This window comes from Streptomyces sp. NPDC050164 (genome assembly GCF_044459945.1).
Taxonomy (GTDB): domain Bacteria; phylum Actinomycetota; class Actinomycetes; order Streptomycetales; family Streptomycetaceae; genus Streptomyces; species Streptomyces coeruleorubidus_A.
The window spans coordinates 115,150-156,351 of sequence record NZ_JBITJK010000020.1 but is presented as its reverse complement, the minus strand read 5'-3'; the positions used below and the strand labels follow the sequence as shown (position 1 = coordinate 156,351).

The following is a 41,202-nucleotide window of genomic DNA, read 5'->3' as shown; positions in this document are numbered from 1 at the left end:
CCTCCGTGCGGTGAAGATTCGACACCTCCACCACACACGGGGGCCTTCGCCATGATCAAGCCCGGCCAGTGTTAACAACGCTCGTGATCAATACATCTAGGGCCTGTCGTTTGGATCACGCCGCAGACGCGGGGTCTGGCACCGAGCAGAACAATCGCTTCCCTGCGACCTGATCCAAACGACAGACCCTAGCTGACGAACCTGCTGTGCCGTCCGCCGGCCGCCGACGCCGTGGTGCTGATGGCGGGCAGCACCACAGGCCGTCACTTCGACGTGTGGCGGTGCCGGGTCCACAGAGGCAGGACGAACCAGCACAGCAGGTACCAGCCGACCACGCCGGCGACGAGGTAGGGCACGAAGCCGTCGTGCGTCGCCACGCGCAGGATCAGCAGCAGTGAGGCGGTCATCGTGGCGAGCAGCAGCACGAGCCCGAGCAGGGTGAGCCGGGAGGCCAGCTGCACCGCCTGCGGTTTGACGCGCCGCCCGGAGACCAGGCGGTGCAGGGACACCGGCCCGATGAGCGCCCCGGTCGCGCACGCGCCGAGGACGACCGTCACGAGATAGATCCTCTGGTCCGTGTCGGTCAGGTCGCCGTACTTCTCGGTGAACACCACAGTGAGCAGAAAACCGAACAGGATCTGCACGCCCATCTGGGCCACGCGGACCTCCTGGATGAGCTCCTGCCACATCCGGTCCGCTCTCTCCTCCTCCGTCTCGTTGCGCCCCCGGCGCCTCGGCGCGCCCTCTGCCGTGTCCGTCACTGTTCCTCCCCGGTGCGAGACGAAAGGGCTTCTCTCACGCGGGTTCCCCGTAAGCGGCCGTCGTCCCCGTCCGCACGGCGGTTTGAGCGATCAGCGGACGGTTACACGGACGGCGACTGACGCACAGCCCGAGGAGGTCGTGGACGCATGTCCGGTACGCAGCTCACCGTCACGCTCAGCGGCGGGGGCGCCGACGACGCACGAGCGGTCGTCCGGGCCCTGGAAGGCACGTTCGGGGCGCCGGACGAGCTGCCCGCCGACGACAACGCGACGGTGCACATGGCGACCTTCGACGGCGGCACGGACGCGAGTCCCGCCGGGAGTGCCGGGGCGGGCGCCGAGCGCCTGTCCGCCCCGGTGACGGTCACGGTGCAGGGCGCCCCGGAGGCGGTGCGGCGGGCGAGCGACACGCTCGCCCGGTCCTTCACGGCACGCGACGACGGTGTCGCGTCCGGCGACCAGGAGCAGGAGAGGCAGCTGCTCCTGGTGCCGTGACGGGCCGGGCGGGGATGCGGGGCCCTGCCTACCAGCGGGATTCGACCTGGTCCTTGATCCGCCGGTCGTAGAGGTCGCGGATCGCCGTCAGTGTCTCGCCGGACAGCTGCGGGAGACGGGCGGCGGCCGCGTTGGCGCGGGCCTGCTCGGGCGAGCGGGCGCCGGGGATCACGGTGGTCACGCCGGGCTGGTCGATGATCCAGCGCAGGGCCAGCTGGGCCGGGGTGCAGCCCTCGGGGGCGAGCGCGGCGAACTCGGCGGCCGCCTCGACACCGGTGGCGTAGTCGACGCCGGAGAAGGTCTCGCCCACGTCGAAGGACTCGCCGTGCCGGTTGTAGGTGCGGTGGTCGTTCTCGGGGAAGACCGTGTCCCGCGTGTACTTGCCCGACAGCAGGCCGGAGGCGAGCGGGACGCGGGCGATGATGCCGACGCCGGCCTCGCGGGCGGCCGGGAGCACCTCGCGCAGGGGCTTCATGCGGAACGGGTTGAGGATGATCTGCACGCTCGCCACGTTCGGCCGGGCGATCGCGGTCAGCGCCTCGGCGCAGGTCTCGACGCTGACGCCGTACGCGGCGATCCGCTCCTCCTCGACCAGGGTGTCCAGGGCGTCGAACACCTCGTCCGTGGAGTAGACGGGCGTCGGCGGGCAGTGCAGCTGCACCAGGTCGATGCGGTCGACGCCGAGGTTGCGCCGGGAGCGGTCGTTCCAGGCGCGGAAGTTGTCGAGCACGTAGTTCTCGGGGATCTGGTCGACCCGGCGGCCCATCTTGGTGGCGACCAGCACGTGCAGGTCCGGCCTGCCGCCGAGGAACGCGGCGATGGTCTGCTCGCTGCGGCCGTCGCCGTACACGTCGGCGGTGTCGAAGAAGGTCACCCCGGCCTCGGCCGCCGCCTCGAGTACCGCGAGGGCTTCCCTGTCGTCGACGTCTCCCCAGTCGGCACCCAGCTGCCACGTACCGAGACCGACGACGGAAGCGTGCTGGGCCGACCTGTCGAATGTGCGCTCGTCCATGGGCGTCAGTCTGTCATCCGTCACGGCCGCGCGCGGACCGTCTCGCTCCTGGCCGTCACTCCCACCCGATTCACTCACACGAGTGAATAGATTCGACAGGGACGCGTCATGTGTCAACGGGCCTCTAGCGTGGCTCCACGTGACAACTGGCTCAGTGAGCAACTTCCCGTCGGACGAGGCGCGTTGGTCGCGCCGGGGTTTTCTCCTCACCGCGGCCGCGCTGGCCGCCGTGCCGGGGCTGCCGGCGGATCCGGCGGCAGCCGCGGCGCAGTTGCCGGACTTCCCCGCGGACGTCGCGCTGTACCGCTCGGCGTACCGGAACTGGGTCGGCGAGATCACCGCCGACGGCTTGTGGGCCTGTGCGCCGGGAAGCCCCGACCAGGTGGTCGACGTCGTCAACTGGGCCCGGCGGCACGGGTGGCGGGTGCGTGCCCGGGGCGCCTCGCACGGCTGGTCTCCCCTGACGGTGACGCAGGGCACGCCGTCCGGCGCACCCGTCCTCCTCGTCGACACCGCGCCTCACCTGACCGGCCTCGCCCTGGACTCGCCGGCCGCCGTGCGCGCCGGCACCGGCGTGACCATGGAGGCCCTGCTCACCTTCCTGGAGGAGCACGGCCTCGGTGTCACGGCGGCTCCCGCTCCCGGTGTCCTCACCCTGGGCGGCGCCCTGGCGATCGACGCGCACGGCGCCGCCGTTCCCGCGCGGGGCGAGCGGCACCTGCCGGGCCACACGTACGGCTCGCTGAGCAACCTGATCCTGTCCCTGACGGCCGTGGTGTGGGACTCCCGGGCCGGCGCGTACGCGCTGCGCACGTTCCACCGTGACGAGGCGGACTGCGCCGCACTGCTGACCCATCTCGGGCGGTCCCTGGTGACCGAGGTGGTGCTGCGGGTGGGCGCGAACACCAACCTGCGGTGCGTGAGCCGTACGGACATCCCGGCCGGCGAACTGTTCGCCGCGCCCGGTTCCGGGAACGGGCGCACGTTCGCGAGCTTCCTCGAGGAGGCCGGGCGTCTCGAGGCGATCTGGTTCGCCTTCACCGAGCACCCCTGGCTGAAGGTGTGGAGCGTCTCCCCCACCCGGCCGCTGACCTCACGGCACGTGACACGGCCGTACAACTACCCGTTCTCCGACAACGTCCCGACCCCGGTGGCGGAGCTGGTGGGCCGGATGACGTCGGAAGCGGCCTGGTACCTGGCGCCGGTGCTCGGCACCGCGCAGTACGACGCGGCCGCGCTCGGGCTGGTGGCGACGCTGTCCGGCGACATCTGGGGGCCGTCCAAGAACACGCTGCTGTATCTGAAGCCGACCACCCTGCGGGTCCACGCGAACGGCTACGCGGTCCTCACCTCGCGGGACCGTGTGCAGCGGGTCGTGGCCGAGTTCGCCGCGTTCTACCGGGAGCGGCTCGCGGCGTACGCGGCCCGGGGCAGCTTCCCCGTCAACGGGTCGGTGGAGATCCGGGTGACCGGACTGGACGACCCGGGCGACTCCGGGGTGGCCGGGGCCCGTCCGCCGCTGCTGTCCGCGCTCCGGCCGCGCGAGGACCGCCCCGAGTGGGACACGGCCGTGTGGCTGGACGTCCTGACGCTGCCGGGCACGCCGGACGCGGAGGCGTTCCTGCGCGAGATCGAGCGGTTCCTGCTGCGCGCGTACGACGGCGACTCCGCCCTGACCCGGGTGGAGTGGTCCAAGGGGTGGGCGTACACGGACGACGGGGTGTGGAGCGACGAGGAGGTGATGGGCTCGGTGGTGCCGACCGCGGTCGGTGCGGCCGAGTGGGCCGAGGCGGACGCGGTGCTGGACCGGCTGGATCCGCACCGCGTCTACGGCAACGCCTTCCTGGACCGGCTGTTCGGGCAGGGCGCCAAGGGCTGAGGCGCGCCTGCACGGCGGGCCCGTGACGCTCCGAGGGCGGAATGCATGCGCGGGCGTTTATTCCCGGGCGGCCAGCGCCCGCGCGTGCACGGTCCGCGCGACCTTCGGGCCCAGCCAGCGCTTGAACCGGCGCAGCGGCTCCAGCTGCCCGGCCGCCCGGTCGAGCCGGTAGTACAGCTGCGGCGGGACGTGGGGCAGCAGGGGCGAGTGCCGCTGGCCGAGCAGGGCGAACATCCGCTCCGGCGGCAGCCGCGTGTAGCGCGGGAGGTTCTCGTACCACTGGGCGCTGTAGCGGGCCGCGCTCTGCACGGGCAGGAGGGCCGCCTTGCGTTCCCGTTCGTAGCGGGCGAGGCCCTGTGGGAGTGCGGAGTGCTCGCGCAGCGCGGCGGCCAGGGCGATCGCGTCCTCCAGGGCGAGGGTGGTGCCGGCGCCGATGGAGTAGTGCGTGGTGTGGGCGCAGTCGCCGAGCAGGACGAGGTTGTCGCGGTACCAGGTGCGGTTCGTGAGGGTGCGGAAGGTCTGCCAGGGCGTGCCGCCGGTGCCGCCGAGCAGGGGATGGCCGTCCAGGACGCCGGCGAAGAGCCTCTCCAGCAGTGCCCGCCCGTCGCCCTCGCTCGCCCGGTCCAGCCCCAGTCCGGTCCAGGTCTCGGGTGCGCACTCGATGACGCAGGTGCTGCGGTCGGGGCCGTATCCGTAGCCGTAGCACCAGATCCAGCCGTGATCGGTCTCGACGAAGGCGAAGGTGAAGGCGTCGAAGACCTTCGTGGTGCCGAGCCAGACGTACGGGTTGCGCCCGGTCGTGACCTCCGTGCCGAAGTGTGCGGCGTGGCGGGTGCGCAGGGCGCTGCGGACACCGTCGGCCGCCACGACCAGGTCGGCGTCGGCCGGCAGGTCGTCGGCGGTGATCTCGCGCCCGTACTCCAGGCGCACGCCGAGCTCGCGGGCCCGGGCGGCGAGGATCTCCAGCAGCCGGTGGCGGCCGATGCCGTGCCCCTGGTCGCCGCTGTGTCTGGCCGTCAGGTCCCGGACGTGGGCGACGCCGTCACGCCAGCGGACGGAGTCGCCGTCGAGGGCGCGCGCCGACTCGGGGTCCTGCTCGTGGAGTCGGTCGTACAGTCCGCGCCAGTACGTCACGCCCCAGCCGTAGGTCGAGCCCTCCGGGTCGCGTTCGTGGACGGTGATGTCGTGGGACGGGTCCTGCCGCTTCAGCAGGATCGAGAGATACAGACCGGCGGGCCCGCCGCCGACACAGGCGACCTTCACGCACACCCCTGAGAATTACCGAGAGCTGTCTTGTGCGTACTCAGAGTAGCAGGACAAAAGCATCATCGGCCGAGCCACCAAATCGCGCCAGATTCACGGCGTGACGCGCACCACGGGCAGCGGACCGCACGGGGAGAAACATCCGCCACGACCCCCCTCGCGGGCGGAACTTTCCGCTCCATACCGCTCGAACAACCCCTCACAGCAAGATCATCTTGGTTCAATCTTGCACGACATAAGGGGAATTGCCCGAATCGCAGCCAACCGGCTCGCGTGGATTTCTCCCGGTACCGGACGGGCCGATAGGCATGCGGGGTCATCAGCCGAACGAACCCAGGAGGTCCGCATGCCGGAACTCAGCCGTCGCCGTGCGCTCACCGCCGCGGCCGTCGTCGCCGCGGCCGCGGGGCCATGGCCGGCAAGCGCCCCGGCCATGGCCGCCGGGCACCACGACTCCCACGGGACCTTCGACGAGGTCTACAAGGGCCGCCGGATACAGGGCCGTCCGGCCGCCGGCGCCGGTCACCACCACGGCGCGGGATACGCGGTGTTCGTCGACGGTGTGGAACTGCACGTGATGCCCAACGCCGACGGCACGTGGATCAGCGTCGTCAGCCACTACGACCCGGTGCCCACCCCGCGTGCAGCCGCCCGCGCCGCCGTGGACGAACTCCAGGGCGCGCCACTGCTGCCCTTCCCTGCCAACCGACCCGCCCCGAAAGGCATCTGGAGCACCCGCACATGACCGTCCGCAAGAACCAGTCCGCCCTGACCGCCGACGAGAAGCGGCGTTTCGTCGCCGCGCTCCTGGAGTTGAAGCGCAGCGGCCGCTACGACGAATTCGTCACGACGCACAACGCGTTCATCGTCTCCGACACCGACGACGGCGAGCGGACGGGACACCGCTCACCGTCCTTCCTGCCCTGGCACCGAAGATTCCTCCTGGAGTTCGAGCGGGCGTTGCAGTCGGTGGACGCGTCGGTGGCCCTGCCGTACTGGGACTGGACCGTCGACCGTTCGCCGCGCTCCTCGCTGTGGGCGCCCGACTTCCTCGGGGGCACCGGGCGCGAGCGGGACGGCCGGGTGACGGACGGACCGTTCTCCGCGTCCTCGGGGAACTGGCCGATCAACGTGCGGGTCGACGGCCGTACGTTCCTGCGGCGGTCCCTCGGTGCCGGGGGGCGTCAGCTGCCGTCGCCGGCCGAGGTCGAATCGGTGCTGTCGATACCCACGTACGACATGGCGCCCTGGAACAGCGCCTCGGACGGTTTCCGCAATCACCTCGAAGGGTGGCGGGGCGTCAATCTGCACAACCGCGTCCACGTCTGGGTCGGCGGGCAGATGGCCACCGGGGTGTCCCCCAACGACCCGGTGTTCTGGCTGCACCACGCGTACATCGACAAGCTGTGGGCCGAGTGGCAGCGGCGGCACCCCGGCTCCGGCTATCTGCCGGCCGCGGGCACGCCGAACGTGATCGACCTGCGCGAGACGATGAGGCCGTGGCACGACACGAGCCCGGCGGATCTGCTCGATCACACGGCGCACTACACGTTCGACGCCTGATGCCCAGGGGTGTTGCGGGCTGTCAGTGGCCGATGACGGCCAGGGCCCCGGCATCGGCGAGATGACGCTCGACTTCGACGCGATGGAACTGCCCTCGCAGCCGGGCCTGACCCTGACCGCCTATTCCGCCAAGCCCGCCACCCCGGCCCACGACGCGCTGCACCTGCTGGCCGCGTGGGCGTCCACCGAGGACGCGTCCGCTGCCGCCGACCGCGGCTGAACAGCGTGCGTTTTCGTTCACCGCGGGTCAGCCGACGCCTCGCTGCGCCGGCTGCGCACGGACACGATCGACCTCTTCTACCAGCACACGTGCGCCACGTCGGCAAGTTGAACGACCGCCTGTTCCCCCGACAGCTCAGCGGACACATAACCGGTTGCCTGTTGGTGATGGCAGTGGATCAATGTCGGCATGATGACCCACATGCGGACTGACGGATCAGCCGTCCGGATCGGCGCTCTCGTTCCGCTGACTCGGCCTGGCTGGGTCGAGGCAGGCCAACACCTGCTCGCCGGACTCGAGTCGGCCGTTCGGGACGTCAATGACGCCGGCGGGATCGTCGCAAGACCGCTCGAACTGGTGGTCCGAGACACCGCGGCTGATCCGCACAGAGCCGCGGCAGCCGTGGACGAACTGGCTCGCCTGGGTGTGGCTGCCCTGGCGGGGGAGTATCACAGCGTCGTCGCTCGCGCCGCCGCCGGCAGGGCCGACGTCCTCGGCCTGCCGTTCCTCTGCTCGTCAGCGGTTCTCGACGCGCTCACCGACCAGCCGACGGAATGGGTCGCGCGCCTCTCCCCGCCGCAGTCCCGCGGCTGGCAGGTCTACGCGGACTTCCTCCTCGGCGCGGGCCACAGCCGAATCGCCGTAGCAGCACAGAAGAGTGTCTACTGGGCCTCCGGGACCCGCATTCTCCGGGAGCACCTCGCTTCACGCGGCGGCACCGTCATCGAACTCGACATGAGCGCGCTCACCCCCACGGCCGTGTGCGACGAACTCGTCGACCATCGCGCGACAGCCCTCCTCCTTCTGGTCGGTCACCCTGAGCCGGCCGTGCCGATCGTCACGTCTGTCCGCCGCGACCAGCGCCTCGCCGAGATCATGATCGGTGCTCCGGCCGGGCAACCGGAGTTCGCCGAGTGGGCGACGTTGCTGGGCGACGACGGCGCCGCGATCCCGTTCCTGCGCTATCTGCCCGAGCGCCTCAGCCCACTCGGTGCACGAGTCGAGAAGGTCCTCCGCGAGCGGCTGGGCGAAGCGCCCTCGTTCGTCGCCTTCGAGGGCTATGACACGGTCGCCGTCCTCGCCGATGTGCTGCGTTCTCACGGCGTGGACCGGGGGCGCACCGCCGAATCCTGGCCGCGCGTCGCGGTCGAAGGCACCCGCGGGCAGATCCGGTTCTCCCGCACGCCGGGCATCAGCGTGTGGCAATGGGCCTCGGCGCCGGTCCAAGTCGTTGATCGGGATCCGGCGGAACCCGATCGCTTTCGGGTCCTCCATGCCGGCTGAGAGAGCAGAGAGGTCCGACTGCACTCCGCGTCCGTGCGGCCCGCGCCTCTCCGGTCAGACGGTCTCGGCCGTGCGGCACTCCGGGTGGCCCCAGCCGCTGTCGTTCTTGGCGATGGACTCACCGGCCGCGTAGGAGCGGCCGCACTGGCAGCGGCCGGGGAACTTGGCCTTGATGGTGCGCGAGGAGGCCTTCGCGGTGCGGGCCGAGCCGCCGCGCGACCGGGAGCGCGGGGCCTTGGCCGGGGCGTCCGGGGCGGGCGGCGGCTCGGGGGAGCCGAGGCCGCTGCCCGCGGGTTCCTGGACGGTGGCGGCCTGGCTGGCCGCGCGGTCGGCGAAGTCGTTGAGCCGGTCGCCGTCGACCTGGTGGGCGGGCACGTAGCGGAACTCGACCGAGCGGCCGTCCAGGAGCTCGTCGATGCGCACGACGAGGTCCTGGTTGGCGACCGGCTTCCCGCCGGACGTCTTCCAGCCGTTGCGCTTCCAGCCGGGCAGCCAGGTAGTGACGGCCTTCATCGCGTACTGCGAGTCCATCCGGATCTCGAGCGGCACGTCCGGGTCGGTGGCCGTCAGCAGGCGCTCCAGCGCGGTGAGTTCCGCGACGTTGTTGGTGGCCCTGCCGAGCGGCCCCGCCTCCCAGCGCACCGGGCTCTCGGAAGCGTCGGCGACGACCCAGGCCCAGCCCGCGGGCCCGGGATTTCCCTTCGAAGCCCCGTCACACGCGGCCACAACACGTTCAGGCATGGCCCCGATCATGCCATGGCCGCGTGGGCCGTCCGGCCGGAGGCCCTCAGCTCACGTCGGTCACCTTCGGCATCTCGCCCTCGGTCCTGGTGATGTCGATGACCGAGAAGTTGGCGCCCTGCGGATCACTGAGGGACGCGAACCGGCCGAACGGGGTGTCCATGGGCCCGAACCGCAGGACGCCGCCGAGCTTGGTGGCCTTCGCGACGGCGTCGTCGCAGTTCTCGACGGCGAAGTAGACGTTGATGTACGGCGGCACCTCGGGCGGGAAGTCGTCCGTCATCTTCATCCGGCCCAGCACGGTGCGGTCGCCGAGGTCGTAGAGCCGGAAGTCCATCTGCTCGTGCTCCATCTCCTTCTGCGTGTAGGAGAAGACGGCGGGGAAGAACGCGTCGGACTTCTCGGGCTCGCGGGTGAAGACCTCCGCCCACGTGTAGGCACCCGGTTCGGCCATCGTGTCGAAGCCCTCATGGGTGCCCGCCTGCCACATACCGAAGACGACACCGCCGGGGTCGCGGGCCAGGCACATGGTGCCGAAGTCGCCGACCTGCATCGGCTCCATCAGCACCTCGCCGCCGTTGTCCCGGATCCGGGCGGCGGTGGCGGCGGCGTCCCGGGCCGCGAAGTACAGGCACCACTGCGACTGGCCCTCCTGGCCCGGCCTGGGCGGGACGACGGCGGCGACCGCCTTGCCGTTCGCATACGCCTCGGTGTAGTTGCCGAACTCCGTCGACGCCTCGGCGAAGGTCCAGCCGAGGACGTCTCCGTAGAAGCTCTTGGCCCCTTCGAGGTCACTGAACATCGCGTCGGCCCAGCACGGGCTTCCTTCAGGTTGCACGGCCATGAGCGGCCCTCTCCGAATGGGTGGATAGTCCGTTTCCTCACGCTAATCACCGGTGGACCGGCCCGCGCGCCGAACGGGCGGTTCCGTCGCAGACTGGGCGAGGGGCTTCGGCAGGACGGGGAGCGGCGGCATGGCGGACGGGACGATGCGCGCGTGGTCGGTGGCACGGCCGGGCCCTCTCGAGGAGGGGTCCCTGCGGCTGGTCGGGAAACCGGTGCCGGTGCCCACGGACGACGAGCTGCTGGTGCGTGTGCGCGCCTGCGGTGTGTGCCGCACCGACCTGCACGTCGTCGAGGGTGACCTGCCCGTGCGCCGGGCAGGCGTCACGCCCGGTCACGAGGTCGTCGGAGTGGTGGCCGGGGCGGGCGCGGCGGTGAGCGGCTTCGCGGTGGGCGACCGGGTCGGCGTGGCCTGGCTGCGCCGCACCGACGGCGACTGCGCGTACTGCGCGCGCGGCGCCGAGAACCTGTGCCCCCGCTCCGAGTACACGGGCTGGTGCGCCGACGGCGGCTACGCGCAGTACACGACGGTGCCGGCGGCGTTCGCCTACCGGCTGCCGGACGGCGTGCCGGACGTGGCCCTGGCTCCCCTGCTGTGCGCGGGCATCATCGGCCACCGGGCGCTGCGGCGGGCCGGGCTGCCGCCCGGGGGACGGCTCGGGCTGTACGGCTTCGGGGGCAGCGCCCATCTGTGCGCGCAGGTGGCGCTCGCCGAGGGCGCCACCGTTCACGTCATGACGCGCGGTGCGGCCGCCCGGCGGCTGGCGCTGGAGCTGGGCGCGGCCTCCGCGCAGGACGCGTACGCCAAGCCGCCGGAGCCGCTGGACAGCGCGATCCTGTTCGCCCCCGCCGGCGAGCTGGTCCCGGTCGCCCTGCGCGCCCTGGACCGCGGCGGTGTCCTGGCCATCGCCGGCATCCACCTCACCGACACGCCTCCCCTGCACTACGAGACCGAGCTCTTCTACGAGAAGCAAGTGCGCAGCGTCGCCTCCAACACACGCGAGGACGGCCGCGAGTTCCTGACCCTCGCGGCGAGGTACGGCATACGCGCGACCACCCATCCGTATCCGCTGTCGAGGGCCGTGGAGGCGCTCACGGATCTCAAGGCCGGGCGGTTCGACGGGGCGGCGGTGCTGGTGAACGACTTGTCGTGAAGCTCCGCGAGCGGGCCGACCGTGGCCGACGCGTGTCTTCCCCCGGGGGTCCGGCTGTGCTTGCCTGGTGAGCCGTTTCACCGGCCCGGGGCGGGAGTTGCCGTATGCGCAGACCGTGGATCGTAGGTGTGCTGGTGGCGGGGTTGCTGCTCGGTGCGTGCGGCGATCCGTCGTCCGGGCCCGAGACTCCCCCGCCGTCCGCTCCGGAGGCGTCCGCGACCACGCACCAGCGTGCCCCGGCCTCCCCCAGCGCCCGGACCCCCGTGAAGGCGCCCACCGTGCTGTACCTCGGCGACTCGCTGGCCATGGAGAACCAGCAGGTCCTCGGCCAGGAGCTGCGCCGGGACCTGCGCGCGAAGTACACGAGCGCGCCCTACTCGGGCACCACCCTGTGCGACTACCTGGAGGGCACGGCCGAGCGGTCCCTCGTACCGGCCCGGGACAAGGCGGCCGCCCTGGTTCGGTCGCTGCGTCCGGACTTCGTGGTGCTGCAGTTCTGGGGCAACGCCTGGGACTTCACCTGGTGCATGGACGGGATCACGTACGACGGTGCGCGACAGCGGTACTTCAAGCGGTACGAGGCCGACGCGCGCAGGCTCGTCGAGCAGGTCGCGACGGCCGGCGGCTCCCACCGGCCGCGGATCGTGTGGGTGCTCCAGGGCCCGGATCCGATCACGCCCGACCGGGTGCGCCAGGTGAACGGACTGTACGAACGGCTGGCCGCCACGTCGGGCGGCATCGTCGCCGACGCCGGGAAGACGGTGAGTCCGGGCTCGAGCCGCTACACCTGGACGCAGTACCTCCCGTGCACCGCCTTCGAGCGTGCCCACCCCGACTACTGCACTCAGCCGTCGCGCGACCGGACGGCCCTGCACCGGGACGACGACTACCTGCACTTCTGCCTGGCCCCCACGACGTCCACGCCGAAGCCCTGCCCGGTCCGCTCCCCCGGCATCCTGCGCATCGCCCGGGAGATCACGAAAACCATTCGGCAGTCGGCGAGTTGACCGCTCGAATGGCGGCATGTGCGCGGTGCGAACGCATGAGGACGAAGTGGACATCGACGTCTCGCTCGTCGACCGGATGATCGCGGGACGGTTCCCGCGGTGGGCAGGACTGCCCCTGCGGCACCTGGAGTCCTCCGGAACGGAGAACGCCATGTTCCGCCTCGGCACGGACAAGGTCGTACGGCTCCCCCGGCATCCCCGCGCCGTCGACGCCATCACGCACGAACTGCGCCGGCTGCCCCGGCCGGCACCCGGGCTGCCCGCCGCCGCGCCCGAACCCCTCGGGCGGGGTGAGCCCGGCGAGGACTTCCCTTGGCCCTGGGCGGTGTACGGCTGGCTGGACGGTCGCAATCCGGTGCCCGGCACGCTGGAGGAACCCCGGCTGCTCGCCGAGGACCTGGGGGCGTACGTCACCGCCCTGCGCCGGATCGACGCGGCCGAGGGCCCGATAGGGTACCGGGGTGTGCCGCTGGTGACCCGGGACCGGTTCATGCGTGAGGCGCTCGCGCAGCTGGCGGGGCGGATCGACACCGCTGCGGTGACGGACCTGTGGGAACAGGCCCTGCGCGCCCCGGAGTACGCCGGGCCGCCTGTAAGGGCGCACGGCGATCTGATGGCCGGGAAACTGCTGGTCAGGGACGGACGGCTGACCGGCGTGATCGACTACGGCACGGTGGGGGTGGGCGATCGTGCCGTCGACCTGATCAGCGCCTGGTGTCTGCTGCCCGCCGAGGTCCGCGGCGTCTTCCGCGCGGCTGTGGGCGCGGAAGACGCCGAGTGGGCGCGAGGCCGGGGCTGGGCCCTGTCGATCGCGGTCATCGCGCTGCCGTACTACTGGGAGACGAACCCACCGGTCGCGGCGAACTCGCGGCATGTGATCGGGGAGATCGTGGCCGAGTCCCGCTAGGGGCAGAAGGGTTCCTGCCCCTGTCCGGGGAGCGCGTCATTCGCCCGCGTACGCCTTGTCCAGGGTGGCGATGTCGAACTTGCTCATGGCCATGAACGCCTGGGTCACGCGGGCCGCCTTCGCCGGGTCCGGGTCGGTGATCATGTCGTCGAGCCGGTCGGGGACGACCTGCCAGGACACGCCGTACCGGTCCTTGAGCCAGCCGCAGGGGCCGGGCTCGCCGCCGTTCTCGGTGAGCTTGGTCCAGTAGTAGTCGATCTCCTCCTGGTTCTCGCAGAAGATCATGAAGGAGACCGCCTCGGTGAACTTGAACTGGGGGCCGCCGTTGAGTCCGAGGAACTTGTGGCCGTTGGCCGTGAACTCGACGGTCATCACACTACCGGCCGGCTGGAACGCTCCCTCGGGGTAGCGGGCGATCTTTCCGACGCTGGAGTTCTTGAAGACCGAGACGTAGAAGTGGGCAGCCTCCTCGGCCTGGCCGTCGAACCAGAGACACGTGGTGAAACCGTCGGATGCCATGAGTACCTCCCGGAGCGGTGGATCGCTGTCATCTGTGTCGACCGGTCCACACCGGGAAACTCATCGGCCGGGCGGGTGATTATTTCGGTGGGGCGGCCTCGAGGCCCGCGCCTGGCATCGCGGTCATGACGACGTCCTCACCCGCGGACAGCGGCATCCGGCCCTTTCGCCTCGCCATACCCAGAAGCGACCTCGACGACCTCCACGACCGGCTCGACCGGACCCGCTGGCCCGACGAGCTGCCCGGCACGGGATGGGCGTACGGCGTGCCGGCGGCGTATCTGCGGGAGCTGGTCCGGTACTGGCGACACGCGTACGACTGGCGGGCCGCCGAGGCGCGGCTGAACGACTGGCCGCAGTTCACGACCACGATCGACGGCGCGACCGTCCACTTCGCCCACGTCCGGTCCCCCGAGCCGGACGCCACCCCGCTGATCATCACCCAGGGCTGACCCGGCTCGATCGTGGAGTTCCTCGACGTGGTCCGTCCCCTGGCCGATCCCGCCGCGCACGGGGGTGATCCGGCCGAGGCGTTCCACGTGGTGGTGCCGAGCGTCCCGGGGTTCGGGCTGTCCGGGCCGACCCGGGAGACGGGCTGGGAGGCGGGCTGAGAGGCGGGCCGGGTCGCCGACGCGTGGGCCGAGCTGATGCGGTGGCTCGGCTATGAGCGGTTCGGCGCGCAGGGCGGCGACTGGGGCGCGGCGATCTCCCGCGAACTGGGGCGGGCCCATCCCGACCGTGTGATCGGCGTGCATCTCAATCTGCTGCCGGGCGGCCAGCAGGCCACCGAGCCGACGTCGGAGGAACTGGACGCGCTCGGCCCCGAGGAGCGGGAGCGCACCCTCACCTCGTGGCGGCGCTGGCGCGACTGGTCCGGCGAGGGCACGGGGTACGCCGTGCTCCAGTCGACCCGGCCGCAGACCCTGACGTACGCGCTCGTGGACTCGCCCGTCGGTCAACTCGCCTGGATCGTCGAGAAGTTCCGGGAGTGGACGGACCCGGAGGAGCTGCCGGAGGAGGCGGTCGACCGGGACCGGCTGCTCACCAACGTGATGCTGTACTGGCTGACCGGGACGGCGGGTTCGCCCGCCCGGACCTACTACGAGCGGGCGCACGCCACCGGCCGCGCCGCCCGGCCCGCCGAGCCGTCCGCCGCGCCGACGGCACTCGCCCTCTGTTCGACCGCGGCGGGCACTTCGCGGCGATGGAGGAGCCCGACCTGCTGGTCGGTGATGTGCGGGCCTTTTCCGGGAGTTGCGCGAGAAGGGCTGAGAGCTGCCGTAGGAGGGGCGCTCTGCCGGGAGCGGATCTGCCGAGGGCAGAGAAACGGTCTGCGAGCATCGTCCGAGGTCAAGAGTGGAGTCGACGGCACGTCCGCGGCAGGTCCGCGGCACGTCCGCCGGACCTTCTGCCACGACGAGGAGAACCGATGACTCCACTCACGACACTCGCCCCGCGGGCGGAGGAGGGCGACACCCCTCCGACCCGGTTCGACGACCATCTGGCCGCCCAGCTGCTCGCGCAGCGCATCGTGCTACTGGGCACGCAGGTGGACGAGGTCTCCGCGAACCGGGTCTGCGCCCAGTTGCTGGTCCTGTCCGCGGAGGACCCGCGCACCGACATCAGCCTGTACATCAACAGCCCCGGCGGCTCGGTGCACGCGGGCCTGGCGATCTACGACACGATGCGGCTGATCCCCAACGACGTCTCCACCCTGGCCATGGGCTTCGCCGCCAGCATGGGCCAGTTCCTGCTCTGCGTCGGCACGCCGGGCAAGCGCTACGCCCTGCCGAACGCGCGCGTGATGATGCATCAGCCGTCGGGGGGCATCGGCGGCACCACCGCCGACATCGAGATCCAGGCGGAGAACCTGGAGTTCACCAAGCGGACCATCGAGCGGATCACCGCCGAGCACACCGGGCAGACCCCGGAGACCATCTCCCGGGACGGCGACCGGGACCGCTGGTTCACGGCCGAGGAGGCCAGGGAGTACGGCATGGTGGACCGGGTCCTGGAGTCCCTCGCGGACATCCGCCCGGCGGCCACCCGGCGCAGGATGGGGCTCCAGTGATGGGTACGTACACGATTCCGAACGTCGTCGAGCGCACCCCCCAGGGCGAGCGGTCCTACGACGTGTTCAGCCGGCTGCTGTCCGAGCGGATCATCTTCCTCGGAACCGAGATCGACGACGGCGTCGCCAACGTCGTCATCGCACAGCTCCTCCACCTGGAGTCGTCGTCCCCGGAGAGCGAGATCTCGATCTACCTCAACTCCCCCGGCGGCTCCTTCACTTCGCTCATGGCCATCTACGACACCATGACGTACGTGCAGGCGCCGATCTCGACGTTCTGCGTCGGTCAGGCGGCCTCCACGGCGGCCGTGCTGCTGGCCGGCGGGGACACAGGGCGGCGGTTCGTGCTGGAGCACGCCCGCGTGCTGCTCGGGCAGCCGGCCACGGGCGGCGCGCGCGGCACGGCGTCCGACCTGTCGCTCCAGGCCAAGGAGATGGTGCGGATCCGCTCCCAGGTGGAGGAGGTGCTGTCCCGGCACACCCACCACGACGTGGCGACCCTGCGGGGCGACATGGACCGCGACAAGGTGTTCACCGCGCAGGAGGCGGTGGGCTACGGGCTGGCCGACGAGGTGCTCAGCCGGCGCCCCGTGCGGGTCTGAGGCGCCGCCCGGCCACCGGTTCAGGCGGCCATGCACAGTCCCTCGGACGACGAGGGGGACGCCCCGCGGCGGCTGCCGACCGGGTAGCGCGAGGTGACGCGGGTCAGTTCGCCCTGCGCCCTCGACAGCAGGTCGCCGAGGCTCAGTCCGAGGGCGTGGGCGGCGGCCGCGAGGACCTCCGAGGAGGCCTCCTTGCGGCCGCGCTCCACCTCCGACAGGTACGGCATGGAGATCCGCGCCTCGTCGGCGACGTCCTTCAACGTGCGCTCCTGTGCGAGACGTTCACGCCGCAGGACGTCACCGACCAGGTCACGCCACAGGGGCTCCTTCGGGGCGGGAGCCGGCGGCACCTGGCGTGGCGCAGCGGTGGCCGGACGGGCGGCCTGGGGGCGCGCGCCGGGCGGGCGAAGGGGGATGACGCGGGCTTCGTTCGGCACGTGGTTGCTCACTTCTCCAGCCTAGGAGTCGTGCTCGTCAGGGGAAGGGTCCGGCATTCCGCCCTGGGTGGAATCGCCGAACGGGCCGGTCGCCAGGCGGCGTTGGGAGACCGTGACTCCGCCCGGCGGTCCGTCTGCTACTGCCCCACGCGCCCGTCGATCCGCTCGCGCAGGAAGTCCGCGTGGCCGTTGTGCCGTGCGTACTCCTCGATCATGTGCACCAGCACTTCCCGCAGCGTGATCGTCTCGTCGTCGACCGTGCCCGTGACCTCCAGGCTCGGCGCCTCGGCCACCAGACGTTCCGCGAACGCGATCTCGCCCCGCCAGGCGGCCCAGGCCGCGGCGACGGTCCCCGGGTCGGGCACGGCACCGGTGAAGTCGGCGTTGGGCTCGTCCTGGGTGCGGTAGGGGCGGGGTACGTCCTGCCCGGCCATGACACGGCGGAACCAGGTGTGCTCCATCTCGGCCAGATGACGTACGAGTCCCAGCAGCGACAGGTCGGACGGCGGTACGGAACGGCGGGCCATGGCCTCGGCGTCCAGTCCGGCGCACTTCAGCTCCAGCGTCAGCCGCTGGTCGCGCAGGTATCCGACGAGGGTGTCGTGCTCCCCCGTGTAGCCGCTGTCGCTGCGCGGATCGTCGTCCGGGTGGACGAACATGTCCCACCAGCCGAAATTCCGCTCGTGCGGCGCGGATTCCGCCTGCTCGGTGTCGGTCATGGGGATGAGCATCGGCGGCCCGGGCCGCCGCACGCCACCGATTTTCCACCGCTCGGCAGATCGACGGGCATGTGTGGCACCTATCCGGGTACCCGCAACTCGGAAGGACCCAGGCAGATGTCCGCCGTGACGTTCATGGGAGAGGTAATGGAGACCGCCGTGATCCGGTCGCAGGCACAGGTCGTCGAAGAGAACGCGGAGGCCGGCACGGGTGACGGAGCACTGCCGGGAGTCGTGGACCCGCGGTCCGTGGCTCCGCGGGACGCCAGGGAGCTGTCCCGCCAGTTCTTCCAGCGCCTGACGGAACTCGAAGAGGGCACGCACGAGTACCAGTACGCGCGCAACACGCTGATCGAGATGAACATGTCGCTCGTGCGATTCGCGGCCGGCCGGTTCCGGGGCCGCGGCGACGACATGGAGGACATCGTCCAGACCGGCATGATCGGCCTGATCAAGGCCATCGACCGGTTCGAGCTGTCGCGCGAGGTCGAGTTCACCTCCTTCGCGCTGCCGTACATCGTCGGTGAGATCAAGCGGTTCTTCCGGGACACGACGTGGGCGGTGCACGTGCCGCGGCGGCTCCAGGAGCTGCGGGTGGAGCTGGCCAAGGCCCGCGAGGAACTCGCCAGCCGGCTGGACCGCGAACCCACGGTCACCGAGCTGGCCACGCTGATGAACATCTCCGAGAAGGAGGTTGTCGAGGGGCAGATCGCCGCCAACGGCTACAACTCGTCGTCGCTGGACGCCGCACTCACCGGCGACGGCCCGGAGGGCGGCGAGGCGGTCCTGGCCGACTTCATCGGCGTCGAGGAGGACGGGCTGCGGCTCGTCGAGGACTTCCACTCGCTCGCCCCGCTGATGGCGGAGCTGAGCGAGCGTGACCGGCAGATCCTCCACATGCGGTTCGTGGAGGAGGCCACACAGGCGGAGATCGGGGAGCGGCTGGGCTGCTCGCAGATGCACGTCTCCCGCCTGATCAAGCGGATCATCACGCGACTGCGCGAGGGCATGCTGGGCTGCGCCTGACGCGGCCGGCGGACCAGCGGGTGCCGTCCCCACGTGCGGGAGTGGGACGGCACCCGCCACTGTGTCGGCTCCGTAGGTCCGGGACTCAGGACTCAGGACGGCTCAGCCGTCGGTTTCGCCGCTGAGCGGCAGCACGGCGCGTACCCGTTTGCCCACCGGCACCCGCTCCATGCTGACCTGCTCCGCGAGCGCGTGGACGATCTCCAGGCCGTGCCGCCCGACGCGCTCGGGGTTGCGCGGGAAGATGCGGGGAAGTGCGGAGCTGCTGTCGTAGACCGACACCGTCACCGAGGTGTCCGTGCCGACCAGTTCCAGGATGTACGGACCGTTGCTGTGCCGGTCGGCGTTGGTGACCAGCTCGCTCACGACGAGCTGCACCGCGCCGTCCGTCCGGTTGTCGATGCGCGCGCACCACTCGGTCCTGAGCTGCTCGAGGAAGAGCGCGGCGAAGGATCGCGCCTCGGCGATGCATCCCTGCTCGCCCGTGTAGTGTGCCGCCCGCATCAGCGGTTCCACGGGCACGTCGAAACCAGTCGGTATCACTGCCCCGTCCAGGTGGTCGATCATTCTTTTCTCTCTGGGAAGCCGGGCTGGCCGGACGCTCTGCACAGTGCTCGTACCCCGAGCCGGGCTTCGCAGTCCTGACAGGTCTGCGGCCCGTCCGGTGCCCTGGGCATTGTCCCCTGTCCGTGGGGCACCCGGTAGCAATCGGGACCGGCCGAGGGCGGCCGGTCCGGATCGCCGGACGGTCATCGCGGTACGGCGCCGGCCCGGTGGGGAGGTCGAGCGATGAACGAGCTGATGGCGGCACGGAGCCTGACGACCCTGCCGGTGGTCACCCTGGGCGGCGACGCCGTCGCCCAGGTCAAGCACACCGTCTTCGACATCGCCGCCGGGCGGGTCACCGGCTTCACGCTGAGCGGCCGGGGACTGCTGTCGGGTCCGCTGAAGCAGCGCCTGCCCTGGACGGCCGTGCACTCGCTGGGCCATGACGCGGTCATGATCGTCGACGCCGGTGCCCTGGCGGACACGTCCGTCGTGGTGGCACGCCGGGAGGCCCACGAGGGCCGGGTGGTGCACGCGAAGGTGCTGACCGACGAGGGCGCCGAGGTCGGGACAGTGCTCGACGTGGTCGTCGAGGGCGGCACCAGCGGCCGGGTCGTGGGCTTCCGGATCGCCGCGGGCAAAGCGCTGGTGCAGGGCTCCGGGCGCCACCGGCACCGGGTGTACGTGCCGCGCGGCGAGACGCTCGTGGTCACCGGCCGGGGGCTGGTGATCCCGGCGGACGCCATCCACTACGTGGCCGACGACCTGCCGGCCTTCGCCGCCCGGGTCGGCGCCTTCCGCGAGGGACGGAAGGGGACGCCGCCATGATGCTGTTCTCGCAGGCGCGGGGGCTGCCGGTGCTGACGCTGGCCGAGGCGGACGAGATCGGCGTCGTGAAGTCCCTGACGGTCGACGCCCCGTCCGGTGTGGTCACCCATGTCCGGGTGCGCGGCCGGTACTCCCGCAAGGAGTCCGTCCTGCCCTGGGGCGCCCTGCACGCCGTCGGCCCGGACGCCGTGCTCGTCCGCACGGCCGCCGCCCCGTCCGAGGTGCCGCCGCACCACGAGCTGCCGGGCCTGAGGATCCTCACCGAGACGGGCACCGAGCTCGGCAGGGTCCAGGACGTCGTGTTCGAACCGGAGACCGGCCGCATCGAGGCGTTCCGCACCGCGCACGGCGACCTGCCGGCCGATCACATGCTCGGCCTCGGCGACTACGCCCTGGTGGTCCGTGCCTGGTGAGCCGGGCCGGGTCAGGAGGCCGGGGGCTGGTCCGTCGTGCCGTTCCCGGTGTCGTTCCCGGGCGGAGGCTGCGGCGGCTCCGATGTCGGCGGCTCACTCGTCGGCGGCTCCGGCGACGTCTCGGGATCCGACGTCGGCGGTTCGCTCGTGGGAGGCTCCGAGGAGGTCGGGTCGGACGGTGACGTCGGCGTGGTGACGCTCACCGACGGGGAGGGCTTGTCGGGCTTCTCGGTCTTGCGGTCCTTCGTGCCGGTGTCGCCCTTTTGGCGCTCGAACCACTCGCCGTCGGGCTCGCACACGACGAAGGCGTCGACCGGCTTCGGAGCGGGCGTGACCGCCACGACGTTCGACGGCTTGTATCCCGGCCACGCGTCGCCGGTCATCTTGGGCGCGGTCTGCTGGGCGACCGGCGCGGACAGCGGGTTGCCGCACGCGCAGCGCACCCGGGGCACGCCGCGGTCGTCGACGAGGACGGCCGTGCCGGACTGGAGAACGGCCTGGTAGCTGGTGGCCCTGCCGTCCTGGTAACCGTGGTTGGTGACACGGGTGTCCATGCGCAGCACCACGGGCGTGAGCGAGCGCAGGTAGGCGGGAACGTCGGGCGGATCGACTCGGGCGACGGAGGCGAACGCCCGCTGCTTCTCCGGAGCACCCTTGAAGTACGTGATCTGCTTCTCCACGTCACAGCTGGCCACCTTGCGGGTGCCGCCGTACAGGCCGGGCGCGCCGCCCTGTACGCCCTGGACGGCGTTCTGCGTGGCCAACTCGGTGGGCGAGGGCGACACCGGTGAGGCCGAGCTCTCCTTCGCCGTGGACTCGGTGAACGGGTCCGGGCCGGTGTCGGCCGCCGGCTGCAGGAAGACCTCGCCCTCGGACGTGCTGGTACCGCCGTCGGACGCGCCGGTGCCGCCGCCGTCGGGCCGGGTGAACACCACGGCCAGGATCACGGCGGCCACGACGGCGGTGGCGATCAGCGCGACGCGGGGTACCGACCCCCACCACGGTCGGCGGGGCTCCGGCGCCTGCCCTCCCCCACTCGGCGGCTCGGAGGGCGGCCCGCCCCCCGACGGCGGCTGGGAGGGACCCGACAGCGGGCCCGAGGGAGGTCCTGTGGGGCGGCCGGACGACGGCGGTTCGACGCTCACGAGCTCTTCTTCCCGCGTGGGTTCTCTGCGGCCTTGTCACACCAGATGGTGATTGATCCTGATGTATTCCGCTTTTTCCACTACGAATTCATTGTGTGCTCCGGTCCCGTACGGCTCGCAAGCCGACGCGGACGGACCTCCCGACGGGCATGAGGCGCGGGTGCTGCTTAGCGTGGCAGCGTGAGTTCGCGCACCTCCTCCGGCCAGGCACGTACCTCCGGCGAGCGGGCCGTCGCCCGGCACGGCTGGGCGCATGCCCTCGTCACGGTGCTCGGCGGGCTGCTCGCCATGGCGGTGGTGTCCGCTCTGGGTCTGTGGGCGGCCGGGGCGGCGGATCTCCCGGACGGCTCGTTCGCACCGGTCGTCGCGGCGACCGTGGTCACCGCCGTCGGGGGCGCCGTGAAGCTCTCCGGGAGCGCCGGAGACCTCGCCGACACGCAGGCGGGCCTGACCGCCATCCCGCTGTCCGTCACGCTGACCGGGGCGCTGGTGATCGCCTGGGGTTTCCTGCGGCCCCTGCGGCACCGCGCGGTCGCCGGTGCCGCGGAGCTGGCCGGCTGGGCCGCCAGGATCGCGACCCTGTGGCTGCTCGCGCTGATCGGCCTAACGCTCGCCGCCCGCCACACGTTCGACATCTCCCTCGGGAACGACGCGCTGGGCGAACTCGGCGATCTGTTCGGCGTCTCGCCGAAAATCGGCTTCACCACCGACGTTCCGCTGTCCGTGTTCGTCGGCGTGGTGTGGCTCGCCGGTGTGCTGGTGCTGGCCCTGCTGGTGTCGCGCGGCGCCCCGTTGCCGGCCGGGCTGCTGCGCTTCCAGACATCGGTGCGGCCTGCCGCGTACGCGATGGTCGCGCTGCTGCTCGCCTACGTGGTCATCGGCGTGGTCGTCGCCCTGATCGTCGCGGCGACCAGGGGGCACGCGGCGGAGACGTTCGCCGTGATCCTGCTCGGCATGCCCAACCTGGTGTGGCTGGCGCTGACGATCGGCCTCGGCGCCACCTGGAACGGCCGGGTGGAGGGGCCGTTCGGGCTGCCCATGCCGCATGTGCTCGACGAGGTGCTGCGCACCCCGGACATCTCCGAGCTGAACCTGCGGACGCTCTCCGAGCACGACGGCAGGGTGTGGTGGCTGCTGGTCGTCGACGTGCTGTTGCTGATCGCCGCCGCGTTCGTGATGGCGGCCCGCTCGCCGGCCCGGGTACGGGCCTGGCAGCACGCCGTGCACATGGCCCTCGCGCTCGTGCTCACGGTGTTCATGATCTGCCTGGTCGGGCGCATCTCCGCGCACTACGGCCTGTCCGTGCTCGGCATCGGCGACCTGGGCGGCGGCCTCGCGGGTGAGCTGTTCCTCAGACCCCGACTGTGGGGAGCCGTGGGTCTGGCCGTCCCTTGGGGGCTGGTGACCGGGTTCGCCGGGGCGCTGCTGGCGCGGCACGTACGGCGGCGGGGTGAGGTGCGCGCCGAGAAGGCAGGCTGACCCGGCACACCCACTGCCCTGCGATCGCTCCCTTCTTACGTCCGCTCCACGAAGACCGGTTCGGCCCAGCGCGGGGGCGGCTTCGGCCGCTCCTCCCCCGGCTGCCGGCCTGCCCGGGCGGGGGCGGGCCCTGCGGCGGCCGCGCCACCGGTGGTCGCGGCGCGCAGGGCTGCGACGAAGTCGAGGCAGGACGGGTACCGGTCGTCGGGGCGCTTGGCGAGGGCCTTGGCGAACACCGGGTCCACCTCGGCTGGGAGGTCGGGGCGGGCCTCGGTCAGCGGCGGCGGGTCGTCGTACTGGTGCGCCCACAGCAGGGCCATGTCGTCGTCCCGGAGGAAGGGCGGGTGGCCGGCGAGGATCTCGTAGACGACGCAGCCGAAGCCGTACACGTCGCAGCGGGCGTCGACCGGGCGGCCCGAGATCTGCTCGGGGGCGACGTAGTCGAGTGTGCCGACGAACTGGCCGACCGTGGTGAAGCCGGTCAGCGACAGCGACTTCTTCGTCAGGCCGAAGTCGGTGAGGTAGACGTGCTCGGGGTGGTCGCTGTCGGTGCCGCGGGAGACCAGGATGTTGCCGGGCTTGACGTCCCGGTGCACCAGCCCGTGGTCGTGTGCCGCGTCGAGCGCGGAGGCGACCTGGGCGGCGACGCGCACGGCGATGGCGGGCGGCAACGGGCCCTCCCGGTCCAGGAGATGACGCAGGTCGCTGCCGGCGACGAACCGCATCGCGATGTACAGCACTCCGTCCGTCTCGCCGGCCTCGAAGACCGGCACGATGTGCGGGTGGTCGATCGCCGCGGCGGCCCGGGACTCGTGGGTGAAGCGGCGCCGGAAGGTGTCGTTGCGGGCGAGTTCCGGGGCGAGCAGCTTGAGCGCGACGGTGCGCTCCAGACGCAGGTCCCGGGCCCGGTAGACCACGGCCATGCCGCCGCGCCCGATCTCCTGCTCGATCCGGTACCCGGCGATCTGCTGCCCGACCAGCTCGGAGGGCCGCCCCGAGAACAGACTCCTCTCGCGCTTCAACGGCCGTCACCCTCGGGCGACACGATCCGTGTGGGCTCGGCCCCCACGACCCGCGTCGGCGGCGCCTCGACCGGCCCGACCGCCTCCTCGTCAGAAGCCGGCTCGCCGTCCCCCTCGGGGGACCCGACCCGGGCGGGAGGCGCCTCGGGAGACACGCCCCGCGTCGGCTCGGCAGCGCGGGGAGCCGCGGGAGGCACCACCCGCGTGGGCTCGGCAGCCTCGGGAGGCACGGTCCGAGGGGGCTCGGGCGCCTCAGACGGTACCGACCGCGTCGGCTCGGAAGCCTCTGGCGACACCACCCGCGTGGGGGCGGGGGCCTCCGGAGGCACGGTCCGCGAGGGCTCGGAAGCCTCAGACGGTACCGACCGCGTCGGCTCGGAAGCCTCAGGCGACACCACCCGCGTGGGGGCGGGGGCCTCCGGAGGCACGGTCCGCGTCGGCTCGGAAGCCTCAGACGGTACCGACCGCGTCGGCTCGGAAGCCTCAGACGGTACCGACCGCGTCGGCTCGGAAGCCTCAGGCGACACCACCCGCGTGGGGGCGGGCGCCTCAGGAGGCACCGTCCGCCTCGGCTCGGCACCCTCCGGCGACACCACCCGCGTCTCCGGCGTTTCAGGAGACGCCACCCGCGTTCGCTCGGGCGCCTCGGAAGACACGACCCGCCTCGGCTCGGCACCCCCCGGCGACACCACCCACCTCGGCTCCGCCGCCTCAGGCGACACCACCCGCGTCGGCTCCGGTGGCTCGGGAGACACAGCCCCCGAGGGCTCAGGCGGTACGGCCCGTGTGGGCGGTGCCTCGGCCGGAGGGGCCGGCTGCTCGGTCCAGGGCACCTGCTCGGCCCGAGGTGTCTCCTCGACGGCCTCCGCGGGCACGACCCGGGTGGGGGTGCGCGCCGGGGCCGGGGGCTCGGCCGGGCGGGGCTCCGGGTGTGCCCGGGGGGTCTCGTCCGTCGCGTACGTGTTCGCCCGGGTGCCGTCGGCGTACACCCAGTGCCCGTGGGCGGCGTCGTAGAGCCACACGGACTCGCCGTCGACGACGACGCCGATCCGCAGCCCGTGGGTGCGGGCGTGGAAGGACTCCCGGTCCAGGCCGCCCGCGAGGTCCTCGACCGCGGACCGGTAGCGAGCCAGGGCTTCCTGCGCACGGGCCAGCAGCGGGCGCGGGTCGGCGCTGCGGGTGAGCGGCCCGTCCGCGGCGGGCGGGTCCTGCGGTACGGCGACCAGGCGGCGCCCGTCGACCCAGGCCGACCAGCCGTTGAAGCACAGCACATGCCCCCAGTCGCCCTGCCGCTCGACGAGTTGCACCGGCAGCAGGGGGTCGAGGTCCACGGTGGGCCGGGCCGGGTCGGGGGCCTCCCAGGCGGGCATCCCGTGCTGCGGGACGACGTGCGTGGGCCGGAATCCGGGAGTCGTCATAGGGGCTCCCTACTTCCGCATGACGGCCGGTTCGTGGCGGCGCAGCAGCCGGGACACCAGGAAGCCGAAGAGCGCCGACAGTACGAGCAGCATCCCGACGTCGAGCAGCCAGGTGCCCGCCGAGTGCTCGAAGAGCGGGTCCTTGGTCAGCTCGTCGGGCACGATCCGGGACAGCCCGACGGTGCCGGCCATCGCGGCCAGCGCCCAGCGCGCGGGCACCAGCCAGCCCAGTTGCTCGAGCCCGGGAACGCCGTCCAGCTTCAGCAGGGCACCGCAGAAGACGACCTGGACGATGGCGATGAGCACGAGCAGCGGCATCGTCACCTCCTCCTTGCGCACCAGCGCGGAGATGAACAGGCCGAGCATCATGGCCGTGAAGGCCAGCAGGGCGACGGCGACCGCGATCTCCACCAGCGGCGACATCAGCACGCCTTCGCCACCGGGCGCGTTGAGGTCCACGCCGAGCAGGGCGACCAGGGTCAGCACCACCGCCTGGAGCACGGTGATGACACCCAGGACGACGACCTTGGACATCAGGTATGCCGATCTGGACAGGCCCACCGCCCGCTCCCGCTGGTAGATCACCCGTTCCTTGACGAGTTCGCGCACGGCGTTGGCGGCTCCGGTGAGCACCGCGCCGACGCACAGGATGAGCAGGGCGTTCATCGCCGTGTCGAGCGTCAGCTTGCCGCCCGCCAGGGCCCGCGCCATCACGCCCATCACGAACGGCAGGGCGATCATGATGATCAGGAAGGTGCGGTCGGCGCTGAGCGCTGCCGCGTACCGGCGGACCAGCGTGCCGAGCTGGGCGGCCCGGCTGCGCGGCCGGGGCGGAGCGGTGATGACGACCGGCCCGGACCGGGGCTGCTGGGGCTGGGCGGTGGCGTCGGCGACGTACCGGCCGTGGAAGGGTGAGGCGCTGTAGTCCCCGGCCCAGTCCCGGTCCGCGTCCCGGTCGAAGGCCTCGAAGGCCTCCGGCCACTGCTCGAAACCGAAGTACGCCAGGGCGTCCTCGGGCGGCCCGTAGTAGGCGATCTTCCCGCCGGGCGCGAGCACGAGGAGCCGGTCGCACACGTCCAGGCTGAGCACGCTGTGGGTGACGACGATGACGGTCCGGCCGTCGTCGGCGAGGCCGCGCAGCATGTGCATCACCGAGCGGTCCATGCCGGGGTCGAGTCCGGAGGTCGGCTCGTCGAGGAACAGCAGCGACGGCTTCGTCAGCAGCTCCAGGGCCACGCTGACGCGCTTGCGCTGGCCGCCGGAGAGGCTGTGCACGTGCTGGTCGGCGCGCTGTTCCAGGCCCAGTTCACGGATCACCTCGTCGACCCGGGCGCGCCGCTCGGCTCTGGCGGTGTCCTGCGGGAAGCGCAGCTCGGCGGCGTAGGAGAGGGCTTTGCGGACGGTCAGCTGGGCGTGCAGGATGTCGTCCTGCGGGACGAGGCCGATGCGCTGGCGCAGTTCGGCGTAGTCGCGGTAGAGGTCGCGGCCGTCGTAGAGGACGGTGCCGTGGTCGGCGGGCCGCTGGCCGGTGAGGGCGTTGAGGAGCGTGGACTTGCCGGCGCCGCTCGGGCCGACGACGGCGAGCAGGCACTTCTCCCCCACCGGGAACGACACGTGGTCGAGCAGCGTCTTGCGGCCCCGGTCGACGGTCACCGCGAGGTCCTGCACGTCGAGGGAGATTTCACCGGTGTCGACGTACTCCTGGAGTTCGTCGCCGACGAGGCAGAACGCCGAGTGGCCGATGCCGACGATGTCGCCCTGGCCGACCGGGGCGCTGGTGACGCGGCTGCCGTTGAGGTACGTGCCGTTGTGGCTGCCGAGGTCGGTGATCTCGTACGTCCCGTCGGGCAGGGCACGCAGTTCGGCGTGCCGGCGGGAGACCACCAGGTCGTCGATGACCAGGTCGTTGTCGGTGGCGCGGCCGATGCGGATGGTGCGGGCGGGCAGCGGCCGGACGGTCGTGGGCTGCCGGTAGGTGCCCGTCATGGCCGGCATGGAGACGGCGGAGGGGCGTTCCGGGGTCGGTGCGCGGCGGCCCAGGAGGACCACGCGGGGGCCGTCGGCGGGATTGCCGAAGCGGATGACGCTGCCGGGGCCGACGTCCCACTCGTGGATGCGGCGACCGTCGGCGTAGGTGCCGTTGGTGCTGTTCTCGTCCTCGATGGTCCAGTGCCCGTCGTCGGGCCGCAGCACCGCGTGGTGCCATGAGACCCGGTCGTCGTCGATGACGATGTCGCTCAACGGGTCGCGCCCGACGTGGTAGTCGCGGCCCGGAATCATCACTGTGGAGCCCGTCTCGGTCTCCAGGACGAGTTCTGGTGCTACCGACGGCTGCGCCATGACCGAGATTCTACCGATTTGCCTGATGTATGACTCGGCGAGCCGCTCAGGCCACGGGTACGCCCAGGACGGGAGCCGTCCTCTGCATCCGCAGGGCGTCCACGGACTCGGCGAGCAGTTCGTACTCGGTGGTGTCGTCACTGGTGGCGATGCGCACCAGCCGTCCGGCCGCCAACTCCTCGGCGACCCGCTCCTGCTGCCCGGGATCGGCGCACCAGGCGCGCAGCAGGGTGGGCACGTCGGGCACGGTCTCGGCGACCGGCACGAGCGCGCCCGGCGGTAAGTGCTCGGCGTCGGGCTGGGGGTCGAGACGCTGGGCGATCCAGGAGGCGCGGTCGCGCAGCCACCACAGGGCGAGGGCGAGGGTGGGCGCCCGGTAGGTGCCCAAGGGGACGCCGATGCGGCGGCCGTCGCAGACTCCGTATGCCGTGACATGGCACAGAAACTCGTCGTGCACGTGACCCTCCCCCGTTGCCCGGCCCGGCCTTGCCTGTTCCGCGGCTCGCGTGCTGTGCGTGAGGACGCCGTCGCCCGATGTGAATGCGCTCTCGCTGGTCAGTATGTTCACTACTGAAACACTGTCACCATGTCTTTCCGGCCAGTCTCCTGGCATATTCGCCCCCGAGTTGGCCTAAACGCTGCGGGCGGTCGCCAGGGGGCATGACCCCGGAGGTAGTCGACGCTCCCGCCGGGCCCGGGCAGGGTGGGCCGTGCCGGTTCACCGCGAGTGGTGATCCGGGCCCTGACCAGCACAGACGACCTGCCGACGTCCGCGGCCATGAGCAGATCGCCGCGCTGATCGGGGCGGCCCGCGAGCAGTTCCCGGGGCTGGTGTTCCGGCTCGCCGGCGCCGTCGACGGGCACCACATCGCGCGCTTCTCGTGGGAGCTGGTGAGCGAGAGCGACGGCCCGGCGCCCGTGGCCGGGGGTCGGATGTGATCACGCTGGACGAGCAGGGCCGGATCAGGACCGTGCTCGGCTTTCTGGACCGCGTGCCCGCCGGGGCGTGAGACCGGCGATGAGTTTCCCGGTGTCCCGCGGTCTGGTGTGTGAGGGGCGACCGAATACCGGAGGACACCATGGCCACGACCGGAAAACTGGACGCGGAATTCACCGCGGTCCTGCGCAAGAGCCCCGCCCAGGGCGGCTGGACCTATCTGGTCTGGCCCCGGTCCGTCGAATTCTTCGGCACCCGCGGCCTGGTCAAGGTCCGCGGGACGATCGACGGGCACCCGTTCCGCAGCTCGTTCATGGCACTGGGCGACGGCACGCACAAGCTGCCCGTGAAGGCCGACGTCCGCAAGGCCATCGGCAAGGAGGAGGGCGACACGGTGACGGTGCGCCTGGAGGAGCGGATCGGTTCCTAGAACCTTTCCCGGGGGCGGCCACCGCCCCCGGGAAGGCCGGGGCGGCTACTGCTTGACGACCGCGTCGATACGGGCCAGCTCGTCCGCGTCGAAGTCCAGGTTGCCGATGGCTCCGACGCTGTCCTCCAGCTGCTGCGGGCTGCTCGCGCCGACCAGCGCGGAGGTGACCCGGCCGCCGCGCAGCACCCAGGCCAGCGCCATCTGGGCGAGGGTCTGGCCGCGCGTCTTGGCGATGTCGTTCAGGTCGCGCAACCGGCCCACCAGCTCCTCGGTGACCGCGTCGGACTTCAGGAACGGGCTGTCGCTCGCGGCCCGGGAGCCCTCCGGGATGCCGTCGAGGTAGCGGGCCGAGAGCAGACCCTGCTCCAGCGGGGAGAAGACGATGGAGCCGACCTGGAGCTCGTCGAGGGCGGCCAGCAGGCCCTCGTCCTCGGGGCGGCGGTCCAGCATCGAGTAGCGCGGCTGGTGGATGAGGAGCGGGGTGCCCAGCTCGCCCAGGATGCGGGCGGCCTCGCGGGTCTGCTCCGCGGAGTAGTTGGAGATGCCGACGTACAGCGCCTTGCCCTGCTGCACCGCCGAGTGCAGGGCGCCCATCGTCTCCTCCAGCGGAGTCTGCGGGTCGGGGCGGTGCGAGTAGAAGATGTCGACGTAGTCCAGGCCCATCCGCTTCAGGCTCTGGTCCAGCGAGGACAGCACGTACTTGCGCGAGCCCCACTCGCCGTACGGGCCCGGCCACATCAGATAGCCGGCCTTGGTGGAGATGACCAGCTCGTCGCGGTAGGCCGCGAAGTCCGACTTCAGGAACTCGCCCAGCGCGGACTCGGCGGCGCCGGGCGGCGGGCCGTAGTTGTTGGCGAGGTCGAAGTGGGTGACGCCGAGGTCGAAGGCGCGGCGCAGGATGGCGCGCTGCGTCTCGACCGGCCGGTCCGGGCCGAAGTTGTGCCACAGGCCGAGCGAGAGCGCGGGGAGCTTCAGGCCGCTGCGTCCGGTGCGCCGGTAGGGCATGTCCGCGTAGCGGTCGGGGTGTGCGGTGTACAACGCGACTCCAGAGGGGTTGGCTGAGGAAACCGTTGTCCACTCTGTCGTGACCTGCGCCCATGCGTCCAACAGAAGAATCCGATGGAATTCAGCGGCTAGGCTTCTCAGTCATGGAACTGCGCCACTTGCAGCACTTCGTCGCGGTCGCCGAGGACCAGCACTTCACCCGGGCGGCCGAACGGCTCCTGGTGTCCCAGTCGGGCCTGTCGGCCTCGATCCGGGCGCTGGAGCGGGAGCTCCAGACGCCGCTGTTCGTGCGCACGACCCGCCGGGTGACCCTCACCCCGGCCGGGCGGGCGCTGCTCGGTGAGGCGGAGCGGATCCTGGCGCAGGTGCGGGCAGCCCACGAGGCGGTGGCGGCGGTGCAGGGCGTACTGCGCGGCATGCTCGCGCTCGGCAGTGAGCAGTGCATCGCCGGGGTGCACGTCGCGGGGTTGCTCGCCACCTTCCGGCACCAGCATCCGGACGTGGAGATCTGTCTGCGGCAGGCCGGGTCGGGCGCGCTCGCGGAGGAGGTCGCGGCCGGGCGGCTCGACCTGGCGTTCGCCGTACGGACGCAGGCGGACAGCGACCAGCTGCGGTCGGTGCCGCTGACCAGCGAGCCGATGACGCTGCTGTGCCACTCCAGCCACCGGCTGGCCGCCGCCGGTGCGGCCGTCACGCCGGAGGAGCTGGGCGGGGAGGTGTTCGTCGACTTCCACCCGGACTGGGGTCCGCGCCGCACCACCGACACGGTGTTCGCCGCCGCGGGCGTACGGCGGACCGTGGCCCTGGAGGTGAACGACGTGCACACCCTGCTCGACCTGGTCGACGAGAACCTCGGCGTCGCCGTGGTGCCGCGGCACTTCGCGCACAAGCGCGCCTCCCTGACCGCGCTGCCGGTGAAGGGCACCGGCGAGGCGGTCTACGAGACGGTGGCCCTGCTGCCGCCCCGGCAGGCCACCAGCCCGGCGGCCCGGGCGCTGATGGCGCTGCTGGAGGCCACGGGGACCACAGGCGCGTCACCGGGGAGCACAGGCGCGGCACCAGGGACCGCGGACGCGGCGCTGGGTACCACGGGCGGGGCGCTCGGGACCACGGGCGCGCAAGCGGAGACCACCGGCGCGTGAACCGGGGCGCACGAGGCGCGGTGATGCGCGATGGTGGAGCCATGCATGCGAAGGACATCCTCATCGACGGCTACAACCGCATCCGCGAAGAAGTCCACGCCACCGTCGACGGCCTCGGGCCCGACGAACTGAGCGCCCGCCCCTCTCCCGACACGAACTCCATCGCCTGGCTGGTCTGGCACCTCACCCGCGTCCAGGACGACCACGTCGCCGACGCCTTCGACCTCGACCAGGTGTGGCTGTCCCAGGACTGGGAGAAACGCTTCGGCCTGGGGCTGTCCCGCCACGACACGGGCTACGGCCACAGCCCCGCCAAGGTCGCAAAGGTCCGGGTCGACTCCGGCGACCTGCTGACCGGCTACTACGACGCGGTGCACACGCAGACCCTCGACGCCCTGCGCGGTCTGGCGGCCAAGGATCTGGAACGCGTCGTCGACGAGCGCTGGGACCCGCCGGTCACCCTGGGCGTACGGCTGGTCAGCGTCCTGTCCGACGATCTCCAGCACGTCGGACAGGCCGCCTACCTCCGGGGGCTGTTGCAGAGCGCGGCCTCGTAGCCGGGCAGGACCACGTCCCGGATGAGCGCGTTCCGCTCGTCGAACGGGAGGAAGGCGCTCTTCAGGGCGTTCACCGTGACCGTGCGCAGGTCCTCGACGGTCCAGCCCGCCTGCTCGACCAGCAGGGACATCTCGCGGGTCATCGTGGTGCCGGACACGAGCCGGTTGTCGGTGTTCAGGGTGACGCGGAAGCCGAGGTCCTTCAGCGCGGTGATCGGGTGCTCGGCGATGGAGGTCGCGGCGCCGGTCTGGAGGTTGGAGGTCGGGCACATCTCCAGCGCGACACGCCGGTCGCGCACCCAGCCCGCGAGACGGCCGAGCTTGCCGACGGCGAGGTCGGGGATGTCGTCGGTGATGCGCACGCCGTGCCCGATGCGCTGGGCGCCGCACACCTGAAGGGCCTGGTGGATGCTGGGCAGGCCGTGGGCCTCCCCGGCGTGAATGGTGAACGGCACGTTCTCGCGGCGCAGGTGCTCGAAGGCCGCGAGGTGGTCGGCGGGCGGGAAGCCGTCCTCGGCGCCGGCGATGTCGAAGCCGACGACCCCGGCGTCCCGGAACGCCACGACCAGGTCGGCGATCTCCGGGCTGCGGTCGAACATCCGCATCCCGCACAGCAGCGTCCCGACCCGCACGGGCGTCCCCGCGGCCGCCGCCTTGGCCATACCGGCCGCGAGCCCCTCCTGCACGGTCTCGACGACCTCGGGCAGGGCCAGCCCGCCCTTGATCATCAGCTCCGGGGCGTAGCGCACCTCGCCGTAGACGACACCGTCCGCGGCGAGGTCGAGCACGTACTCCTCGGCGGTGCGCAGCAGGCCCTCGCGGGTCTGCATGACGGCGAGGGTGTGCTCGAAGGTGGCTATGTAGCGCACCAGGTCGCCGGAGTTGGCGGCCTCGTAGTACCAGGCGGCGAGTTCGGTGGGGTCGGTGGTGGGCAGGGTGTGGTCGACCTCGTCCGCGAGCTCCACCACGGTGGCGGGGCGCAGGCCGCCGTCGAGGTGGTCGTGCAGCACGGCCTTGGGCAGCCGGCGGAGGGTGTCGGTGTCGATGCGGGGCGCGGTCATGTGCGTGTTCCTCGGCAGTGCGTACTCGGTGGGAGTCGGATCTCTAGTCGGTGGCGGGCTGGAGCAGGTCCCAGCGGTTGCCGTACAGGTCCTGGAAGACGGCGACGGTTCCGTACGGCTCGTGCCGCGGCTCCTCCAGGAACGTGACGCCCGCGGCGGTCATGCGGGCGTGGTCCCGGGCGAAGTCGTCGGTGTGCAGAAAGAACCCGACCCGCCCGCCCGTCTGGTCCCCGACCCGGCCGGCCTGCGCCTCCCCCTTGGCACGGGCGAGCAGCAGCCCGCTGCCCGTTCCCGCACTCCCGGGTTCGACGACGACCCAGCGCGACCCGTCGGGCCGGGGAGCGTCCTCGGCGAGCCGGAACCCGAGAGCCTCGGTGTAGAAGCGGATCGCCTCGTCGTAGTCGTCGACGACGAGGGTGACCAGGGCGATACGTCGCATCAGGGCCTTTCGGAGCATGGGATTGACGGGAGACGTTATACGTAACACCCACGAGATGCAAACACCCTTGGGCAATTTCTGTACCTACTAGTATGTACGCTGGTGATCGACACCTCTACGGCTCCCGGGAGACCCCCATGCCCTTCGTCCGCATAGACACGCTCCGGGCCGGCCCCGAGCGACTCGCCGCACTCGGCCGCGCCGTTCACGACGCCCTCGTCGAAACGATCGGCATTCCGCCCGACGACCGGTTCCAGGTCCTGGTCGACCACGACGGCGCGAGCAGCACCCTCCGGTACGACGACTACCTCGGCGTGCACCGCGACGTTGGCATCGCCTACGTCGCGATCACGCTTCGCTCCGGTCGCACGCCCGCGCACAAGCAGGCGCTGTACCGGAGGATCGCCGAACTCGCGCACGCCTACGCGGGGACGGACCCGCGGAACATGTTCGTCGTCCTGACGGAGAACGGACCGGCCGACTGGTCGCTCGGAGAGGGGCGGGCGCAGTACCTCGACGCCCCGAGGTCCTAGTTCCCCGGCCTACGCCTCCAGCCCGAGGCGGTCGGCCCGGCCACCCGCTAGCGTCCCCGGCATGAAGATCACCGAGCCACCCCGCACCCCCGAGCAGCGCAAGGCGGACCTCCTGCATCGCCTGGAGCGGGAGATCGACATCTGGGTCGCGACGGCGGACACCGAGGGCGTGCCGTGCCTGGTTCCGCTCTGGTTCGTGTGGCATGACCAGGCCGTGTGGCTATGCACACGGCTGACCAATCCCACGGGCCGCAATCTGCGGGATGACCGACGGGCCCGGCTGGCCTTCGGGGACACCCGGGACGTCGTGCTCGTCGACGGTGACGTGGAGACGTTCACCACTGACGAGGTGCCGCCGAAGGCGGCCGGGGCGTTCCGTGCGAAGACCGGCTGGGATCCGCGCGAGGACCACGCGTCCTACGCGTTCTTCCGGGTGCGGCCGCGCGCGGTGCAGGCGTGGTGCGAGCAGCACGAGCTGCCGCGCCGGCATCTCATGCGGGACGGGGTCTGGGTGGTCTGACCGGTCAACCGGCCTTTCGGCGCGGCGCGTTCAGCCGGTCCAGTTCCTCGTCCGTGAGGCGGATCGCGCCCGCCGCCACGTTCTCCACGAGGTGGTCGGGGTTGCCGGTGCCGGGGATCGCGAGCACATGCGGTCCCTGGTGCAGGGTCCAGGCGATGCGGATCTGCGCGGGGCTCGCGCCGTGGGCGCGCGCCACGTCGCGCACCTCTTCGTCATGGGTGGTGGTGGCGCCGCCCTCCCCGCTCTCGCCGGCGACGGCGTAGAACGGCACGAACGCGATGCCCTGTTCGCCGCAGATCCGCAGCAGTTCGTCGGTGGCCGGGTCGGGGCGGTCGAGGGCGTACCGGTTCTGCACGCAGACCACAGGGGCGATGGCCCGCGCCTCGGCGAGGTGGCGGGGCTCGACGTTGGAGATCCCCAGGTGGCGTATCAGGCCCGCCTCGCGCAGTTCGGCGAGGGCGCCGAAGTGCTCGGCGATCGAGTCGTACTTCGGCATCCGGCGCAGGTTGACCACGTCCAGGTGATCGCGGCCGAGCTGGCGCAGGTTCTCCTCGACGTGGGCGCGCAGGTCCTCGGGGCGGGCCGAGGTGGCCCACTCCCCCGACCAGGTCCGGTACGGGCCCACCTTGGTGACGATGACCAGGTCGTCGGGGTACGGCGCCAGCGCGCTGTTGATGAGTTCGTTGGCGGAGCGCAGGGACGAGAAGTAGAAGGCGGCCGTGTCGATGTGGTTCACGCCGAGGTCGACCGCCTTGCGCAGGACGGCGATCGACCGGTCGCGGTCACTCGGAGTGCCGAGATGGAAGGCGGCGCTGCCCGTCAGCCGCATCGCGCCGAAGCCGAGGCGGTGGACGGGCAGGTCGCCGAGTTTCCAGGTGCCCGCGGCGTCCGCGGTGATCGTCTGTGAGCTCATCGGCGGAGTCTCACACACTCCTCGCCGTCAGCAGTAGAGATTGCCGCCGGGTGACGTCCCGAGGATCTGCGTGAACCGCTGGTGGTTGTTCACACGGCTGTGCACCTGCGCCGGGTTCTTGCCGTCGCACTCCAGGGAGCCGTTGATGCTGCGGATGGTCTGGCCGAAGCCGGCGCCGTTCACCATGGCGTGGTGCGGGGTCATGGTGCCGGGGCCGGTCTGGGTGTTCCAGTACCACAGGGCCGTCTTCCAGGCGACGGCCGCGTCGTTCTGCACCAGCCAGGGGTTGTTCAGCAGGTCGATGCCGAGCGCGTCGCCCGCGGCCTTGTAGTTGAAGTTCCAGCTCAGCTGGATCGGGCCGCGCCCGTCGTAGGCGGCCTGGCCGGCCGGACAGCCGTAGGGCCGGCTCCAGTCGCAGTAGTGCGGGTAGTTGGCGGTGTTCTGCTCCACCACGTGCACCAGGCCGCCGGTCCGTGGCTGACGTTGGCGAGGAAGGCGGCGGCCTCCTGCTTCTTCACCGTGTCGCTGCCGGTGCCCGCGAAGCCGGGGTAGGCACTCAGGGCGGCGGTGAGACCGCTGTAGGTGTAGAAGGGATTCCGGTTCGGGAACATCTGGTTGAACTGCGCCTCGGTCACGACGAAGCGCGCGTTGCTTCCCGGCCACCCCAGTTGGGGTAGCTGGAGCACGCGGCGGCGGAGGCGCTGGCGGCCGGCAGGAGCACCGGCGCGGTGCCCGCGAGGGCGAGGGCGGCCAGGACGGCAAAGCCGCGGCGTCTCGACACGGGATCAACTCCTTTGCGGGACACGGCCGCACCCGTCGAGGGCAGGGCGGAGCAGAGCCTTCGCCGCACGCACCGGGAGGACCGGTCACGGCGTGGGCGCGGCCGTGGTGGGGGGGTCGAGGCACACTCAACCGCGTTGGTCTGTACCAGTCAAGGGTGTAGACCAGTCATCCACGCCCCGGGGTCACCCCGGGCTCACACGCGCGCCGGCCCCGCCAGCGTCGCGGCCAGCCGCTCCAGCAGGCACCGCAGCAGTTCGTCGTCACCGTCGCCGAGCGGGGGCCAGCCGGCGCGCACCGCGCGGTCGAGCCGCTGCCAGTACTCCTGGCCGCGGGGGGTGAGGTGGGCGAGGACGCGGCGGCGGTCGAACGGGTCGACCCGGCGGTGCACGAGGTTCTGGTCGACGAGCTGGTCGACCAGCTTGGTCAGCGTCCCAGGCGGCAGAAAGGCGGCCTCCGCGATCGCCGTCATGTGGTGCCCCTCGCCGTCGGACAGCAGCGCCAGCACCCGCCACGCGTCGAGCGAGCAGCCCTCGTCCTCCAGCACGGCCTGCAACCGCCGCGCCGCCAGCCGCTCGGCCCGCGTCAGCAGTTGCACCAGGTCGTCCGGCCGGCGCGGGGGTGGGGTGGGCATCCTGCTCCTAGTTCACGAGGTGCGTCCATCCTAGGAGACGCACTGGAGTTCGTCCGGCTGAGGCGGAATCATGACGCCATGTTCCGGCACGACCTCCCCGCGCCCGAGTGGTTCACGGCCGACGACTCCGTGCTCGGCGTGGCGCTCGTCTTCCCCCTGCAGGGGCCGGCCGGGATCTTCGGGCCCACCTGCGAGCTGTGCGCCCGGCTGGCAGCCGAGGAGGTCAACCGGGACGGCGGCGTGCTCGGCAGGGAGCTGCGGCTGGTGCCGGTCGACGGCTCGGGCCCGCCCGGCGAGGTCGCCGGCCACGTCGAGGCACTGGTGGACCTGGGCGTCGTACAAGGCGTCACGGGCTGGCACATCTCCTCGGTGCGCCAGGCGCTGGCGCCGCGGATCGCGCATCGCGTCCCGTACGTGTACACCGCGCTGTACGAGGGCGGTGAGGAGACGGCGGGCGTGTTCCTGACGAGCGAGACGCCGCGCGACCAACTGCGGCCCGCGATGGACCTGCTGGCGCACGAGCGCGGGGTGCGTCGGTGGTTCGTCGTCGGCAACGACTACGTGTGGCCGCGGCGTACGGCGCGGGCGGCCCGCGGGTACGCGCACCGGTCCGGCGGGTCCGTCGCCGGCGAGGTCTATCTCCCGCTCGACACCCACGACTTCGAGCCGGTGCTGCGCCGCATCGAGCGCTCGGACGCCGACGGGGTGCTGATGCTGCTCGTCGGCAGCGACGCGGTGCGCTTCAACCGGGCGTTCGCGGCGCACGGCCTGCCCGCCCAATGTCTGCGGCTGAGCACGCTGATGGACGAGAACATGCTGATGGCGAGCGGCCCGGCGGCCACCGAGGACCTCTACAGCACGGCGGGGTTCTTCGCCTCGCTGGCCAACCGGGACACCCTCGACTTCCACGGGCAGTACGCGGCCCGCTACGGCGTCGAGGCACCCGCCCTCGGCAGCCTCGGCGAGTCCTGCTACGAGGGCGTGCTGTTGCTGGCCGCGCTGCTGAAGCGGGCCGGGACGCTGGAGGTGTCGGCGATCGGCGCGGCGGCGGGCGCGGTGTCGTACGAGGGTCCGCGCGGACTGCTGCACCTGCGCGACAGCCATGTCCGCCAGCGCATCTACCTGGCCCGCGCCGATGGGCTCGACTTCGACGTGCTGACGGAACTGGACCTGCGCGGCACGCACCCTTGACGGTGCCGGCCGAACGACACACCCCGGGGTCGACACCCCAGGCCTCGCGAGCGCGAGAATTCCTCCCATGAGCTCCGCATCCCTCGCCTCCCCGCCCCACCCCCTCGTCACCCGCGCACGGCGGCTGGCGCACGATCTCCTCGTCCCGCACGCCGAGCGCGTCGACCAGGAGGGGGTGCCGGCGAGCCACATCGAGGCGGTGCGGCGGTCGGGCCTGCTCGGGCTGGGCGCGCCGGAGGAGTACGGCGGGGCGGACGCGCCCGCCGCCGTGGCGCGGGAAGTCGCGGAGATCCTGGCCGGGGCGTGCTGCTCCACATGGTTCGTGCAGACACAGCACCACACTCCGGTGAAGCTGCTCGCCGCTTCCGACTCACCGGTCCGGGAGAAGCTGCTGGGCCCGCTGGCGACCGGCGAGTCGCTGGCCGGCATCGCGTTCGCGCACGTCCGAGCCTTCCCCCGCGTGCCCGTGCGGGCCGTGCCCGAGCGGGGCGGCTGGCGCTTGGAGGGCACGGTGCCCTGGTACACGGGCTGGGGTCTGAACGACGTGATGCTGCTGGCGGGTGTGACGGACTCGGCCGAGGTGGTGTTCGTCGTCGCCGAGGCCCGCGAACAGCCAGGGATGCGTCCGTCGGCACCGATGCGGCTCGCGGCCCTCACCGCCGCCCGCACGGTCTCCCTGGAGCTGGACGGCCTGTGGGTGCCGCAGGACGCCGTCGTGCTGCGCACCTCGCAGGAGCAGTTCGCCCAGGTCGACCTGCCCAGGGCCGCCAACACCAGTCCGGCCGTGTTCGGGGTGGCGAGCGCGGCGCTGGACCTGGTGGCGGGCGCCCCGGACGGCCCGGAGCCGGCCCGGTCGCTACGGGCCCGGCTCGACGAGGTCCGGCGGGAGGCCTACGCCCTGGCCGACCACCCCGTCCCGCACGAGTGCGTCCCGGAACGGCTGGCACTGAAGACACGGGCCCACGACGTGCTGCGAGCCGCCACGACCGCGGCGATCGTGGCCGGGGGCGGCCGGTCCATGGCCCTGGACAGCCGGGCGCAGCGACTCGCACGCGAGGGGATGTTCCTGCTGGTGCAGGGCCAGACGGCCGAGGCACGCCGGACGCACCTCGGCGCGCTGGCGTCCGGTTAGCCGAGCCGCGGCAGCGCCGACGGTTTGCCCGTGCGGGAGGGGACCTTGCCGCAGAACTCCGCTTCGATCACGTTGATGTAGAGCGACGGGTCCGGGAGCCAGTCACCGTTGATGTTGAACGTCAGCTGGTGCTTCCCGTCCTGTGTGCCGACCATCGCGGACAGGGAGCCGTTCGTACGGCCGCTCTTGCCCACGACCTTCACGCCGCAGGACAGCTGCGCGAACTCGACTCCGAGTCCGTACCCGAGCCCGCCCCCCGCGGGGACCTCGTCGAGCATCTTTGCCATCTGCTTCGGCGGCAGCAACTCGCCCTTGATCAGAGCCCGTTGGAAGCGGTTAAGGTCGCCGCTGGTGGAGATGACATCACCGGCCGCGCCCAGCCAGGTCATGTTCTGTTCGGTGGCGTCATGGATCGGGGCGTCCGGGGCCTCCTGATGCAGCCGGGAGTAGCCGACGGGGTGGGGTTTCGGCATATGGGGTGACGTGCCGGGGAACGACGTGCCGCGCAGCTTCAGCGGCCGGATGATGCGGCGGGTGATCTCCTGCGCGTACGAGCGGCCCGTCGCCTTCTCGACGACCATCCCGGCGATGACGAAGTTGGTGTTCGAGTACACCGGCGTCGTCTCCGGGTCGGGCAGCGGCGGGTGCTTCAGCGCGATCGCCACGAGTTCCTCGGGCGCATGGGTGTCGTAGCGGTGCTCCGGGAAGCCGGGGCCCGCGGCGTCGTGGAGGAAGGCGGGGTCGTCGGTGTAGTTGGCGATGCCGCTGGTGTGGTTGAGGAGCTGCCGCAGAGTGATCTTGTCGCCGTCGTAGCCGTTTCCCCGCACCAGGCCCGGCAGCCACGACTCGACCGTGTCGTCCAGGCTCAGTCCGCCTTCGGCCTCCAGTTGGAGCAGGACGGTCGCGACGAAGGTCTTCGTGATGCTGGCCCCGCGGAAGTGGTCGCCGGGGGAACGCTCGCGCCCCGTGCCGGTGTCGGCGTAACCGGCCTGAGCGAACCAACTCCCCTTGCCGTCACGGACCTTGGCCGCCACTCCGGGCAGCCCGCCTCTCTCGACCAGATCGTGCAACGCGGTGCGGGTCGCCTCGTGGTCACGCTGCGACTGTGCCGCGTGTGCGGACGGGGCGAGCGCCGCCGCTGCGGCGGATAACGCCACGACCAGGCCGATTGAGACGGTGCGTGAAGCCCGCTGCTTCATGGATGTGTGCCTCCCCTTCACCGAGGGGCGGGACTTGCCCCTCGGTGCGGATGACGCCCAACGCGGGCTTCAAGGTTGATCGTTGGGGCGGGAGGCCCAGGGTCCTAGCTCGCGAACGGCGCGAGTACGGAGGGTTCGGTGGGCGTGGTGGAGGCGGTAGGCGCGGCCTCCTTGTCCGCGGGGTGCCGCCACAGCCCTTGTGCGGCCAGGCGCGGCAGCACGCCCTCGCCGAACCAGTACGCCTCCTCCAGGTGGGGGTAGCCGGAGAGGATGAACTCCTCGATACCGAGGGCGTGGTACTCCTTGATCCGCTCGGCGACCTCGTCATGGCTGCCGACCAGGGCGGTGCCGGCACCACCGCGCACCAGGCCGATCCCTGCCCACAGGTTGGGATGGATCTCCAGGCGGTCGCGCCGGCCGCCGTGCAGGGCGAGCATGCGCCGCTGCCCCTCGGACTCGCTGCGGGCGAGCCCGGCCTGCGCCGACGCCACGGTCTCCGGGTCGAATCCGTCCAGCAGTCGGTCCGCCTCGGCCCAGGCCTGCTCGGCGGTGTCACGGGTGATGACGTGCAGCCGGATGCCGAAGCGGAGGGTGCGGCCCTCGGCGGCGGCCAGGGAGCGGATCCGGTCGAGCTTCTCGGCGACCTGGGCGGGCGGCTCGCCCCAGGTGAGATAGACGTCGGCGTGCCGGGCGGCGATCTCACCGGCGATGGGCGAGGAGCCGCCGAAGTACACCTGGGGAACGGGGTCGGGCACGCGGGCGAGCGCCGCGCCTTGCACCCGGAGGTGCTCACCGTGCAGGTCGACGGTCCCGCCCTGCCACAACTCCTTTACGACGTGCAGGAATTCGCCGGTCCGGCGGTACCGGCTGTCCTTGTCGAGGAAGTCGCCGAAGGCACGCTGTTCCTGGTTCTCGCCACCGGTGACGACGTTGAGCAGGAGCCGTCCGCCGGTCTGCCGCTGGAAGGTGGAGGCCATCTGCGCCGCGAGGGTGGGCGAGATCAGTCCGGGCCGGAAGGCCACGAGGAACTTGAGG

The 41,202-nt window shown here is 71.8% G+C and carries 42 protein-coding genes and 4 pseudogenes (1 of these 46 only partly in view); 24 read left to right on the top strand and 22 right to left on the bottom strand.

Annotated elements, in window-relative coordinates; translation table 11 throughout:
• Nucleotides 1–263: 263 nt before the first annotated feature.
• Nucleotides 264–761, bottom strand: coding sequence for a DUF6328 family protein (locus tag ACIBNA_RS25485; protein WP_399167431.1), 498 nt, complete (start codon nucleotides 759–761; stop codon nucleotides 264–266).
• A gap of 147 nt (nucleotides 762–908) precedes the next feature.
• On the opposite strand from ACIBNA_RS25485, the gene ACIBNA_RS25480 reads away from it, so the two are divergent.
• Nucleotides 909–1,256 (top strand): hypothetical protein, encoded by a 348-nt coding sequence (locus tag ACIBNA_RS25480; RefSeq protein WP_399167430.1) that lies wholly within the window; start codon nucleotides 909–911, stop codon nucleotides 1,254–1,256.
• Between the two features lie 28 nt (nucleotides 1,257–1,284).
• Here the strand turns inward: ACIBNA_RS25480 and ACIBNA_RS25475 are convergent, their stop codons facing one another.
• Nucleotides 1,285–2,268, bottom strand: a complete 984-nt coding sequence (locus ACIBNA_RS25475) for an aldo/keto reductase (RefSeq protein ID WP_399167429.1) — start codon at nucleotides 2,266–2,268, stop codon at nucleotides 1,285–1,287.
• A gap of 154 nt (nucleotides 2,269–2,422) precedes the next feature.
• On the opposite strand from ACIBNA_RS25475, the gene ACIBNA_RS25470 reads away from it, so the two are divergent.
• A complete protein-coding gene (locus ACIBNA_RS25470; RefSeq protein WP_399167428.1) occupies nucleotides 2,423–4,147 on the top strand; it encodes a cholesterol oxidase substrate-binding domain-containing protein in 1,725 nt (574 codons plus the stop codon).
• A 57-nt stretch (nucleotides 4,148–4,204) separates the two neighbouring features.
• Here the strand turns inward: ACIBNA_RS25470 and ACIBNA_RS25465 are convergent, their stop codons facing one another.
• On the bottom strand, nucleotides 4,205–5,416 hold the full coding sequence (locus tag ACIBNA_RS25465; RefSeq protein ID WP_399167427.1) for an FAD-dependent monooxygenase: 1,212 nt from the start codon (nucleotides 5,414–5,416) through the stop codon (nucleotides 4,205–4,207).
• A gap of 340 nt (nucleotides 5,417–5,756) precedes the next feature.
• Here ACIBNA_RS25465 and ACIBNA_RS25460 point away from each other — a divergent pair, with 340 nt between their 5' ends.
• From ACIBNA_RS25460 to ACIBNA_RS25445, 4 genes and pseudogenes are all read left to right on the top strand, one after another.
• Nucleotides 5,757–6,155, top strand: coding sequence for a tyrosinase cofactor (locus ACIBNA_RS25460; RefSeq protein WP_399167426.1), 399 nt, complete (start codon nucleotides 5,757–5,759; stop codon nucleotides 6,153–6,155).
• The gene (locus ACIBNA_RS25455; RefSeq protein ID WP_399167425.1) at nucleotides 6,152–6,973 is read left to right on the top strand and encodes a tyrosinase family protein; all 822 of its coding nucleotides are present in this window, start codon (nucleotides 6,152–6,154) and stop codon (nucleotides 6,971–6,973) included. Before ACIBNA_RS25460 ends, ACIBNA_RS25455 begins: the two co-directional genes overlap by 4 nt.
• Nucleotides 6,974–7,019: 46 nt before the next feature.
• Nucleotides 7,020–7,193, top strand: a pseudogene (locus ACIBNA_RS25450) (transcriptional regulator); the annotation flags it as partial.
• Nucleotides 7,194–7,382: 189 nt separating this feature from the next.
• Nucleotides 7,383–8,477, top strand: a complete 1,095-nt coding sequence (locus tag ACIBNA_RS25445) for an ABC transporter substrate-binding protein (protein ID WP_399167424.1) — start codon at nucleotides 7,383–7,385, stop codon at nucleotides 8,475–8,477.
• Between the two features lie 54 nt (nucleotides 8,478–8,531).
• Here ACIBNA_RS25445 and ACIBNA_RS25440 read toward each other — a convergent pair whose 3' ends face one another.
• Nucleotides 8,532–9,230, bottom strand: coding sequence for a ribonuclease H (locus tag ACIBNA_RS25440; protein WP_399167423.1), 699 nt, complete (start codon nucleotides 9,228–9,230; stop codon nucleotides 8,532–8,534).
• 34 nt (nucleotides 9,231–9,264) lie between these two features.
• Nucleotides 9,265–10,062 (bottom strand): VOC family protein, encoded by a 798-nt coding sequence (locus ACIBNA_RS25435; RefSeq protein WP_399167422.1) that lies wholly within the window; start codon nucleotides 10,060–10,062, stop codon nucleotides 9,265–9,267.
• Nucleotides 10,063–10,207: 145 nt separating this feature from the next.
• Here ACIBNA_RS25435 and ACIBNA_RS25430 point away from each other — a divergent pair, with 145 nt between their 5' ends.
• From ACIBNA_RS25430 to ACIBNA_RS25420, 3 genes are all read left to right on the top strand, one after another.
• Nucleotides 10,208–11,215 (top strand): zinc-binding alcohol dehydrogenase family protein, encoded by a 1,008-nt coding sequence (locus ACIBNA_RS25430; RefSeq protein ID WP_399167439.1) that lies wholly within the window; start codon nucleotides 10,208–10,210, stop codon nucleotides 11,213–11,215.
• A gap of 104 nt (nucleotides 11,216–11,319) precedes the next feature.
• On the top strand, nucleotides 11,320–12,222 hold the full coding sequence (locus tag ACIBNA_RS25425; protein WP_399167421.1) for an SGNH/GDSL hydrolase family protein: 903 nt from the start codon (nucleotides 11,320–11,322) through the stop codon (nucleotides 12,220–12,222).
• 16 nt (nucleotides 12,223–12,238) lie between these two features.
• Nucleotides 12,239–13,129 carry an aminoglycoside phosphotransferase family protein gene (locus ACIBNA_RS25420; RefSeq protein ID WP_399167420.1) on the top strand — a complete coding sequence of 297 codons (891 nt, stop codon included), beginning with the start codon at nucleotides 12,239–12,241 and terminating at the stop codon, nucleotides 13,127–13,129.
• 36 nt (nucleotides 13,130–13,165) lie between these two features.
• Here ACIBNA_RS25420 and ACIBNA_RS25415 read toward each other — a convergent pair whose 3' ends face one another.
• Entirely contained in the window at nucleotides 13,166–13,648 is a 483-nt protein-coding gene (locus tag ACIBNA_RS25415) for a VOC family protein (protein WP_399167419.1), read from the bottom strand.
• 125 nt (nucleotides 13,649–13,773) lie between these two features.
• Here ACIBNA_RS25415 and ACIBNA_RS25410 point away from each other — a divergent pair.
• The 3 genes and pseudogenes from ACIBNA_RS25410 (at nucleotide 13,774) to ACIBNA_RS25400 (ending at nucleotide 16,321) form a co-directional block, all read left to right on the top strand.
• Nucleotides 13,774–14,920: pseudogene (locus ACIBNA_RS25410) on the top strand (epoxide hydrolase family protein).
• 157 nt (nucleotides 14,921–15,077) lie between these two features.
• Entirely contained in the window at nucleotides 15,078–15,719 is a 642-nt protein-coding gene (locus ACIBNA_RS25405) for an ATP-dependent Clp protease proteolytic subunit (RefSeq protein ID WP_399167418.1), read from the top strand.
• Entirely contained in the window at nucleotides 15,719–16,321 is a 603-nt protein-coding gene (locus ACIBNA_RS25400; protein ID WP_399167417.1) for a ClpP family protease, read from the top strand. The genes ACIBNA_RS25405 and ACIBNA_RS25400 overlap by 1 nt, the downstream gene beginning before the upstream one ends.
• Before the next feature lie 20 nt (nucleotides 16,322–16,341).
• Here the strand turns inward: ACIBNA_RS25400 and ACIBNA_RS25395 are convergent, their stop codons facing one another.
• Entirely contained in the window at nucleotides 16,342–16,770 is a 429-nt protein-coding gene (locus tag ACIBNA_RS25395; RefSeq protein ID WP_399167416.1) for a helix-turn-helix domain-containing protein, read from the bottom strand.
• A gap of 125 nt (nucleotides 16,771–16,895) precedes the next feature.
• Nucleotides 16,896–17,477, bottom strand: a complete 582-nt coding sequence (locus ACIBNA_RS25390; protein ID WP_399167415.1) for a DinB family protein — start codon at nucleotides 17,475–17,477, stop codon at nucleotides 16,896–16,898.
• A gap of 147 nt (nucleotides 17,478–17,624) precedes the next feature.
• Here ACIBNA_RS25390 and ACIBNA_RS25385 point away from each other — a divergent pair, with 147 nt between their 5' ends.
• Nucleotides 17,625–18,503 (top strand): RNA polymerase sigma factor SigF, encoded by an 879-nt coding sequence (locus ACIBNA_RS25385; protein WP_399167438.1) that lies wholly within the window; start codon nucleotides 17,625–17,627, stop codon nucleotides 18,501–18,503.
• Nucleotides 18,504–18,605: 102 nt separating this feature from the next.
• On the opposite strand, the gene ACIBNA_RS25380 is transcribed toward ACIBNA_RS25385, so the two are convergent.
• Nucleotides 18,606–19,070, bottom strand: a complete 465-nt coding sequence (locus ACIBNA_RS25380) for an ATP-binding protein (protein ID WP_399167414.1) — start codon at nucleotides 19,068–19,070, stop codon at nucleotides 18,606–18,608.
• A gap of 222 nt (nucleotides 19,071–19,292) precedes the next feature.
• Here ACIBNA_RS25380 and ACIBNA_RS25375 point away from each other — a divergent pair, with 222 nt between their 5' ends.
• Together ACIBNA_RS25375 and ACIBNA_RS25370 are read left to right on the top strand one after the other, a co-directional pair.
• Complete coding sequence (locus tag ACIBNA_RS25375; protein WP_399167413.1) at nucleotides 19,293–19,877, top strand: PRC-barrel domain-containing protein; 585 nt, start codon at nucleotides 19,293–19,295, stop codon at nucleotides 19,875–19,877.
• Nucleotides 19,874–20,290, top strand: coding sequence for a PRC-barrel domain-containing protein (locus tag ACIBNA_RS25370; RefSeq protein ID WP_399167412.1), 417 nt, complete (start codon nucleotides 19,874–19,876; stop codon nucleotides 20,288–20,290). Before ACIBNA_RS25375 ends, ACIBNA_RS25370 begins: the two co-directional genes overlap by 4 nt.
• 11 nt (nucleotides 20,291–20,301) lie before the next feature.
• Here the strand turns inward: ACIBNA_RS25370 and ACIBNA_RS25365 are convergent, their stop codons facing one another.
• Entirely contained in the window at nucleotides 20,302–21,435 is a 1,134-nt protein-coding gene (locus ACIBNA_RS25365; RefSeq protein WP_399167411.1) for a DUF6777 domain-containing protein, read from the bottom strand.
• 180 nt (nucleotides 21,436–21,615) lie between these two features.
• Between ACIBNA_RS25365 and ACIBNA_RS25360 the strand changes: the two genes are divergently transcribed.
• Nucleotides 21,616–22,914, top strand: a complete 1,299-nt coding sequence (locus tag ACIBNA_RS25360) for a streptophobe family protein (RefSeq protein WP_399167410.1) — start codon at nucleotides 21,616–21,618, stop codon at nucleotides 22,912–22,914.
• Nucleotides 22,915–22,949: 35 nt separating this feature from the next.
• On the opposite strand, the gene ACIBNA_RS25355 is transcribed toward ACIBNA_RS25360, so the two are convergent.
• The 4 genes from ACIBNA_RS25355 to ACIBNA_RS25340 are packed head-to-tail and all read right to left on the bottom strand — an operon-like array spanning nucleotide 22,950 to nucleotide 28,151.
• Complete coding sequence (locus ACIBNA_RS25355; protein WP_399167409.1) at nucleotides 22,950–23,936, bottom strand: serine/threonine-protein kinase; 987 nt, start codon at nucleotides 23,934–23,936, stop codon at nucleotides 22,950–22,952.
• Nucleotides 23,933–25,354 (bottom strand): hypothetical protein, encoded by a 1,422-nt coding sequence (locus tag ACIBNA_RS25350; protein ID WP_399167408.1) that lies wholly within the window; start codon nucleotides 25,352–25,354, stop codon nucleotides 23,933–23,935. Before ACIBNA_RS25350 ends, ACIBNA_RS25355 begins: the two co-directional genes overlap by 4 nt.
• Before the next feature lie 9 nt (nucleotides 25,355–25,363).
• A complete protein-coding gene (locus ACIBNA_RS25345; RefSeq protein WP_399167407.1) occupies nucleotides 25,364–27,694 on the bottom strand; it encodes an FHA domain-containing protein in 2,331 nt (776 codons plus the stop codon).
• A gap of 46 nt (nucleotides 27,695–27,740) precedes the next feature.
• Nucleotides 27,741–28,151, bottom strand: coding sequence for a hypothetical protein (locus ACIBNA_RS25340; RefSeq protein ID WP_059415575.1), 411 nt, complete (start codon nucleotides 28,149–28,151; stop codon nucleotides 27,741–27,743).
• A gap of 305 nt (nucleotides 28,152–28,456) precedes the next feature.
• Here ACIBNA_RS25340 and ACIBNA_RS25335 point away from each other — a divergent pair.
• Both ACIBNA_RS25335 and ACIBNA_RS25330 read left to right on the top strand, forming a co-directional pair.
• Nucleotides 28,457–28,704: pseudogene (locus ACIBNA_RS25335) on the top strand (nuclear transport factor 2 family protein); the annotation flags it as partial.
• A gap of 69 nt (nucleotides 28,705–28,773) precedes the next feature.
• Nucleotides 28,774–29,061, top strand: coding sequence for a DUF1905 domain-containing protein (locus ACIBNA_RS25330; protein WP_399167406.1), 288 nt, complete (start codon nucleotides 28,774–28,776; stop codon nucleotides 29,059–29,061).
• A 45-nt stretch (nucleotides 29,062–29,106) separates the two neighbouring features.
• Here the strand turns inward: ACIBNA_RS25330 and mgrA are convergent, their stop codons facing one another.
• Entirely contained in the window at nucleotides 29,107–30,099 is a 993-nt protein-coding gene (mgrA, locus tag ACIBNA_RS25325; RefSeq protein WP_399167405.1) for an L-glyceraldehyde 3-phosphate reductase, read from the bottom strand.
• Nucleotides 30,100–30,209: 110 nt separating this feature from the next.
• Here mgrA and ACIBNA_RS25320 point away from each other — a divergent pair, with 110 nt between their 5' ends.
• Together ACIBNA_RS25320 and ACIBNA_RS25315 are read left to right on the top strand one after the other, a co-directional pair.
• Nucleotides 30,210–31,208 (top strand): LysR family transcriptional regulator, encoded by a 999-nt coding sequence (locus tag ACIBNA_RS25320; RefSeq protein WP_399167404.1) that lies wholly within the window; start codon nucleotides 30,210–30,212, stop codon nucleotides 31,206–31,208.
• A 41-nt stretch (nucleotides 31,209–31,249) separates the two neighbouring features.
• Nucleotides 31,250–31,765 (top strand): DUF664 domain-containing protein, encoded by a 516-nt coding sequence (locus tag ACIBNA_RS25315; RefSeq protein WP_399167403.1) that lies wholly within the window; start codon nucleotides 31,250–31,252, stop codon nucleotides 31,763–31,765.
• Here the strand turns inward: ACIBNA_RS25315 and ACIBNA_RS25310 are convergent.
• Both ACIBNA_RS25310 and ACIBNA_RS25305 read right to left on the bottom strand, forming a co-directional pair.
• Nucleotides 31,729–32,826 (bottom strand): adenosine deaminase, encoded by a 1,098-nt coding sequence (locus tag ACIBNA_RS25310; protein ID WP_399167402.1) that lies wholly within the window; start codon nucleotides 32,824–32,826, stop codon nucleotides 31,729–31,731. The genes ACIBNA_RS25315 and ACIBNA_RS25310 overlap by 37 nt on opposite strands.
• Before the next feature lie 43 nt (nucleotides 32,827–32,869).
• Nucleotides 32,870–33,265, bottom strand: a complete 396-nt coding sequence (locus ACIBNA_RS25305; protein ID WP_399167437.1) for a VOC family protein — start codon at nucleotides 33,263–33,265, stop codon at nucleotides 32,870–32,872.
• Between the two features lie 137 nt (nucleotides 33,266–33,402).
• Here ACIBNA_RS25305 and ACIBNA_RS25300 point away from each other — a divergent pair, with 137 nt between their 5' ends.
• A complete protein-coding gene (locus ACIBNA_RS25300) occupies nucleotides 33,403–33,798 on the top strand; it encodes a tautomerase family protein (RefSeq protein ID WP_399167401.1) in 396 nt (131 codons plus the stop codon).
• A gap of 61 nt (nucleotides 33,799–33,859) precedes the next feature.
• A complete protein-coding gene (locus tag ACIBNA_RS25295; protein ID WP_399167400.1) occupies nucleotides 33,860–34,318 on the top strand; it encodes a pyridoxamine 5'-phosphate oxidase family protein in 459 nt (152 codons plus the stop codon).
• Nucleotides 34,319–34,322: 4 nt separating this feature from the next.
• Here the strand turns inward: ACIBNA_RS25295 and ACIBNA_RS25290 are convergent, their stop codons facing one another.
• From ACIBNA_RS25290 to ACIBNA_RS25280, 3 genes and pseudogenes are all read right to left on the bottom strand, one after another.
• Nucleotides 34,323–35,231, bottom strand: a complete 909-nt coding sequence (locus ACIBNA_RS25290) for an oxidoreductase (protein WP_399167399.1) — start codon at nucleotides 35,229–35,231, stop codon at nucleotides 34,323–34,325.
• A gap of 27 nt (nucleotides 35,232–35,258) precedes the next feature.
• Nucleotides 35,259–36,012 (bottom strand): annotated as a pseudogene (locus tag ACIBNA_RS25285) (chitinase).
• 195 nt (nucleotides 36,013–36,207) lie between these two features.
• Nucleotides 36,208–36,645: a MarR family winged helix-turn-helix transcriptional regulator gene (locus ACIBNA_RS25280; RefSeq protein ID WP_399167398.1), complete on the bottom strand. Its 438-nt coding sequence runs from the start codon at nucleotides 36,643–36,645 to the stop codon at nucleotides 36,208–36,210.
• 78 nt (nucleotides 36,646–36,723) lie between these two features.
• Between ACIBNA_RS25280 and ACIBNA_RS25275 the strand changes: the two genes are divergently transcribed.
• Together ACIBNA_RS25275 and ACIBNA_RS25270 are read left to right on the top strand one after the other, a co-directional pair.
• Nucleotides 36,724–37,836: a substrate-binding domain-containing protein gene (locus ACIBNA_RS25275; protein WP_399167397.1), complete on the top strand. Its 1,113-nt coding sequence runs from the start codon at nucleotides 36,724–36,726 to the stop codon at nucleotides 37,834–37,836.
• A gap of 67 nt (nucleotides 37,837–37,903) precedes the next feature.
• Nucleotides 37,904–38,968, top strand: coding sequence for an acyl-CoA dehydrogenase family protein (locus ACIBNA_RS25270; RefSeq protein ID WP_399167396.1), 1,065 nt, complete (start codon nucleotides 37,904–37,906; stop codon nucleotides 38,966–38,968).
• On the opposite strand, the gene ACIBNA_RS25265 is transcribed toward ACIBNA_RS25270, so the two are convergent.
• Together ACIBNA_RS25265 and ACIBNA_RS25260 are read right to left on the bottom strand one after the other, a co-directional pair.
• Nucleotides 38,965–40,167, bottom strand: coding sequence for a serine hydrolase domain-containing protein (locus ACIBNA_RS25265; RefSeq protein WP_399167395.1), 1,203 nt, complete (start codon nucleotides 40,165–40,167; stop codon nucleotides 38,965–38,967). The two genes, ACIBNA_RS25270 and ACIBNA_RS25265, sit on opposite strands and share 4 nt — an antisense overlap.
• A gap of 104 nt (nucleotides 40,168–40,271) precedes the next feature.
• Nucleotides 40,272–41,202 carry the 3' portion of an LLM class flavin-dependent oxidoreductase gene (locus tag ACIBNA_RS25260; protein WP_399167394.1) on the bottom strand. It continues 239 nt past the right edge of the window, so the window shows 931 of its 1,170 coding nt (coding positions 240–1,170); its start codon lies beyond the right edge, outside the window; its stop codon occupies nucleotides 40,272–40,274.

Excerpts from the sequence above, each read along its gene's own strand:
- ACIBNA_RS25400 (WP_399167417.1), top strand. The coding sequence starts at position 15,719 with ATGGGTACGTACACGATTCCGAACGTCGTCGAGCGCACCCCCCAGGGC.
- ACIBNA_RS25415 (WP_399167419.1), bottom strand. The coding sequence starts at position 13,648 with ATGGCATCCGACGGTTTCACCACGTGTCTCTGGTTCGACGGCCAGGCC.
- ACIBNA_RS25295 (WP_399167400.1), top strand. The coding sequence starts at position 33,860 with ATGAAGATCACCGAGCCACCCCGCACCCCCGAGCAGCGCAAGGCGGAC.
- ACIBNA_RS25305 (WP_399167437.1), bottom strand. The coding sequence starts at position 33,265 with ATGCGACGTATCGCCCTGGTCACCCTCGTCGTCGACGACTACGACGAG.
- ACIBNA_RS25445 (WP_399167424.1), top strand. The coding sequence starts at position 7,383 with ATGATGACCCACATGCGGACTGACGGATCAGCCGTCCGGATCGGCGCT.
- ACIBNA_RS25290 (WP_399167399.1), bottom strand. The coding sequence starts at position 35,231 with ATGAGCTCACAGACGATCACCGCGGACGCCGCGGGCACCTGGAAACTC.
- ACIBNA_RS25430 (WP_399167439.1), top strand. The coding sequence starts at position 10,208 with ATGCGCGCGTGGTCGGTGGCACGGCCGGGCCCTCTCGAGGAGGGGTCC.
- ACIBNA_RS25435 (WP_399167422.1), bottom strand. The coding sequence starts at position 10,062 with ATGGCCGTGCAACCTGAAGGAAGCCCGTGCTGGGCCGACGCGATGTTC.
- ACIBNA_RS25275 (WP_399167397.1), top strand. The coding sequence starts at position 36,724 with ATGTTCCGGCACGACCTCCCCGCGCCCGAGTGGTTCACGGCCGACGAC.
- ACIBNA_RS25420 (WP_399167420.1), top strand. The coding sequence starts at position 12,239 with ATGTGCGCGGTGCGAACGCATGAGGACGAAGTGGACATCGACGTCTCG.
- ACIBNA_RS25265 (WP_399167395.1), bottom strand. The coding sequence starts at position 40,167 with ATGAAGCAGCGGGCTTCACGCACCGTCTCAATCGGCCTGGTCGTGGCG.
- ACIBNA_RS25350 (WP_399167408.1), bottom strand. The coding sequence starts at position 25,354 with ATGACGACTCCCGGATTCCGGCCCACGCACGTCGTCCCGCAGCACGGG.
- ACIBNA_RS25345 (WP_399167407.1), bottom strand. The coding sequence starts at position 27,694 with ATGGCGCAGCCGTCGGTAGCACCAGAACTCGTCCTGGAGACCGAGACG.
- ACIBNA_RS25315 (WP_399167403.1), top strand. The coding sequence starts at position 31,250 with ATGCATGCGAAGGACATCCTCATCGACGGCTACAACCGCATCCGCGAA.
- ACIBNA_RS25375 (WP_399167413.1), top strand. The coding sequence starts at position 19,293 with ATGAACGAGCTGATGGCGGCACGGAGCCTGACGACCCTGCCGGTGGTC.
- ACIBNA_RS25380 (WP_399167414.1), bottom strand. The coding sequence starts at position 19,070 with ATGATCGACCACCTGGACGGGGCAGTGATACCGACTGGTTTCGACGTG.
- ACIBNA_RS25320 (WP_399167404.1), top strand. The coding sequence starts at position 30,210 with ATGGAACTGCGCCACTTGCAGCACTTCGTCGCGGTCGCCGAGGACCAG.
- ACIBNA_RS25330 (WP_399167406.1), top strand. The coding sequence starts at position 28,774 with ATGGCCACGACCGGAAAACTGGACGCGGAATTCACCGCGGTCCTGCGC.
- ACIBNA_RS25280 (WP_399167398.1), bottom strand. The coding sequence starts at position 36,645 with ATGCCCACCCCACCCCCGCGCCGGCCGGACGACCTGGTGCAACTGCTG.
- ACIBNA_RS25390 (WP_399167415.1), bottom strand. The coding sequence starts at position 17,477 with ATGACCGACACCGAGCAGGCGGAATCCGCGCCGCACGAGCGGAATTTC.
- ACIBNA_RS25310 (WP_399167402.1), bottom strand. The coding sequence starts at position 32,826 with ATGACCGCGCCCCGCATCGACACCGACACCCTCCGCCGGCTGCCCAAG.
- ACIBNA_RS25270 (WP_399167396.1), top strand. The coding sequence starts at position 37,904 with ATGAGCTCCGCATCCCTCGCCTCCCCGCCCCACCCCCTCGTCACCCGC.
- ACIBNA_RS25475 (WP_399167429.1), bottom strand. The coding sequence starts at position 2,268 with ATGGACGAGCGCACATTCGACAGGTCGGCCCAGCACGCTTCCGTCGTC.
- ACIBNA_RS25300 (WP_399167401.1), top strand. The coding sequence starts at position 33,403 with ATGCCCTTCGTCCGCATAGACACGCTCCGGGCCGGCCCCGAGCGACTC.
- ACIBNA_RS25425 (WP_399167421.1), top strand. The coding sequence starts at position 11,320 with ATGCGCAGACCGTGGATCGTAGGTGTGCTGGTGGCGGGGTTGCTGCTC.
- ACIBNA_RS25440 (WP_399167423.1), bottom strand. The coding sequence starts at position 9,230 with ATGATCGGGGCCATGCCTGAACGTGTTGTGGCCGCGTGTGACGGGGCT.
- ACIBNA_RS25370 (WP_399167412.1), top strand. The coding sequence starts at position 19,874 with ATGATGCTGTTCTCGCAGGCGCGGGGGCTGCCGGTGCTGACGCTGGCC.
- ACIBNA_RS25455 (WP_399167425.1), top strand. The coding sequence starts at position 6,152 with ATGACCGTCCGCAAGAACCAGTCCGCCCTGACCGCCGACGAGAAGCGG.
- ACIBNA_RS25460 (WP_399167426.1), top strand. The coding sequence starts at position 5,757 with ATGCCGGAACTCAGCCGTCGCCGTGCGCTCACCGCCGCGGCCGTCGTC.
- ACIBNA_RS25480 (WP_399167430.1), top strand. The coding sequence starts at position 909 with ATGTCCGGTACGCAGCTCACCGTCACGCTCAGCGGCGGGGGCGCCGAC.
- ACIBNA_RS25385 (WP_399167438.1), top strand. The coding sequence starts at position 17,625 with ATGGAGACCGCCGTGATCCGGTCGCAGGCACAGGTCGTCGAAGAGAAC.
- ACIBNA_RS25405 (WP_399167418.1), top strand. The coding sequence starts at position 15,078 with ATGACTCCACTCACGACACTCGCCCCGCGGGCGGAGGAGGGCGACACC.